38 protein-coding genes, 1 tRNA gene, 1 other RNA gene and 1 pseudogene are annotated in these 43,678 nt (G+C 73.0%); 16 read left to right on the top strand and 25 right to left on the bottom strand.

Going from position 1 to position 43,678, the window contains the following annotated elements; translation table 11 throughout:
- Positions 1–137: 137 nt before the first annotated feature.
- Positions 138–553, bottom strand: an RNA gene (gene rnpB, locus ACFUUZ_RS25250) — RNase P RNA component class A.
- 36 nt (positions 554–589) lie between these two features.
- Between rnpB and ACFUUZ_RS25245 the strand changes: the two genes are divergently transcribed.
- Entirely contained in the window at positions 590–1,477 is an 888-nt protein-coding gene (locus tag ACFUUZ_RS25245) for an alpha/beta hydrolase (RefSeq protein WP_378700282.1), read from the top strand.
- Between the two features lies 1 nt (position 1,478).
- Here ACFUUZ_RS25245 and ACFUUZ_RS25240 read toward each other — a convergent pair whose 3' ends face one another.
- The 9 genes from ACFUUZ_RS25240 to cobC all read right to left on the bottom strand — a co-directional run bounded on the left by ACFUUZ_RS25240 (position 1,479) and on the right by cobC (position 18,085).
- On the bottom strand, positions 1,479–1,742 hold the full coding sequence (locus ACFUUZ_RS25240; RefSeq protein ID WP_378700280.1) for a hypothetical protein: 264 nt from the start codon (positions 1,740–1,742) through the stop codon (positions 1,479–1,481).
- On the bottom strand, positions 1,739–2,716 hold the full coding sequence (locus tag ACFUUZ_RS25235; RefSeq protein WP_378700278.1) for a YihY/virulence factor BrkB family protein: 978 nt from the start codon (positions 2,714–2,716) through the stop codon (positions 1,739–1,741). The genes ACFUUZ_RS25240 and ACFUUZ_RS25235 overlap by 4 nt, the downstream gene beginning before the upstream one ends.
- 144 nt (positions 2,717–2,860) lie before the next feature.
- Positions 2,861–10,153: an amino acid adenylation domain-containing protein gene (locus tag ACFUUZ_RS25230; protein ID WP_378700276.1), complete on the bottom strand. Its 7,293-nt coding sequence runs from the start codon at positions 10,151–10,153 to the stop codon at positions 2,861–2,863.
- A 164-nt stretch (positions 10,154–10,317) separates the two neighbouring features.
- On the bottom strand, positions 10,318–12,777 hold the full coding sequence (locus ACFUUZ_RS25225; protein ID WP_378700274.1) for an FAD-dependent monooxygenase: 2,460 nt from the start codon (positions 12,775–12,777) through the stop codon (positions 10,318–10,320).
- Positions 12,778–13,062: 285 nt separating this feature from the next.
- Positions 13,063–14,361, bottom strand: coding sequence for a bifunctional RNase H/acid phosphatase (locus ACFUUZ_RS25220; protein ID WP_378700272.1), 1,299 nt, complete (start codon positions 14,359–14,361; stop codon positions 13,063–13,065).
- A complete protein-coding gene (locus ACFUUZ_RS25215; protein ID WP_378700270.1) occupies positions 14,358–15,095 on the bottom strand; it encodes a zinc ribbon domain-containing protein in 738 nt (245 codons plus the stop codon). The genes ACFUUZ_RS25220 and ACFUUZ_RS25215 overlap by 4 nt, the downstream gene beginning before the upstream one ends.
- Before the next feature lie 69 nt (positions 15,096–15,164).
- The gene (locus ACFUUZ_RS25210) at positions 15,165–15,806 is read right to left on the bottom strand and encodes a hypothetical protein (protein ID WP_378700268.1); all 642 of its coding nucleotides are present in this window, start codon (positions 15,804–15,806) and stop codon (positions 15,165–15,167) included.
- 90 nt (positions 15,807–15,896) lie between these two features.
- Positions 15,897–17,018: a Nif3-like dinuclear metal center hexameric protein gene (locus tag ACFUUZ_RS25205; protein ID WP_378700265.1), complete on the bottom strand. Its 1,122-nt coding sequence runs from the start codon at positions 17,016–17,018 to the stop codon at positions 15,897–15,899.
- On the bottom strand, positions 17,015–18,085 hold the full coding sequence (cobC, locus tag ACFUUZ_RS25200) for an Rv2231c family pyridoxal phosphate-dependent protein CobC (protein ID WP_378700263.1): 1,071 nt from the start codon (positions 18,083–18,085) through the stop codon (positions 17,015–17,017). The genes ACFUUZ_RS25205 and cobC overlap by 4 nt, the downstream gene beginning before the upstream one ends.
- 106 nt (positions 18,086–18,191) lie before the next feature.
- On the opposite strand from cobC, the gene ACFUUZ_RS25195 reads away from it, so the two are divergent.
- A complete protein-coding gene (locus ACFUUZ_RS25195) occupies positions 18,192–18,617 on the top strand; it encodes a low molecular weight protein-tyrosine-phosphatase (RefSeq protein WP_378700285.1) in 426 nt (141 codons plus the stop codon).
- Positions 18,617–19,471: an SURF1 family protein gene (locus ACFUUZ_RS25190; RefSeq protein ID WP_378700261.1), complete on the top strand. Its 855-nt coding sequence runs from the start codon at positions 18,617–18,619 to the stop codon at positions 19,469–19,471. The genes ACFUUZ_RS25195 and ACFUUZ_RS25190 overlap by 1 nt, the downstream gene beginning before the upstream one ends.
- A gap of 95 nt (positions 19,472–19,566) precedes the next feature.
- On the opposite strand, the gene ACFUUZ_RS25185 is transcribed toward ACFUUZ_RS25190, so the two are convergent.
- Positions 19,567–20,484 carry a cobalamin biosynthesis protein gene (locus ACFUUZ_RS25185; protein WP_378700258.1) on the bottom strand — a complete coding sequence of 306 codons (918 nt, stop codon included), beginning with the start codon at positions 20,482–20,484 and terminating at the stop codon, positions 19,567–19,569.
- Positions 20,485–20,563: 79 nt separating this feature from the next.
- Here ACFUUZ_RS25185 and sigJ point away from each other — a divergent pair, with 79 nt between their 5' ends.
- Positions 20,564–21,490, top strand: coding sequence for an RNA polymerase sigma factor SigJ (gene sigJ, locus ACFUUZ_RS25180; RefSeq protein ID WP_378700257.1), 927 nt, complete (start codon positions 20,564–20,566; stop codon positions 21,488–21,490).
- Here sigJ and ald read toward each other — a convergent pair whose 3' ends face one another.
- The gene (gene ald / locus ACFUUZ_RS25175) at positions 21,491–22,600 is read right to left on the bottom strand and encodes an alanine dehydrogenase (protein WP_378700256.1); all 1,110 of its coding nucleotides are present in this window, start codon (positions 22,598–22,600) and stop codon (positions 21,491–21,493) included.
- Between the two features lie 64 nt (positions 22,601–22,664).
- Positions 22,665–23,438, bottom strand: a complete 774-nt coding sequence (locus tag ACFUUZ_RS25170) for an MBL fold metallo-hydrolase (RefSeq protein WP_378700254.1) — start codon at positions 23,436–23,438, stop codon at positions 22,665–22,667.
- Positions 23,439–23,509: 71 nt separating this feature from the next.
- Here ACFUUZ_RS25170 and ACFUUZ_RS25165 point away from each other — a divergent pair, with 71 nt between their 5' ends.
- The 4 genes from ACFUUZ_RS25165 (at position 23,510) to ACFUUZ_RS25150 (ending at position 25,968) form a co-directional block, all read left to right on the top strand.
- On the top strand, positions 23,510–24,454 hold the full coding sequence (locus tag ACFUUZ_RS25165) for a GlxA family transcriptional regulator (protein ID WP_378700252.1): 945 nt from the start codon (positions 23,510–23,512) through the stop codon (positions 24,452–24,454).
- Positions 24,455–24,463: 9 nt separating this feature from the next.
- Positions 24,464–24,979, top strand: coding sequence for a gamma carbonic anhydrase family protein (locus ACFUUZ_RS25160; protein ID WP_378700249.1), 516 nt, complete (start codon positions 24,464–24,466; stop codon positions 24,977–24,979).
- Positions 24,980–25,145: 166 nt separating this feature from the next.
- Positions 25,146–25,283, top strand: coding sequence for a hypothetical protein (locus ACFUUZ_RS25155; protein WP_378700247.1), 138 nt, complete (start codon positions 25,146–25,148; stop codon positions 25,281–25,283).
- A gap of 61 nt (positions 25,284–25,344) precedes the next feature.
- Complete coding sequence (locus ACFUUZ_RS25150) at positions 25,345–25,968, top strand: TetR/AcrR family transcriptional regulator (RefSeq protein WP_378700245.1); 624 nt, start codon at positions 25,345–25,347, stop codon at positions 25,966–25,968.
- Positions 25,969–27,159: 1,191 nt separating this feature from the next.
- Here the strand turns inward: ACFUUZ_RS25150 and ACFUUZ_RS25145 are convergent.
- Positions 27,160–27,789, bottom strand: a pseudogene (locus ACFUUZ_RS25145) (Eco57I restriction-modification methylase domain-containing protein); the annotation flags it as partial.
- A gap of 135 nt (positions 27,790–27,924) precedes the next feature.
- On the opposite strand from ACFUUZ_RS25145, the gene ACFUUZ_RS25140 reads away from it, so the two are divergent.
- Complete coding sequence (locus tag ACFUUZ_RS25140; RefSeq protein WP_378700243.1) at positions 27,925–28,614, top strand: nitroreductase; 690 nt, start codon at positions 27,925–27,927, stop codon at positions 28,612–28,614.
- Positions 28,615–28,646: 32 nt separating this feature from the next.
- Here ACFUUZ_RS25140 and ACFUUZ_RS25135 read toward each other — a convergent pair whose 3' ends face one another.
- From ACFUUZ_RS25135 to aceE, 7 genes are all read right to left on the bottom strand, one after another.
- Positions 28,647–29,081: a winged helix-turn-helix transcriptional regulator gene (locus tag ACFUUZ_RS25135; RefSeq protein ID WP_378700241.1), complete on the bottom strand. Its 435-nt coding sequence runs from the start codon at positions 29,079–29,081 to the stop codon at positions 28,647–28,649.
- Between the two features lie 28 nt (positions 29,082–29,109).
- Entirely contained in the window at positions 29,110–30,543 is a 1,434-nt protein-coding gene (locus ACFUUZ_RS25130; protein ID WP_378700239.1) for an acyl-CoA carboxylase subunit beta, read from the bottom strand.
- 150 nt (positions 30,544–30,693) lie between these two features.
- Complete coding sequence (locus ACFUUZ_RS25125; protein WP_378700237.1) at positions 30,694–31,944, bottom strand: KasA/KasB family beta-ketoacyl-ACP synthase; 1,251 nt, start codon at positions 31,942–31,944, stop codon at positions 30,694–30,696.
- A gap of 10 nt (positions 31,945–31,954) precedes the next feature.
- Positions 31,955–32,257: a meromycolate extension acyl carrier protein AcpM gene (gene acpM / locus ACFUUZ_RS25120; RefSeq protein WP_067654938.1), complete on the bottom strand. Its 303-nt coding sequence runs from the start codon at positions 32,255–32,257 to the stop codon at positions 31,955–31,957.
- Positions 32,258–32,380: 123 nt separating this feature from the next.
- Positions 32,381–33,295: an ACP S-malonyltransferase gene (locus tag ACFUUZ_RS25115; RefSeq protein ID WP_378700234.1), complete on the bottom strand. Its 915-nt coding sequence runs from the start codon at positions 33,293–33,295 to the stop codon at positions 32,381–32,383.
- Between the two features lie 128 nt (positions 33,296–33,423).
- On the bottom strand, positions 33,424–34,725 hold the full coding sequence (locus tag ACFUUZ_RS25110; RefSeq protein WP_378700284.1) for a PucR family transcriptional regulator: 1,302 nt from the start codon (positions 34,723–34,725) through the stop codon (positions 33,424–33,426).
- 60 nt (positions 34,726–34,785) lie between these two features.
- Positions 34,786–37,644, bottom strand: a complete 2,859-nt coding sequence (gene aceE / locus ACFUUZ_RS25105; protein WP_378700232.1) for a pyruvate dehydrogenase (acetyl-transferring), homodimeric type — start codon at positions 37,642–37,644, stop codon at positions 34,786–34,788.
- A 240-nt stretch (positions 37,645–37,884) separates the two neighbouring features.
- Between aceE and ACFUUZ_RS25100 the strand changes: the two genes are divergently transcribed.
- From ACFUUZ_RS25100 to ACFUUZ_RS25075, 6 genes are all read left to right on the top strand, one after another.
- Positions 37,885–38,409 (top strand): hypothetical protein, encoded by a 525-nt coding sequence (locus ACFUUZ_RS25100; protein WP_378700230.1) that lies wholly within the window; start codon positions 37,885–37,887, stop codon positions 38,407–38,409.
- A gap of 118 nt (positions 38,410–38,527) precedes the next feature.
- Positions 38,528–38,950: a DUF3052 domain-containing protein gene (locus tag ACFUUZ_RS25095; RefSeq protein ID WP_378700228.1), complete on the top strand. Its 423-nt coding sequence runs from the start codon at positions 38,528–38,530 to the stop codon at positions 38,948–38,950.
- A gap of 69 nt (positions 38,951–39,019) precedes the next feature.
- Positions 39,020–39,484, top strand: a complete 465-nt coding sequence (locus ACFUUZ_RS25090) for a peroxiredoxin (RefSeq protein ID WP_378700226.1) — start codon at positions 39,020–39,022, stop codon at positions 39,482–39,484.
- A gap of 35 nt (positions 39,485–39,519) precedes the next feature.
- Positions 39,520–39,591 (top strand) — tRNA-Val (locus ACFUUZ_RS25085).
- A gap of 50 nt (positions 39,592–39,641) precedes the next feature.
- The gene (locus ACFUUZ_RS25080; RefSeq protein WP_378700224.1) at positions 39,642–39,950 is read left to right on the top strand and encodes a type II toxin-antitoxin system Phd/YefM family antitoxin; all 309 of its coding nucleotides are present in this window, start codon (positions 39,642–39,644) and stop codon (positions 39,948–39,950) included.
- 4 nt (positions 39,951–39,954) lie between these two features.
- Positions 39,955–40,476, top strand: coding sequence for a type II toxin-antitoxin system RelE/ParE family toxin (locus ACFUUZ_RS25075; RefSeq protein WP_378700222.1), 522 nt, complete (start codon positions 39,955–39,957; stop codon positions 40,474–40,476).
- A gap of 74 nt (positions 40,477–40,550) precedes the next feature.
- On the opposite strand, the gene ACFUUZ_RS25070 is transcribed toward ACFUUZ_RS25075, so the two are convergent.
- A complete protein-coding gene (locus tag ACFUUZ_RS25070) occupies positions 40,551–40,976 on the bottom strand; it encodes a MarR family winged helix-turn-helix transcriptional regulator (protein WP_378700220.1) in 426 nt (141 codons plus the stop codon).
- Between the two features lie 82 nt (positions 40,977–41,058).
- On the opposite strand from ACFUUZ_RS25070, the gene ACFUUZ_RS25065 reads away from it, so the two are divergent.
- Positions 41,059–41,556 carry a YbhB/YbcL family Raf kinase inhibitor-like protein gene (locus tag ACFUUZ_RS25065; RefSeq protein WP_378700218.1) on the top strand — a complete coding sequence of 166 codons (498 nt, stop codon included), beginning with the start codon at positions 41,059–41,061 and terminating at the stop codon, positions 41,554–41,556.
- Positions 41,557–41,607: 51 nt separating this feature from the next.
- Here the strand turns inward: ACFUUZ_RS25065 and ACFUUZ_RS25060 are convergent, their stop codons facing one another.
- The 3 genes from ACFUUZ_RS25060 to ACFUUZ_RS25050 form a co-directional block, all read right to left on the bottom strand.
- A complete protein-coding gene (locus ACFUUZ_RS25060) occupies positions 41,608–42,099 on the bottom strand; it encodes an SRPBCC family protein (protein ID WP_378700216.1) in 492 nt (163 codons plus the stop codon).
- 70 nt (positions 42,100–42,169) lie between these two features.
- Positions 42,170–42,700: a DUF3145 domain-containing protein gene (locus tag ACFUUZ_RS25055; RefSeq protein WP_378616579.1), complete on the bottom strand. Its 531-nt coding sequence runs from the start codon at positions 42,698–42,700 to the stop codon at positions 42,170–42,172.
- A gap of 96 nt (positions 42,701–42,796) precedes the next feature.
- Positions 42,797–43,627 (bottom strand): serine hydrolase domain-containing protein, encoded by an 831-nt coding sequence (locus tag ACFUUZ_RS25050; protein WP_378700214.1) that lies wholly within the window; start codon positions 43,625–43,627, stop codon positions 42,797–42,799.
- Positions 43,628–43,678 lie beyond the last annotated feature (51 nt).

Genomic DNA, 43,678 nt, shown 5'->3' with positions numbered 1-43,678 from the left:
GGGCGGGCGCCGGCCATTTTTGTTTAAACCCCCCGGGGCCCCCCCCATATCCCCGTGGTAACCTTTGGGGCCAGCACCCCGGCCCGGGGGACCCGGCGGGGCCCCGCCCGGTTCCGGGCGGGCCACGGCAGGCCGAGCGGGCGAGCCGGCCTGTAAGCCGGATCCTGTCCCCGGTTCGCACCGGGGGGCGGCCATCCATCTGGACACACCGTCGCCGGGTGCCTCGAGCGGTCCACCCGCAGGCTCGGGCGAGCAGCCCTCGAACACCTGCGCAGCCGCACCGCGAGCGGTGCGGCCTTCGACCTTGCTCCGGGCGGGGTTTACCGAGCCGCCCCGGTCACCCGGGGCGCTGGTGCGCTCTTACCGCACCGTTTCACCCTCACCACACGGCCCCGAGGGGCCATGGGCGGTCTGTTCTCTGTGGCACTGTCCCGCGGGTCACCCCGGGTTGCCGTTAGCAACCGCCCTGCTCTGCGGAGTCCGGACTTTCCTCGGCGGCGGGCAGCGGCACCGAGGTGCCCGTTCCCACCGCCGCGGCCGCCCGGCCGACTCGCCCGCCGCTACAGCGTACTCGGTACCGTGATGTGCCATGGAACGTGTCGAGGTCAGCTTCCCGTCGGGCAGCGATCACTGTGCCGCTTGGCTCTACCGCCCGGACGGCGCCCCGAAGCCCCGCCCGCTGGTGATCATGGGACACGGCCTCGGGGCCAATCGGGAGATGGGGCTGGACCGGTACGCCCGGCGCTTCGCCGCCGCCGGGATGGGGGTGCTGGTCTTCGACTACCGGCACTTCGGGGCGAGCGGGGGGACGCCGCGGCAGTGGCTCAGCATCGGCAGGCAGCGCGACGACTGGCGGGCGGCGATCGCCTTCGCGCGCACCATCCGGGGCTTCGACCGCACCCGGATCGCGCTGTGGGGCACCTCCTTCGGCGGCGGCCACGTGCTGACCGTCGCGCCGGAGGACAGCTACCTGGCCGCGGTGGTGGCGCAGGTGCCGTTCACCAGCGGCGTCGCCGCCGGGCTGCGCAAGGGGCCGATCAGCCTGACCAAGGTGACCACGGTCGCGGTGACCGACGCGCTGATCGGGCCGGTGCGGCGCAAGCCGATCGGGATCCGGCTGGGCGGGCGCAAGCGGGCCGCTGCGCTGATGAGCGCGGCCGACGTGCCCGCCGGGTTCGGCAGGCTGGCCGAGGAGAGCGAGCGCTACCAGCCGAAAGTGGCGGCGCGGGCAGCCTTCTCGGTGCTCTTCGACGCGCCGGGGAAGCGGGCGAAGAAGCTGCACATGCCGGTGCTGTACACGGTGGCGGACAACGATTCGGTGGCGCCGGTGAAGCCGACGCTGCGGGCCGCGGAGCGCACCAAGCACGCGGTGGTGAAGCGGTACCCGGTCGGGCACTTCGACGTCTACTTCGACGATGTCTTCGAGCAGGTGGTGCGGGACCAGACGGACTTCCTGGTCTCGGTGCTGCGGCCCTGAACTACCGGTGCCTGCGGAAGATCCGCCAGGTCACCAGCCCGGCGACGGAGCCGAGCAGCACCTTGGGCACCCAGGGGCGGCGGGTGGGGTCGAGCGCGGCGGTCTGCCCCCGCTGCACCAGTTCCTCGGCCTGCTCGCGGATCTCGCCCGCGCGCTCGGCCGCCACCTGCACCGACTCGTCGGTGTGGTCGGCCCCGCTCGCGCGCACGTCGGCGGCGATCTCGGCGATCCGCTCCTCGCCGGGCGTGCTGTCGTCCCTGCTCATGGCTGCTTCTCCTTCTGGTTGTCCGGGATGTCGCGGAGCGGGAGGAAGGGCTCCTCGTCCGGCGGCAGCCCCTGCTCGATCCGCCTGCCGCGGGCGATCTCGGCATTGAACTCGGCGCCGAGCAGCACCGCGATATTGGTGATCCAGAGCCAGACCAGGAAGATCACCGCGCCCGCCAGCGAGCCGTACACCTTGTTGTAGGAGCCGAAGTTCGCCACGTAGAGCGTGAATCCGGCGGAGGCGACGATCCACACCAGCACCGCGAGCACGCTGCCGGGCGTGATCCAGGTGAAGCCGGGCTGCTTGGCGTTCGGCGCGGCCCAGTAGAGCAGCGCGATGGCCAGGCTCATCAGGATTGCCAGTACCGGCCACTTGAGGATGTCCCACGCGGTCACCGCGGCGGAGCCGATGCCGAGCCGGTTGCCGACCCACTCCGCCACCGAGCCGGTGGCGACCACGCCGAGCGCGACGATGCCGAGCAGCGCGACCATGGCCGCGGTGAGCCCGAGCCGCACCGGGACGGTCTTCCAGATCGGCCGCCCCTCCTCGACCTCGTAGATGGCGTTGGCGGCACGGATGAAGGCGCCGATGTAGCCGGAGGCGGTCCAGAGCGCGGTGGCGATGCCGATGATCGCGAGCGGGCCCGCGGCGGACTGGCTGTTCTGCAGCTCGTTCACCGCGTTCACCAGCAGGTCGGTGCCGCTGCCCGGCCCGAGCTCGCGGATGGTGTCGATGAGCTCGCCGGTGGCGGTCGGGCCGAGCGAGCCGAGCAGCGCGGTGAGCACGATGATGGCCGGGAAGACCGAGAGCACGCTGTAGTAGGTGAGCGCGGCGGCCCAGTCGGTGACATTGTCCCGCTGGAACTCGCCGACCACCCGCTTGAGCACGCCCCACCAGGTGCCTCTGCGCAGCACCCTCGGGCTCCCCGACCAATCGATCGGGCGGAACTTCGCGCGCATCGCCACATCCGGCATGGTTCACCTCCCGGTCTCCGAGGTCGGGTACCCGGGGTCCGGTGCAGCAAACGGCGGGTGGAAGCCGCTGCGCGGCAGCGGCTTCCACCGGTCACCGGGGGCGTGCGGCGCCGGTTGCCCCGCCGCGCCGCACATACCCCCTGGTCAGCGGCGATCCGCGGCGGCGAGCACCTCGTTCAATCGGGCCGCGACCTCGGCGACGTGCGGCTCGACCATCATGTTCAGGTGGTCGCCCGGCACCGGCACCACCTCGAAGGCGCCGCCGGTGTACGGCGCCCAGCCGTTGTTGTCGCTGTCGAACATGCTGCCGACCATGCGGTGCGCGAAGTCGACGCCGGGCGGCAGCTCGCCCTCCGCGCGCAGCAGCGTGATGTCCCGGTCGACCGGGGTCAGCTCGTACTCCAGCAGCGCCACGTAGTTGGCGTGGAACACGTCGTAGAGCCGCCGGATGGCCTGCGGCGAGCTCTCCGCGGGCAGGATTCCGGACTCGATCGCCTCGGCGAGCACGACGTCGAAGAGCGCCTCGGCGCCGCGCACCTCCGGCTCGAACTCGGTCAGCACCGCCTCCTCGCCGCGGGCATACCAGATCAGCTCCAGGAAGAACCAGCGGATCAGCTGCTCCTCGGCGATCTGCTCCCGGTGTTGCAGCCTGCGCAGCGCCATGGTGTCGAGCAGCGTGACCCCGGCGACCTCGGTCGCGGGCAGCTGCCGCGCCATCTCCAGCGCGACGGTCCCGCCGAAGGACCACCCCGCCAGGTGGTACGGGCCGTTCGGGCGCACCCGGCGGACCGCCTCCAGGTAAGCGGCGGCCATGCCTGCGATCGACTTCTCCGGCGTGCTGCCCGGCTCGGCGCCCGCCGCCTGCAGTGCGTAGACCGGCCGCTCCGGGTCCAGGTGCCTGGCGAGCGCCAGGTAGCAGAGCACATTGCCGCCGATCGGGTGCACCAGGAAGACCGGCGCTTTGCCCCTCCGCTCGGCGGCGGGCACGGTGATCGGCACCAGCGGGTCGAAGGTGCGCCGCACCGAGCCGGAGCGCAGCAGCGCGGCCAGCCCGGCCGCGGTGGGCGCGCCGACGAAGGCGTCCAGCGGCACCTCGGCGCCCCAGCGGCGGGAGAGCCCGAGCACCACGCGCATGGCGCCGATGGAGGTGCCGCCCGCCGCGAAGAAGTCGTCGTCCGGGCCGATCTCGCGCAGCCCGGCGAACTCGGCGAGCAGCTCGACCGCGCTGCGCTCGTACTCGTCGCTCGGCTCGCGCCGCTCGCCCGCCTGCTCCGGCGCGGCGGCGGCCAGCGCGCGCAGCGCGGCGTCGTCCCGCTTGCCGCTCGGGGTGGTCGGCAGCTCGGCCACCCAGGTGAAGCGGCTCGGCACCATGTGCGCGGGCAGCACCGCGCGCAGCTGCTGGCGCAGCGCGCTCTGGTCGGTGACGGCCGGGTCGCCGACCAGGAAGGCGATCAGCGCGCCGTCGATGCCGCCGTAGCCGCGCGCGACCACGGCCGCGTCGGTGATCCCGGGGAACCGGTCCACCAGCGCGTGGATGGCGATCTCCACCTCGGCGGGCTCCACCCGGAAGCCGCGGATCTTGACCTGGCTGTCGCTGCGGCCGAGGCAGACCACGTCGCCGGTGTGCAGCCGCAGCCCGAGATCGCCGGTGCGGTACCTGATCGCGCCGCCGTGGCCCGCGACGAAGCGCTGGGCGGTGAGCGCGGGGCGGGCGTGGTAGCCCTGCGCGAGGGTGCGCCCGGCCAGGTACAGCTCGCCGATCACGCCGTCCGGCACCGGGCGCAGCGCGAGGTCGAGCAGCTCCACCGAGTCACCGGGGACCGCCCGGCCGATCGGGGGAAGCGCCGGGTACTCGGCGGCCGGGCCGCGCAGCGCGAAGGTGGTGGCGACATGCGATTCGGTGGGGCCGTACTGGTTCTCCAGCAGCAGCCCCGGCACCGCCGCGCAGAGCGCGCGGATCTCGTCGGTGATGCGCAGCTGCTCCCCCGACGACACCAGCACCCGCAGCGCGGCCGGGAAGCGCTGCCGCGCCACCGCCGCCTCGGCGAAGGCCTGCAGCGCGACGTAGGGCAGGAAGAGCCGCTCGATCCCGTCCTCGATCACGGTGTCGAGCAGCTGCTCCACGTCGGCGCGCAGGTCGGCCGCGCTGACCCGCAGGGTGGAGCCTGCGGCCAGCGTGCTGAAGATCTCCTGGAAGGAGACGTCGAAGCTGAGCGGCGCCAGCTGCAGCGTGCTCGCCGGGCCGAGCCCGGACGCGGTGCGGTTCTGCCACTCCACCAGCGCGGTCAGGCCGCGGTGCGGCATGGCGACGCCCTTCGGCTCGCCGGTCGAGCCGGAGGTGAAGAGCACGTAGGCGACGGCCTCCGGCGGCACCGGGGGTAGTGGCGGCCCGGCCGCGGGTGGCGCCGGACGCCCGGCCTGCGTGCCCGCCGCGGCCGACGGGGCGGCGGCGGGCAGCGGCGCTGCCCCGGTCGGTGGGGCGCCGGCAGGCAGCGAAGTGCCCAGGGCAGGCGGCGCGGCGGCGGCGAGGACCGCGGCGGCGTCGAGGACCAGTGCGGGTTCGGCGACGATGGCGGCGTGCTCGGCGTCGGCGATCACCCGGTGTGGGCGCGCCCGGTCGATCATCAGGTTCAGCCGGACCGGCGGGTACCCGACGTCGAGCGGCACGCAGGTGACCCCGAGCCGGGCCAGCGCGAGGACGAGCAGCACCAGCTCCGGGCGGCGGTTCATCAGGATGCCGACCCGGTCGCCGCGGGCGATGCCAGCGGCGGTCAGCCCGCGGGTCAGCGCCTCCACCCGCTCGACGAGCTCGGCGTAGGTGATCCCGCCGGTGTCGCCCGCCAGCGCGACGGTGTCCGGGTGCAGCGCGGCCGCCTCGAACACCAGGGTGCCGACATCGCGCGCGGTGGCGGGGCCCGCGACGCCGTACGGGTCGGCGACGATGCCCTCCAGCATGCGCAGCACGGTGCGCGCGACGGTCTCGCACTGGTCGCCGGTGAGCCCGGCGTCGCCGTCCACCCGCAGCCACTGCCTGCCGTCGCGCGGGTCCGCGGCCACGGTGACCAGCAGCTGGAAATTGGTGTCCTCGCGGGCGTCGAGCTCGCCGATGCGCACCGCGTCCGAGCCGAGCAGCGGGGCGAGCAGGTGGTAGTTGACGTAGTTGAAGGCGGTCTCGAAGACCGGGCCGCCCTCGGCCAGGATGGCGCGCAGCGGGTACCGCCGGTGCGGGTAGGCGGCGCGCTCCCGCTCGGCGATCCGGAGCACCGCGTCCAGCCAGGTGGTCGCGGTCGCCTCCAGCCGGATCGGCAGCGTGTTGAGGAAGAGCCCAGCGACCCGTTCGGCACCGGCCCGGTCCGGGCGGCCGTGGCCGACCACACCGGTGGTGACGTCCGGACGGCCGGTCAGCACCCGCAGGCTCAGGCAGTGCGCGGCCAGGTAGACCGCCTTCTCCGGCACCTGGTGCGCGGCGGCGAAGGCCGCGACCCGCTCGGCGAGCGCGCGCGGCACCAGCGCCCGCGCCCGCGCCGGGGCGGCGCCCGCGGGCTGGTTGGCGCGCAGCGGGATCAGCGCGGTCGGCTCGGCGCCCGCCATGCTTTCGCGCCAGAACTCGCGCGCGGCCTCGTCCTGCGCGGCGACGGTCTCGGCCCGCGCGTACTCGGCGAGCACGGTCGCCGGGTGCGGCTCCGGGTCGATCGGGGCACCGCCGCTGCCGATCCGGTGCAGGTAGTCCTGCAGCAGCTCGAGCACCGCGGTGGCGACGCTCCAGCCGTCGAGCAGCGCGTGGTGGAAGCTGAGCACGAAGTCGAGCACGGTGCGCTCGCCGGTGGTGTCGCGCAGGAAGACCCGCGCCTCGTGCAGCGGGGCGACCGCCGGGTCGTAGTCGGCGTGGCTGCGCTGCCGCACGTACTCCTCGACCGCGGCGTCGGCGACGTGCCGCTCGCTCGCGGCGAGGTCGACGACGGTCAGCCGGTGCAGCGGGTCGGCGTGCACCACCTGCAGCGGCACCGAGTACCGGCTCAGCTCGAAGGACGAGCGCAGCGCGGGCTGCCTGCGCACCAGCCCCTCGAAGGCGGTGCGGAACTCGGCCTCCCGCCAGGGCAGCTCCAGCCGGTAGCGGAAGACGTCCTTGTAGGTGACCGACCCCGCCCGCTCGATGCTGTGGTAGAGCATGCCGAGCTGCAGCGCCGTGGCCGGGAAGGCGTCCTCGACGCGGTTCAGCGCGGCGCGATCGATGAGCGGCACCGTCTCCAGCGCGGTGGTGACCGGGGCGACCAGCGCCGACGGCCCGGCGGCGACCACATCGGCCAGCCCGGCGATGGTCGGGCGCTGGTAGAAGGCGTCGACCTCGAAGCGCAGCCCGGCGCGCTCGGCGGCGGTGCGCATGCTGAGCGCCAGGATGGAGTCGCCGCCGTGCGTGAAGAAATTGTCGTGCACGCCGATCCGCTCGACGCCGAGCAGCTCGCACCAGACCGCGGCCAGCGCGGCCTCGACGGGGGTGCGCGGCCCGACCGCGGACTCCTGCGCCTCGGCGACCTCGGCGGCCAGCGCCCGCCGGTCCAGCTTGCCGCTGGCGGTGAGCGGGATCCGGGAGACCCGGAGCAGCCTGCTCGGCACCATGTACCGCGGCAACCGCTCGGCCAGCCAGGACTCGATCCCGGCCGCGGTCGCCTCGCCGACGTAGTAGCCGAGCAGGTGCGCGCTGTGGCCGTCGCGCTCGTCCAGCACCGCGGCGGCCCGCACGCCGGGGCAGCCGAGCAGCGCGCTGCGCACCTCGCCGAGCGTCACCCGGTTGCCGCGGATCTTCACCTGGTCGTCGAAGCGGCCCAGGTACTCCAGCGTGCCGTCGACGCGCCAGCGGGCCAGGTCGCCGGTGCGGTAGCGGCGCCTGCCCGGCACCGCGCGGTCGGTGACGAAGGCGGCCGCGGTGAGCTCGGGCCGGTTCCGGTACCCGCGCCCCACGCCGATGCCCGCGATGTTCAGCTCACCCGCGATGCCGGGCGGCAGCCTGCGGCCGTGGTCGTCGAGGACCAGCAGGTCGATATTGTCGATCGGCCGCCCGATCGGCACCACCGGCACCGGCTCCCGGCGCGGCACGTCGAAGTACGAGACGTCGACGGTGCCCTCGGTGGGGCCGTACAGGTTCACCAGCTGCGGCGGCTCGAGGCGGGCCGCGGCGTAGGCGGTGCGCAGCCGCTGGACCAGTGCGGGGGGCAGCTCCTCGCCGCTGCAGAACACCAGCCGCAGCGTGCCGAGCCGGTGCACCGCGTCCCGGTCCGCCTCCAGCTCGTCCAGGAAGGCGGCGAGCATGGAGGGGACGAAGTGCAGCACGGTGACGCCGTGCTGCTGCACCGCGGCCAGGATGCGGCGCGGGTCGCGCTCGCCGCCCGGCTCCAGCAGCGCGACCGCGGCGCCGACCCCGGCCCACCAGAACAGCTCCCACACCGAGACGTCGAAGGTCGCAGGCGTCTTCTGCAGGATGACGTCGGCGCCGGTCAGCGGGTAGCGGCGCTGCATCCAGGCGAGCCGGTTGACCACGGAGCGGTGCTCGATCTGCACGCCCTTGGGCACGCCGGTGGAGCCCGAGGTGTAGATGACGTAGGCGAGCCCGGCCGGGTGTGAGCGGTTCTCCACCCCGCGCGGCAGCGGCCGCACCTCGTCCGGCGCGATCCGGGTGACCCCGAGCCGCCGGTACACCCGGTCGTGCTCGGCGTCGGCCAGCACGAAGCGGGCGCCGCAGTCGCGCAGCACCGTCTCGATCCGGGCGGCCGGGTAGGCGGGGTCGAGCGGCACGTAGGCGCAGCCCGCCCGGACGATGCCGTGCACCGCGGCCAGCATGGCGGTGGAGCGGGGCAGCACGACGGGCACGCAGTCGTCGCCGGTGGCGCCGAGATCGGCCAGCCTGGCGGCGATCCCGGCCGCGGCGGCGGCGAGCTCGCCGTAGCTCAGCAGGTCGGCGCCCGGCTCGGCGGGCAGCACCGCGATCCGCTCCGGACCGGCCTCGACCTGCTCGAGCAGCTGCCGGTCCAGCGTGGTGTACGGGAACTCGGCGCGCGGGCCCGCCTCCCAGCCCGCGATCCGCTCGGCGGTGCGGGTGCCGACCAGCGGCAGCGCGCCGATCGGCGTCTCCGGGGCGGCGAGCGCGGCGGTGAGCAGCGCGCCGAACGAGCTCAGCGCGGACTCGATCCGCAGGTGATCGTCGAAGACGTCGGTGTCGTAGAGCAGCTGCAGCGTCACCGAGCCGTCGCTGCCGCTCTCCGCGACCACGATGCTCAGCGCCTCCTGGCCGGGGCCCGGGTTGAGCATGGCGCACTTGGCGAGCAGCTCCTGCACGTACGGCGCGTCCGGCAGCTTGGTGAAGGAGTAGGAGACGTCGTAGAGCGGCGGCGCCGTCGGGTCGGCGGCGAGCGCCTTGGTGAGGTCGCCGAAGGGGAAGCGCTGGTGCCGCTTTCCGGCCTTGATCTGCTGCGCCACCTGCGCGGCGAGCGCGGAGAGCGGCTGCTCGCGGTCGACCCGGACGCGCAGCGGGACGGCATTGGTGCGGTGCCCGAGGGTGCGGAAGGTCTCCGGGGTGGTCCGGTTCAGCATGGGGACGCCGACCACCACCTCGTCGGTGCGGTGCACCGCGGTGAGCCAGGCGGCCAACGCCGCGGCGGTGTAGGCGTAGACGCTGAACCCGGTGGCCCGCACCCGGTCCATGAACTCGCCGGGGATCATCGTGCCGTAGTGGCCGCGCACCACCAGCGGGCGGCCGGAGCGGCCGGGGAAGAGCGCGGGGCGCACCCCGTCCAGGTTCGCGAGCAGGGTGGCGCGGTCGCTCTCGTACTCCGCCGACCCCAGGTAGGCGGCGTCGGCCTCGGCGATGGCGCGGTAGGTGGCGGCGGAGCGGTCGGTGTACTCGGTGACCGGCTCGGGCTGGGCCAGCTGGTCGAGCGGCACGTCGGTCATCCGGTAGGCCGAGTCCAGCTGGGCGATCAGCAGGTTCAGGCCGTAGCCGTCCATCATGGCGTGGTGCACCGAGACGAAGAGGTAGAACCGGTCGGGTCGGTCCACCACGGCGGCCAGCCGGGCCGGGTACTCGGGGGTGTCGGCGGCGCCGACCTCCTGCCACATCCAGCGCTGCCCCGCGGCCTCCGGGTCCGGGTCGCCGGTCAGGTCGGCGACCCGCACCGGCGGGATGTCCTCGCTCACCCACTGCCGGAACTCGCCGCCCTCGAAGCCGAACCGCAGCCGCAGCGAATCGTCGCCGCGCAGCACCCGCTCCCAGCAGGCCTGCAGCCGCGGCAGATCGAGCGGTTCGTCGATCCGGAAACTGAGCACCGCCTGGGCCACCGGCTCCGGCGCCATCCTGAAGGCGACGCCGAGCACGTCCCGCTGGTACGGGCTCACCGGCCAGGTCGTGGCCGAGTCCCCCTGCCCGCCTTGCTTTTCGGTTGTCAAAAGGTCACTCCTCGACGCATTGCGAAATCACGTGCGGCACGACCACCGATGCCATGTCCCCCGGGTGTCGATGATCTGTTCGTCGGTGTGCACTCCGGTGCCGAGTCGTGCCTGGACGCGGACCTGCCATCGGTCGCGGTGGATCGTGGCGCGTGCGATTCGGGTCAGAGCGCGCCGAGCAGCGCCCGCACTGTCTCGTCGGCCAGCCGCTCCGCCCGCTCCGCGGAGACGGCGGGCTCGACGTAGCCGAGGTTCAGGGTCAGCTCGCCGTGCAGCACCGTCGCGGTGGCCGAGACGAAGCCGCAGACCGACATCCCCGTCACGAACTGCGCGCCGGAGAGCCGCCACGCCCCCAGCTTGTCCGGGAAGGCCGGACGCTCCAGGTAGGTGAGACACAGGTGGCCTGGGCCGCCGCGGTCCAGCGCCCGCACCGCCGACCCGGCCGCCGCCGCCGACTTCGGCGTGGTCAGCCGGAGCAGCTCCACCGCGGCGAGGTGGTCCCGGTCGGCGATCCTGGTGCCGAGCTCGCGCTCCAGCTCGGCGGCGACCTGCCACAGCGGCGTCCACGGCGCGTACTCCGCGGTGCTGCTGATCAGCCCCTGGTAGACCCCGACCTCGGCATCCGAGACCGGCAGCTGCTCCCGGAAGTTCAGCAGGGTACCGATGGCGTAGGTGGCAGCATCCTCGGCCCCGGCCTCCCGCGCAGTGGCGCCGATCAGCGCCGCCGCCAGCGCCGCCCGCACCCCGACCCCGTGCTCGGCGCACCCCGCGAGCAGCGCCTCCAGCCGATCGCCGTCGATCCGCCGGTGCAGCACCCGGCTGCGCCGCGCCTTCGGCTCCGCCAGCTCGGTGGGGCGCAGCCGCTCGGCCCGCTTCAGCCGCGCCTGCTGGTCGCGGAGCACCGAGGTGGCGGTGCGCCTGAGCCCGCCGACGCCCGCCGGGAAGAGCTGCTCCGCGCCGGGCCGCACCGGCGCCGCCGGGTACTCCCCCGCCTCGCCCGCCGCCACCCGCAGCACCTGCTCGGCCACGGTGAGCGCGCTCTGCCCGTCGCCGACGACGTGGTGCAGAGTGATCAGCAGGTCCGCGCCCGACCCGTCGGCGGCGTGCACCAGCACCGCGCGGGCCAGCGGGCCGACCGCCGAGTCGAACGGCGCGGCGAGCTCAGTGCCGTCGACCTCGGCGAGCCAGCCCTCCGGCTCGGCCCCGGCCACCTCGCGCAGCGGGATCGCCCCGTCCACCGGGACGAACTCGGGTTCGGTGCCGTTCGGCCGGGCTTTCACCGCGACCCGCAGCAGCGGGTGCCTGCGCTGCACCTCGGCCAGCGCGGCGCGCACCCGCTCCGGGTCGACGGTGCCGTGCACCCGCACCCTCGCCACCACGTGCAGCGGCGCCAGCTGGTCGGCGATCCAGTGCCAGCGCTCGGCCGGGGTCAGCGCGCGCGGCAGCTCGGCGGTGGGGCCGGTGAGCGAGGGGAAGGACATCGGCTTGCTCAGCTCGCGCAGGAAGAACTCGGTCGGCGCCAAGCGGAAGTAGGTGTTGCGCAGCGCGACCAGCTTCGCGTCGGTGGTCTGCTCGATCATGCTGAGGCTGCGCGAGCCGTCCACGAACATGGCGGAGCGCTCGATCCGCTGCTGCTCGTAGCGGCGCAGCCCGAGCGCCGGGTCGACCGCGGAGCGCAGCGCGGCGGCCAGCGCCACCGCGTCCTCGATGGCGGCGTTGGCGCCCTGCGCGAGCGCGGGCAGCATGGGGTGCGCGGCGTCGCCGAGCAGCGTCACCCGGCCGCGACCCCACTGCGTGAGCGGCGGCCGGTCCTGCGCGGGCACCGCGAGGATCGCCTCCTCGTCGGTCTGCTCGATGCAGGCGCGCACCTCGGGCGCCCAGTCGGCGTAGAGCCGGAGCAGCTCCGCCTTGCCGCCCTTCCAGTCCGCGGCCTCGGCGGCGGGCAGCGTCTTCGTGCCCCACCAGTAGACCCGGCCGTCCCCGATGTCGTGCAGCCCGAACCGCATCCCGGTGCCCCAGTAGTGCGTCGACGAGCCCGGCCTGACCGTCTCGTGCTCGAACGGGATGCAGGCCAGCCAGCAGACGAAGCCGCCGGGGCGCGGGTCTGCACGGCCGTGCAGCTGGGCGCGGACCACCGAGTGAATGCCGTCGGCGCCGATCAGGACGTCGCCCTCGGCGACCCGGCCGTCGGCGAACTCGACCCGCACGTGGTCGTCGCCGTCGACGAAGCGGGTGGCGCGGGCGTCCAGGTGGATCGGGGTGTCACCGGCCGCGGTGCGCAGCGCGGCGTGCAGGTCGGCGCGGTGGATCGCAATGCTCGGCGCGTTCAGCCGCGCCTCCTGCTTCTCGACCGGGAGCACCCGCAGCGGCGAGCCGTCCGGGCGGCAGAACCGGAAGCTCTCGACCCTGGCGCCGCGCTCGAGCAGGTCCCGCTCCGGCTCGGGGCCGAGCGTGCGCAGCGCGTGCACGGCATTGGACTGCACCGAGAGCGCCGAGCCCTGGGCGCGCAGTTCGGGGCCGGCCTCGTAGATCTCGACGCCGATTCCGGCGTGCCTGAGCGCGGCGGCCGCGGTCAATCCGCCGATACCGGCACCGAGAACAACGACCTTCGCCGGACCGACCATAGAACGTGCACTCCCATCGAACATCCCGGGCACCGCGGGCTCGGGCGCACCGGCACCCCCTCGCGAAAATGCGCTGCTCACAACCGGTTTCGCCGGGGAGGGGACGTGTCTGTGCTTGACCGCGTGAAAGCCTACCGGCGGCCGGCTCCGGATACGATCCGGAGTGAGATTCACCGCAGGGTTCCCGGATTTCCGCGCGGATTTCGTTGTGATGCGTGATAATTCGCAATCCTTCCGGCCGGTAACAGCGTTCCCGGGGAAGAACCGCAGGTGGGAGAACCTGTTCTAGAGATACGAGGTGTCGTTGACCAGCCGCACCGAGGCGCCGCCGTCCGGGTAGAACTCGGCGATCGAGAGCGCGGCGAGATCCAGGTGCAGGCGGTAGAGGAGCGCGGGGCCCGCGTCGAGCGCCAGCTGCAGCAGGGTCTTGATCGGGGTCACGTGGCTGACCACAAGCACCGTCCGCTCCGGGAAGCGGGCGAGCAGGTCGTCGCGGGCGCGCTCGATCCTGGTGCGCACCGCGGCGAAGCTCTCGCCGTCCGGCGGGGGCAGGGCGGGGTCGCCGAGCCAGGCGGCGTGCGCCTCCGGGTCGCGGGCGGCGGCCTCGGAGAAGGTGAGCCCCTCCCAGCTGCCGAAATCGGTCTCGATGAGGTCGTCGACGATCTCCGCGCGCAGGCCGAGCGCGGTCGCGGCGGCGGTCGCGGTCTCGTGCGCGCGGGACAGGGGGGAGCAGACGACGGCGTCGATCCCGCCGCGCGCGGCGAGCATCGCCGCCGCCCGGGCGGCCTGCTCCCGCCCCACCTCGTCCAGCGGCGGATTTCCTCGCCCCGAGTAGCGGCGCTCCACCGAGAGCGCGGTGCGGCCATGCCGCAGCAACAGCAGCCGCGTCGGCGCCCCTACCGCCCCGGTCCAGCCCGGTGCCCGATTGCGCGCGGCTGCCGTGCCGGCGGTATCGCCGGGTGCACGGCCGTCCGCGGCCGCCACGGCGGCGAATGCCCGATCCGGCGCGGTCGCCGTGGCGGCGGCTCCGGCGGCCTGCGCCCCATCCCGTGTGGACGCCGCTGTCACCGGGTCCTCGCTCGGCGGGGCGCCGCGCTGCGCGGCACCGGCTTCCGCGCTCGCGAGCGCGCCGCCCCCGCCGCTCGCGGCGGGCAGTTCCTCGCCGCTCGCGGCGGCGTCCATGGCCTCGTTGGCGAGGCGGTCGGCGTGGCTGTTGCGGGCGCGCGGGATCCAGGCGAAGGAGACCGCGTCGAACTTCGCGACCAGCCCGCGCGCCTCCTCGGCCAGCGGAATCATGGAAGGGTGCTTGACCTTCCAGCGCCCGGAGAGCTGCTCGACCACCAGCTTCGAGTCCATCCTGACCTCGACGACGGCGGCCCCGAGCTCCAGCGCCGCCTCCAGCCCGGCGATCAGCCCCCGATACTCGGCGACATTGTTGGTCGCCACCCCGATGCTCGCCCGCCGCTCGGCGAGCACGTCGGCGCGCGCCGCGTCCCAGACGACGGCCCCGTACCCGGCCGGCCCCGGATTGCCGCGCGACCCCCCGTCCGCTTCGACGATCACGGTGCCCGGCCGGGCGGTCACAGCCCCGATTCCTTGGTGCGCACCAGGATCGCGCCGCACTCCGGACAGCGCAGCACCACGTCCGGCTCGGTCTTGGCGATCCGCGCGATCTCGCCGCGGTCCAGCTCGATCCGGCAGGCCCCACAGCGCCGCGCCTGCAGCAGCGCCGCCCCGACGCCGTGCGCCGCGCGCTGCCGGTCGTAGAGCGCGAGCAGCTCGCCGGGGAACTGCCCGACCAGCCCGGCCCGGTCGTTCTCGCAGCGCTGCTGCGCCACGTCCAGGTCGGCCACGGCCTCGTCGCGCAGCCGCTGCGCGTCGGTGAGCTCCTCCTCGGCCCGGCTCAGCCTGGCGCCCGCGTGGTCGTGGTCCGCGGCCGACGCCTCGCGCCGCTCCATTACCTCGAGCAGGTCGTCCTCCAGCGCGCCGCGGCGGCGCTCCAGGCTGGTGAGCTCGTGCTCCAGGTCGGTGAGCTGCTTGGCGTGCACCGCGCCGGAGGTGAGCATGGAGCGGTCGCGCTCCTCGCGCTTGCGCACCGCCTCGACCTCGCCCTCCAGCTTGCGGATGTCGCGATCCAGGTCGTCGAGCTCGATCTCGACCTTGACCGCGGCGTCCTTCTGAGCGTTGCGCTCCGCCTCCAGCCGGGCCACCTCCTGCTGCTCGGGCAGCACCTTCCGCCGGTGCGCGATCCGCGTCAGCTCGGCATCGGCGGCCGCGAGCCGGAGCAGCGCGGCCTGGATCGATGGTTCGACATTCACTGCGGGCAGACTCCTGGGAGACGAGGTGGGGCACGAGCAGGTCCACCACCGTACCGCGCAGCGGGCCGCCTACTCGGCGGGCCTGGTCTTGATGGCGTCGCGGGAGATGAAGACGTCGAACTCGCCCGGCGTGGCGATCACCGCGTTGCCGTAGGCGGAGCGCACGAAGGGCTCGGTGAACCAGCGCCCCTCGTCCATGTCCTGGAAGAAGTCGCGGTCCTCGCCGTTCAGGAAGATGTGGTTCTGCGCGGTGGCGACGCCGTCGAGCCGCTGGCCGTAGAGCCTGGTCACCTTGTACCCGGAGCCGAAGCCGAGCGCGTTCACCCACGGCTCCAGCTCGACGATATTGGCCTGCAGCACCCAGAGGTCGCCCTCCACCTGGTAGGTGTCGGTGCGCTCCTCGTGCTGGTCGTCGCCGAAGAGCGTGACCCGCACCTCCATCCGGTGCTCCTGCCCGGCGACGGGGGTGGCGACGACGTGCGCGGCCTTCACCTCGCCCGCCAGCCCGAGGTAGGTCTGCACCAGGGTGACCACCCAGAGCAGCAGCAGCGCGGCGACCAGCAGCACGACGCCGCTGGTGCCGCGGCCGAGTAGCGCGCGCAGCCCGAAGCTGCGCATCCGCACGAACGCCGAAACCAGCAGTGCCACCGCGACGACGATCGCAACGATCAGACCGACCTGCAGCACCCCGAAATCCACCGGGTAACTCATGCCGTGGTTATACCCCTGTCGGAGCGGGAATCTCGGGCGAATCGGGGACGGAACCGAGCCGTCACCTCCGCGTGACGCGCCGTTCGCCGCTCAGTGCCCGCACCCGACGGTCCACGGGTCGGTGCGCAGCGCCGAGACGTGCGTGGTCAGCCCGGGCAGCGCATTGCGGACCAGCGCCGCCGCCTGTGCGCACCAGGGGAATTCGGTGGCCCAGTGCGCGGCGTCGATCAGCGCCGGGCCGCCCGCGCGCAGGTGCTCGTCGGCGGGGTGGTGGCGCAGGTCGGCCGTGAGGTAGGCGTCCACCCCGCTGCGCGCGACCGTGCCGAGGAACGAGTCGCCTGCGCCGCCGCAGACCGCGACCGTGCGCACGATCCGCTCCGGGTCGCCCGCGGCGCGCACGCCCCAGGCGGTGGCGGGGAGCGCGGCGGCGGCGCGCGCGGTGAAGTCGCGCAGGGTTTCCTGGGTCGGCAGCGTGCCGATGCGGCCGAGACCGGTGCCGGTGGGGAGCGCGGCACGGGGGCTGACGTGGAAGGCGGGCTCCTCGTACGGGTGCGCGGCGCGCAGCGCGGCGAGGACCGCGGTGCGGCGGTTCGGCGGGGCGATCACCTCGAGCCGGTCCTCGGGGACGCGGGTCAGCTCGCCCGCCGTGCCGACGGCCGGGTTCGCGCCGGGCATCGGGCGGAACTGGCCGGTGGAGGGGGTGATCGAGGCGCAGTCCCGGTAGTTGCCCGTCCCGCCCGCGCCCGCGGCGAAGAGCGCGGCGGCGACCGCGTCGGTGTGCTCGCGGGGGACCTGGACGGTCCAATTGTCCACCGGGGCCGCGTCCTGCGGGTCGAGCGGGCGGAGGTCGTGGAGGCCGAGCGCTTCGGCGAGCGCGTCCGAGACGCCGGGGGCGGCGGAGTCGGCGTTGGTGTGCGCGGTGAAGAGGGCGCAGCCGCTGCGGACGAGGCGGTGCAGCAGCGCGCCCTTCGGGGTGTCGGCGGCGACGGTGTCGACGCCGCGCAGCAGCAGCGGGTGGTGCGCGACCAGCGCCTGCGCCCCCGCCGCGATCGCCTCGTCGACCACGGCCGCGGTGGCGTCGACGGCGAAGTGCACCCGGTGCACCGGTTCGGCCGGATCGCCGCAGACCAGGCCGACCGAGTCCCAGGATTCGGCGAGCGACGGCGGGTAGGCGGTGTCCAGCACCGCGATCAGCTCGGCCAGGGTGGTCATGCGGGAAGGCTCCCTCCGGTCGGGACGGTGGCGCTGCGGTGGGCGCGGATGGCGGCGGTGAGGGTGGCGACCGCGGGGGCGTCGCGGACGGCGACGCGGAGGTGGTCGGGGCCGAGGCCGGGGAAGGTGTCGGCGCGGCGGACCGCGATGCCGTCCGCGGCGAGTGCGGTGCGGAGGGCGGCGCCGTCGGGGGCGCGGAGCAGCAGGAAGGGGCCCGCGGCGGGGGTGTGCACGGCGATGCCGAGCGCGCGGAGCTTGGCGACCATCGCCTCCCGCTCGGCGGCGATGGCCAGCGCCTCGCGCTCGGCCCACGCGACGGCGCCCGGCTCGGCGGTGGCGGTGATCGCCTCCAACTGCAGCGTGCCGAGCGGCCAGTGCGGGCGCCCGTGCGCCAGCCGGGCCAGCAGCTCCGGCGCGCCGAGGAGGTACCCGCAGCGCAGCCCGGCGAGCGCCCAGGTCTTGGTGAGGCTGCGCAGGACAAGCACGTCCGGCGCCGCGAGCCCGGCCAGCGACGCGGGCTCGCCGGGGACCGCGTCCATGAAGGCCTCGTCGACCACGAGCACCCGCCCCGGCCTGCGCAGCGCGGTGATCGCAGCCGCCGGGTGCAGCACCGAGGTCGGGTTGGTGGGGTTGCCGAGCACCACCAGGTCGGCGTCGTCCGGCACCGCGGCGGCGTCGAGGGCGTAGGGCGGCTCGAGCAGCACCCGGCGTACCGGCACCCCGGCCTCGCGCAGCGCCAGCTCCGGCTCGGTGAAGGAGGGGTGCAGCACCGCGGCCGCGCGCGGCGCCAGCCTGGGCAGCAGCGCGAACCCCTCGGCGGCGCCGCCGAGCAGCAGCACCTCCTCCTGGCTCCGCCCGTGCCTGGCCGCGACCGCCGCCCGCGCCCGCCGCTCCTCGGCCGCCGCGGGGTACCGCGCCAGGTCGCCGAGCCGGGCGGCGAGCCGCTCGCGCAGCCACGGCGGCGGCGCGGTACCGCGCACGTTCACCGCGAAATCGAGCATGCCCGGCACCGCCTCCACGTCACCGTGGTGCCGCAGCGCGGCGTGGTCGATGGTGTCCTCTGGCACGTCTGCACACCCTACGTGGCGTGGCACCGGCGCCCGCGGGGACAATGGCGGCGTGGGTGAGCTGCACGTGTCCTTCGTCTGTACCGGCAATATCTGCCGATCGCCGATGGCGGCGCGGGTCTTCGAGAAGCACCTGGAGCGGGCCGGGCTGGCCGACCGGGTGCGGGTGACCAGCGCGGGCACCGGCGACTGGCACGTGGGCAACCCGGCCGACCCGCGCACCGCCGCCGTGCTGCGCCGGGCGGGCTACGACGACGCGCACGTCGCCGCCGAGTTCGGCGCCGCGCACCGGGACGCCGACCTGGTCGTCGCGCTGGACACCACGCACGAGCGCGCCCTGGCCCGGCTCGGCGTCCCCGCCGACCGCCGCCGCCTGCTGCGCAGCTTCGACCCGGCCGCCGACGGGCCGGACGTCCCCGACCCGTACTACGGCGACGACGCGGGCTTCGACCTGGTCCGCGACCAGATCGAGGCCGCGGTGCCCGGGCTGCTCGACTGGGTGCGCGCCGAACTCCCCGGGGAGTCGGGCTGATGCGCAGATTCTCCTTCCTGCTCCGACCCAGCTGGCTCGTGCTCGCCGCGCTGGTGGCCGGGTTCGCCTACCTCTGCTTCACCGTGCTCGCGCCGTGGCAGCTGGGCAAGAACGACAGCACCGAGCACCGCAACCAGCTGATCGCCGACTCCGTGCGGGCCGATCCGGTGGACGTCGGCGAGCTGCTCGCCGCGGACTCCGGGGTGCAGCCGGACGCGGTGGAGTGGCGCCGGGTCACCGCCACCGGTTCGTACCTGCCGGACAGCACGGTCCTGGTCCGGCTGCGGCACCTGGACGGGGCGCCGGGGTACACCGTGCTCGGCGCCTTCCGGCTGGACGACGGGCGGGTGCTGCTGGTGGATCGCGGGCTGGTGAAGGCGGTCGACGGGTCGCGGCCGCCCGCCGTGCCCGAGCCGCCCGCCGGTTCGGTGACGCTCGCGGCCAGGGTGCGGGACAGCGAGGGGGTGGCGCCGGACCGGGCGCCGTCGGTGCAGGACGGGTTCCGGCAGGTGTACTCCATCGACACCGGGCAGGGGGCCGAGGTGCTCGGGGTGTCGCTGACCAGCGTGCCGACCGGGGGGCGCGGGGGGTACCTGCAGCTGGACGAGGGGCAGGCGGGGGTCTTCGCGCCGAGCCCGCTGCCGCAGTTGGATGCGGGGCCGTACCTGTCGTACGGGTTGCAGTGGTTGGCGTTCGGAATCATGGCGCCGCTGGGGTTGGGGTACTTCGCGTACGCCGAGATCCGGGCGCGGCGGGCGGAGAAGGCTGGTCCCGCGCCGGTCGCGGAGGTGGTGGATTCGGCAGCGGTGACGCCCGAGCAGCGGTTGGCGGATCGGTACGGGCGCTCCCGCTGACGTAGATCGCCCGCTCCGCGCTCGACCGAATATCGCCACAGGCATGTCCTGCGGCTGCACACCACCGACAGGCGCGCCCCGGGGCCGCCTTCCGGTCAGCGGCGCTTCCGCGCTACCGCCGCGGCGACGGCGACGACCACCGCTCCGAGCTGGACCAGCTCGGAGAGCCGGACGGCGCGGCGCAGATCGGCGACCCGCGGATCGCGGCCGCGACCGAGGACCGGGCGCAGCTCGGTGCCGTGCGCGTACCGCGTCGGCCCGCCGAGCCGGATGCCGAGCGCACCGGCGGCCGACGCCTCGACCACCCCGGCGTTGGGGCTCGGGTGCGCACCGGCGTCCCGGCGCCAGGCGGCGAGCGCACCGGCGGCGCTGCCGCCGAGCAGCGGCGCGAGCGCCACGGTGAGCGCGCCGGTGAGCCGGGCGGGCACCAGGTTGGCGAGGTCGTCGACCCTGGCCGCGGCCCAGCCGAAGCGCCGGTAGCGCGCGTTCCGGTACCCGATCATGGCGTCCAGCGTGTTCACCGCGCGGTACCCGAGCAGCCCCGGCACCCCGGCGACCGCACCCCAGAAGAGCGGCGCGACGGTCGCGTCCGAGGTGTTCTCGGCGATAGATTCCAGCGCCGCCCGCGCCAACCCGTCGGCATCGAGGTGGGCGGGATCACGCCCGCAGAGCGAGGGCAGCAGCGCCCGCGCGCGCTCGATGTCCCCCGACTCCAGCGCATCCGCCATCCGCCGCCCGGTCCGCGCCAGACTCGTCCCGCCCAGCACGGTCCAGGTCGCGACCGCCACCACCGGCAGCCCACCCCGGCCCAGCACCCGCCCCGGGCCGACCACCGCCCCCACCGCGACCGCCTCGTGCACCGCCCCGGCGAGCCGGTGGTCCCGGTAGGTCACCCGCTCCAGCGCGAGCGCCCCGCTCCCGAACCCGGCCACCGGATGCCACCGCCGCGGATCCCCGAACGCCAGGTCGAGTGCGAAGCCGAGCGCGAGACCGAGGGGCACCGAGGTGGACACCCGGCGAGGTTAGCCGGTGCTGTCACACTCGGACCGGCCACGTCGTCCACCTGACGACGGACCGAGAAACGAACGGTGGATGGCGATGCACGACGAGACCGCCGCGCTGGCGCGCGAATTCCAGGAGCACCGGCCCTACCTGCGCAGGCTCGCCTACAGCACGCTCGGCAGCCTGGCCGACGCCGACGACGTGGTGCAGGAGGCGTGGCTGCGGCTGCAGCGGCACACCGAATCCGGCGGCGCCCCGATCGAGAACCTGCGCGCCTGGCTCAGCACCGCCACCGGCCGGCTCGCGCTGGACCACCTCGGCTCGGCCCGGGTGCGCCGCGAGCAGTACGTCGGCGAGTGGCTCCCCGAACCGGAGGTGACCACCTCGGCCGACCCCGCCGACCGCGTCACCCAGGACGAGCGGGTGACGACGGCGCTGCTGGTGGTGCTCGAATCGCTCTCCCCCGCCGAGCGCACCGCCTTCGTGCTGCAGGACGTCTTCGGCATGAGCGGCCCCGAGGTCGCCGACGTGGTCGGCCGCACCCCGGCCGCGGTCAGGCAGCTCGCCTCCCGCGCCCGCAAGCGGGTCGAGGACGGCACCCCGCGCTTCCCCGCCTCCCCGGACGAGCACCGGAAGGTGGTCTCCGCCTTCGCCCTGGCCTGGCGCTCCGGCGACCTCGCCGCGCTGCTCGGCGTGCTGGACGCGAAGGTCAGCCTGACCGCCGACAGCGGCGGCAAGGTGCCCGCCATCCGCAGGCCGGTGGCGGGCGCGGAGCTGGTGGCCAAGCTGCTGGTCGGCTGGTACCACGCGCCCGCCGCCAGGCACGGCTGGGGCCGGGCGGTGCTGGTCAACGGTGCCCCGGGGCTGCTGGTCTTCGACGGCAACCACACCGGCGTCTTCGCCTTCACCGTCGACGCGGGCCGGATCACCGCCATCCACGTGGTCCGCAACCCGGACAAGCTGCGCGACCTGCCCGAGACCGCCGAGCCGGACTGGTACCTCACCGACCCGGAGTGATCAGCCGAGGTCCGGCGCGGCGACCGGGATCCCGTGCGCCGCGCCGACCTCCGCCGAGAAGAGCTTCCCGTTCGCCGCGGTGAGCCCGGCGACCAACCCGCGGTCCGCCCGGCATGCGGCCCGCACCCCGCGGTCGGCGATGGCGAGCACCGGGGGCAACGTGGCGTTGGTGAGCGCGAGGGTGGCGGTGTGCGGCACCGCGCCCGGCATGTTGGCGACGCAGTAGAAGAGCGTGTCCGCGACCGGGAAGGTCGGCGCGGCGTGCGTGGTCGGGCGCGAGTCGGCGAAGCAGCCGCCCTGGTCGACGGCGACGTCCACCAGCACGGCGCCCGGGCGCATCCGCCCGACCAGCTCGGTGGAGACCAGCTTCGGCGCCCGCGCGCCCGGCACCAGCACCGAGCCGATCACCAGGTCGGCACCGCGCACCGCCCGCTCGACCTCGGTGTTGTTCGAGGCGACGGTGACGATCCGGCTGCCGAACCGCAGCTCCAGCTCGCGCAGCCGCGCCTGGTTGGTGTCGAGCACCGTCACCTGCGCCCCCATCCCGGCGGCGACCTCGGCCGCGCAGGCGCCCGCCACCCCGCCGCCGAGCACCACCACCTCGCACGGCCGCACCCCGGGCACCCCGCCCGGCAGCACCCCGGCCCCGCCCAGCGGCGCCATCAGGTGGTACGCCCCGACCTGCGCCGCCAGCTTCCCCGCCACCTCGCTCATCGGCGCGAGCAGCGGCAGCGAGCCGTCCGGCGCGCGCACCGTCTCGTAGGCGAGCGCGGTGACGCCGGAGCGCAGCAGCGCCTCGGTGCAGCCGCGGGAGGCGGCCAGGTGCAGGAAGGTGAAGAGCACCTGGCCGCGGCGCAGCAGCGGGTACTCCGCCTCGACCGGCTCCTTCACCTTGAGCACCAGCTCGGCCGCGCCCCACACCTCCGCGGCGGCGGGCACCGAGACCGCCCCCGACTCGGTGTAGTCGGCGTCCCCGAACCCGGACCCCACCCCGGCGCCCCGCTCGACCAACACCTCGTGCCCGTGCCGCACCAGCTCGGCGGCGCCCGCGGGCGTCAGCGCCACCCGGAACTCCTGTTCCTTGATCTCCCGCGGTACTCCGATGCGCATGGGGTCATCGTGGCGCACGGCGGGCGGCTCCGCGCCCCGCCGCGCCGCCGGACGCCCGCGGCCTTCACACCCGCGTCGGCACCCCGATCTCGAAGCGCACCCCCGGCACCGGGATCCGCAGCCGCTCCGCCTGTCCGGCGTACTCGAACGTGCGCCGCAGATGCTCCAGCGTCTCGCTGAAGTGCGCCCACCCCTCGCCGTGCACCGGCACCACAACGGCATTGCCGAGCAGCTCCGCCGCCTGCAGGGCGGTGCGCGCGTTCAGCGTGACGTCCGCGTCGCCGAACAGCCCGACGTTCGCCGCCCCCACGTTCAGCACCGCGATATCGATCGGCCCCAGCCGCTCCGCGATCCGCCCCACCACCTCGACCGAGGCATTGTCCCCCGACACGTACACCACCGGCTGTCCTGGAGCGCGCAGCACGAACCCGGTGACCACCCCGGTCACCGGCTCGCACCCCGCGGGCCCGTGCAGCGCGGGCACCGCCGTCACCTCGACTCCGCCCACCGGCACCGTCTCCCACTCGGCCACCCCGCGCACCCCGGGGATGCGCTCCGCGGCGCCGGGCGTGGAGAGCACCACCGGCACCTCCCCGAGCAGCACGCGCCCTGATTCGTCCAGATTGTCGGCGTGCTCGTCGTGCGAGAGCAGCACCGCGTCGATCGGCCCGATCTCGGTCCGCGGCACCGCGGGCCCGTGCAGCTTGTGCAGCGACACCGCGACGCCCGGGTAGTCCCTCGGCTCGTCGAAGGTGGGATCGGTGAGCCAGGTGCGACCGCCGTAGCGGAACCGCAGCGTCGGCCCGCCGACATGCAGTGCGTCGAAGGAGAAAGTCATGTCCTCGATGCTCGGCCCGCACGCACCCCGGAACCAGTGGCCCGCAAGTCACACACCGCTAAGATCGGGCCATGCACGAGGTAGCCGTCCTCGCCTTCGACGGCATCAGCCCCTTCCACCTGGCGGTCCCGACCCTGGTCTTCGGCCGCGTCGGCATCGACGGCCCCGCCCCCTACGCCGTCCGCGTCTGCGCCGAACACCCCGGGAGACTCGCCACCCCCGCCGGCTTCGCCCTGCACGTCGACCACGGCCTCGACACCATGGCCACCGCCGACACCATCGTGATCCCGAGCTGGCGGCAGCACGCCACCCCCTCCCCCGAGCTGCTCGGCGCCCTGCGCACCGCCAACGCCCGCGGGGCCAGACTGGTCGGCCTCTGCCTCGGCGCCTGGGCCATCGCCGCGACCGGCCTCGCCGACGGCAGGGAGTTGACCACCCACTGGGCCACGGCCGAGCAGCTGGCCACCGCCTTCCCGAAGGTGCGGGTCCGCGCCGACACCCTCTGGTCCGACCTCGGCGACATCGTCACCTCGGCAGGCGTCGCCGCCGCGCTCGACTGCTGCCTGCACCTGGTCCGCACGGACCACGGCTCCCTCGCCGCCGCCGAGCTGGCCTCCGCCCTGGTCACCGCACCGCACCGGAGCGGCTCCCAGGCCCAGTTCATCCCGGTCCCGGTCCCCGACCCGGCCGACGACGACCCGGTCGAGCGGGCCATGGTCTGGGCACGGGCCAACCTGGCCGACCCGATCGACCTGGACGGCTTGGCCGCGGTCGCCCACATGTCCCGGCGCACCTTCACCCGCCGCTTCCGCGACCGCACCGGCGCCAGCCCCCAGCAGTGGCTGCTGCACCAGCGCGTCGACGCGGCCCGGCTGCTGCTGGAGAGCACCGACGAGACGGTCGAGCGGATCGCGGGCCGGGCGGGCTTCGGCTCCGCGGTCAGCCTGCGCCACCACTTCCAGCGCAGGCTCGGGACCAGCCCGGCCGGGCACCGCGCCCAGTTCCGGCCCGGCTAGGTTCGGGGTATGAGAATCGAGATCGGCGGCCACGCCCCTGCCATCGACGAACGCGCCTGGATCGCGCCGACCGCGACGGTGATCGGCCGGGTGACGCTCGCCGCGGACGTCAGCATCTGGTACGGCGCCGTGCTGCGCGCCGATCTGGAGACCATCGACATCGGCACCGGGACGAACATCCAGGACGGCTGCGTGCTGCACTCCGACCCCGGCTTCCCGCTCACCGTCGGCAGCGGGGTCTCGGTGGGGCACAACGCGATCCTGCACGGCTGCACCGTGGAGGACGACGTGCTGGTCGGCATGGGGGCAACCGTCCTGAACGGCGCGGTGATCGGCGCCGGCAGCCTGATCGCGGCCAATGCCCTGATCCCGGAGGGCGCGCGGATCCCGCCCGGCTCGCTGGTCGCCGGGGTGCCCGGCAAGGTCAAGCGGGAGCTCGGCGACGCCGAGCGGGACGGCATCAAGCTCAACGCCGCTGTGTACCTTCACAACACGACCCCGCACCGGGACGCCACGCCGTTGTGAGGGACACCACACCGAAGGGCCCGCCGCGGAACCGTTGATAACATGATCACAGCGCCCCGCCACGGCGCTGGATCTTCCGGCTTGCCGCGGGCGTTGCGTGTGGGCAGGAGGTATCACGGTGGCGTACGAGCGTTCGGGTATGCACCGTTCGGGGGGACGGATCAGTGTGGCCGACATCGCGGCCCAACCGGGGGGAATCGAGGCGCTGCGCCGCAGGGTGCACGAGCTGCGGTGTCGCGGGGTGGATTTCGCCGCCAATGCGATCGAGCGGGAAATGGCGGATTTCGACCTGCCCGGCGGCTGACCGGCCGGTGTCGCGGGGTGAAATAATCTCGTCGGATCACTGCACGTCGACGGGAGATGTGATGTCCGCGGTTCCGCCGATGCTCCAGCGCATCCTGGAGAAGCCGGTCGCCGATGGTGAGCGGTTGCTGGAGAGCGCCTTCTCGGCCTTCCTCGATTTCGGCATCAAGCGCACCAGCATGGGCGAGATCGCGCGCCGCGCCGGGATCAGCCCGGCCACCCTCTACCGCCGCTTCGAATCCAAGAACGACCTGGTCGAGGCGGTGACGGTGCGCGAGGCGCAGCGCTTTGTGGCCGAGATCGACGGCCGGGTGCGCACCGTCAGCGGCTCCGACGACCAGCTGGTGGAGATCTTCGTCGCCTTCATCACCGCGATCGCGGGCAACCAGCTGCTGCGCAGGCTGCTGCGCACCGAACCGGAGCTGATCCTGCCCAAGCTCACCACCGACGCCGGGCCGGTGCTCGCCATCGGCCGCACCTACCTGGCGGAGAAGCTGCGCGAGCTAGGCGAGCCCGGCGCCGCCGAGCAGGTCGACCCGGATCTGGTCGCCGAGATCATGGCCCGGCTCGCGCTCTCCCTCGCGCTCACCCCGGACGGCCTCATCCCGATCGACGACGCCGAGGCGGGCCGCGATTTCGCCAGGCGCACCCTGCTCCCGATGATCGGCGTCCGCCCCAGGGCCTGACCCTCGGCGCAGCCCGAAGGCGGCGCGGACCCGCTCGTCCAGCAGCGCGGCCGCGGCGGCGTCGAACTCCCGGCCCGCCAGCAGCTCGACCGCCAGCGCGATCACCGCCCGCGCCGCGGGGGCCGCGGGGTCGGGCAGCGGCATCCCGGAGACGTACTGGGTGATCCATCGGCGGCGGCCGGAGTAGAGCCGGTTCCCGCACACCGCGTCGTACCAGCGCAGCCCCACCGCGGAGTTGGCGACGCCGGTGACGAGCGCGGCCAGCTCCTCGGCGCGCTCGCCTAGGTCGGCCAGCGAGAGCCAGTAGCAGTCGCCGTTCACCACCGCGCCGGAGCGGTCCAGCGCGAACCGCGGGGCCGCGCTGATGTCCGGGAAGACCACCTTCGGCGCGCGCCACAGGTGCGGCCGCTGCGGCACCCAGATCTCGAACCACGCCCTTCCGCCCGCGGTGACGTAGCGCCGCGCGGCCAGCGCCTCCCGGTGCGCGGTCAGGTAGGCCGCGGCGCCGGGGTAGACGGCCAGGTCGACCGGGGTGCGCCTGGTCGCCGCCGTGTCGTACGGGTACAGCACCCGGACGTCGCGCGCGCGTTCGATCCGCCACGGCGCCAAGTCGTCGTGGGTGAGCAGCGGGAGCAGCAGCTCCGGCTCCGGGCTCGGCCGCACCGCGTCCCAGCGATCCGAGATGAACACCGGGTCCGCGGTCGTCTTGATCCCCACCCGGATCCGCCCCAGCTCCCCCACCCGCCGCCAGGTCGCCGCGTCGATCGCACCCAGCCAGGCATCCAGCTCCGGATGCGAGAGCCGCCACGGCGCGGCACCCGCCTTGGCCCCGGGCGACCGCCGGGTCCGCCCCACCGAGGTGACCGTCGCGGAGGCTGCCCCCGGGGTCCCGTCCACGACGCCGCGGACCGACCCCGGCTCGGAAGCCGCGCCCGGCTCTCTTCGACCGGCAGCGGAACCCGCGCCGGGTTCGCCGGTGACGAGCACCCCGACCTCCATCGCGAACTCCCGCTCCCCGAGCGCGATCCGCCGGCTCCGCGGCGCGAGCATCGCGTCGAAGAGGTCGTCGGACTCCGCGCCGGGATCGGCGCCACCCACCTGGTACACCGAGACGAAGCGGCACGGCCCGGCGACGGCTCCCTTGACCGCGATCGTCACCGCGGGCAGCACCGCCGCCGCGAACAACTTGGTGTCCCCGAGGTCGTACAGCTCGACCGGCGCCAGCTCGTCGCGCAGCAGCTCCCGCACATTGACCCCCGCCCGCGTGGTCAGGTACCGGTTCGCGCAGAGCAGCGCGAGCACCCCGCCGGGCGCGAGCAACCGCGCGGCCGACGCCACGAAGGGGTGCGTCAGATCGATCCGCCCGCGCAGCCCGTACCTGGCCCGCAGCGCGGTCGCGGCGGCTCCGCCGAGCTGCTGGGTGCGCACGTACGGCGGATTGGTGATGACCGCGTGGAACTCCCCCGCGGGCAGCGCGTCCGCCGCGGCCAGGAAGTCACCCGCCCACCAGCGCGCCGCCACCCCCGCGGCCGCGGCCCTGCTCCCGGCCAGCCGCAACCCGGCCGCGTGCAGGTCGTGGCCGACCAGCTCCAGCCGCGTCTCCGGCCGCAGCCGCGCCGCCTCGGCCGCCACCGCGAGCAGCAGCTCACCGTCGCCGCAGGCCGGGTCGAGCACGCGCAGCACCGGGCCGGGCGGGGCGTGCGCCAGCAGCCGCCGCGCCAGGAATCCGGCCAGCGCGGGCGGGGTGTAGTGCCGCCCGTGCCGCTTCCGGTCCCGGTCCGCCGGGCCCCGGCCGCCGCGCGCCGCGGGTGGATCGGCCATGCGCCGATTGTGCCTCAGGGTGTGGCGTACGCCACCCAACCCGGCGGACCCGGTCCACCTCCGGACACTTCTCGTCAGCGAACCCCACTGCTACTGTTTGGTCTCGAAAAGAGACCAAAACGGCGAGGGAGCCCCATGACAGCGATCGACACCGACCAGTACACCGCGCTGCGCCGGCTGCTGGACGAGCGCTGGACCTGCCGTCAGTTCCGCCCGGAGCCGGTGCCGCGGGAGATCGTGGAGCGGCTGCTGCTCGCCGCCCAGCGCACCCCGTCCTGGTGCAACACCCAGCCGTGGCGGGTCGAGGTCACCGACGGCGCGGGCACCGAGCGCTTCCGGACCGCGCTGCGCGCGCACCTCGCCGCCCCCGACGGCGGGCCGGACTTCCCCTTCCCGCCCGCCTACACCGGCGTCCACCAGCAGCGGCGCCGGGAGTGCGGCGGCCAGCTGTACGAGAGCGTCGGGATCGAGCGCGGCGACAAGGCGGCCGCGTTCCGGCAGACCATGCGCAACTTCGACTTCTTCGACGCGCCGCACGTGGCGATCGTCAGCGCCCCCGCCGACCTCGGCGTCTACGCCGCCGTCGACTGCGGCCTCTACCTGAACAGCTTCCTGCTCGCCGCGCAGAGCCTCGGCCTCGGCGCCGCCCCGCAGGCCGCGCTCGCCACCTACGCCCCCTTCGTCCGCCGCCACTTCGGCATCCCGGACGACCAGCGCGTGGTCGCGGGCATCTCCTTCGGCTACCCCGACGCCGAGCACCCCGTCAACAACTTCCGCACCACCCGCGCCGACCTCGCCGACACCGTGCACTTCCACAGCGCCTGACCGCTCGCGCAGCTGCCGGGATTCGCGTGCCCTCAGCCCGGCCGGACGGCCGCGGGCTCGGGCACGACGTCGCGCGCCGTCATCTCGGCTCCGCAGTGGTCGCAGGCCAGCCGTACGTGCGCCTCCCCGGCGCAGTCCCGGTGGCTGTACCGCACCGGCGGCCCGTCCGGCGCCATGTGCGCGTCACCCCAGTCCCGGATGGCGAGCAGCACCGGGTAGATGTCGTGCCCCTTGGGCGTGAGCCGGTACTCCCCGGACTCCACCTTGACCAGGATCCCGTGCTCGATCAGCCGATCCAGCCGATCCAGCAGCCTGCTGCGCGAGATCCCGAGCGCGCTCTGGAACCCGTTGAACCGCCGGATCCCGCTGAAGCAGCACTTGAGGATGAGCAGCGTCCAGCGGTCCCCGAAGACGACGAGCGGCCGGGTGATCGAGCACGGCACCTCGGCGAGATCCTGGTAGCGCATCCGGCGATGCTACCGCCGGAACCCCCAGCTACAGCGGGATGTTCTTGTGATGGCTGGCTACGGCGGGCACCGCGGCCAGCGCCGCCGCCAGCGTGCTGCGGGTGCGGGCCGGGTCGATGACCTCGTCCACCACCCCGATGGCGACGGCCCGCTCCACGCCCCCGGCGATCTGCTCGTGCTCGGCGGTCAAACGCTCGTGCAACGCCTCGCGCTCGGCCTCGGGCGCGGCGGCCAGCGCCTTCTTGTGCAGGATGCCGACGGCGGCCTTGGCCCCCATGACCGCGACCTCGGAGCCGGGCCAGGCGTAGACCGCGGTGGCGCCGAGCGCGCGGGCGTTCATGGCGATGTAGGCGCCGCCGTAGATCTTGCGGGTCACCAGCGTCACCCGCGGCACCCTGGCCTCGGCGAAGGCGTGCAGCAGCTTGGCGCCGCGGCGCACGACGCCCTCCCACTCCTGGCCGACGCCGGGCAGGTAGCCGGGCACGTCGGTGAGCACGATGATCGGGATGCCGAAGGCGTCGCAGAGCCGCACGAAGCGGGCCGCCTTCTCGGCGCTCTCGGAGTTCAGGCAGCCGCCGAGCCGCAGCGGGTTGTTGGCCAGCACGCCGACGGTGCGGCCGCCGAGCCTGCCGAGCCCGGTGACCATGCTGCGCGCGTACCCGCCCTGCAGCTCCTCGAAGGTGGACTCGCCGTCCACGTTGTCCAGCAGCTCGTGCACCACCGGCTTGACGTCGTAGGCCCGCCGCGGCGACTCCGGCAGCAGCGCCTTGAGGTCCACGTCGCCGCCCGCCGCCGCGGCCAGGTCGAACTCGCCCTGCTCGGCGAACATGGAGACCAGCCGCCGCGCCCGGTGCAGCGCGTCGGCCTCGTCGTTCGCGACGATGTGCGTCACGCCGGACTTCTTGCCGTGCGTCTCCGGCCCGCCGAGCGTGGCCATGTCGACCTGCTCGCCGGTGACGCTGCGCACCACGTCCGGGCCGGTGACGAAGACCCGGCCCTCGGGCGCCATGATCACGATGTCGGTGAGCGCGGGGCCGTAGGCGGCGCCGCCCGCGGCGAAGCCGAGCACGACGGAGAGCTGCGGAATCCGCCCCGATGCCCGGACCATCGCCTCGAACACCAGCCCGACCGCGTGCAGCGCCTCGACGCCCTCGGCCAGCCTGGCGCCGCCGGAGTGCCAGAGCCCGACCACCGGGACGCCCGCGTCCAGCGCGGTGTCGATGGCGGAGACGATGTGCTTGCAGCCGTCGACGCCCATGGCGCCGCCCATGACGGTGGCATCCGAGCAGTAGGCGACGGTGCGCACCCCGTCCACCTCGCCGATCGCGGCGAGCACGCCGGAGCGGTCGCGCGGGTGCAGCGGCAGGAGCGTGCCCGCGTCGAAGAACCGCTGCAGCCTGCCGAGCGGGTCGCGCGGGTCGGTGGCGGTGTCCGGTCGGAGCGCGGGGGCCATGATCGTCATCGCGCTCACCTCCTGTTCGGGGGCGGGTCGGTCGACGGCAGCATTCGATGGCGCCGCGTCCGGCGGAGAAAAAGGATGTGCGGGAACCGAAGGGGGCCCGGCAGAATGCCAGGGCCCCCGTCGTATTCCGTTGTGCGGTCGGGCTACTCGCTAGGCCCGGCCGAAGGCGAGCGCCACATTGTGCCCGCCGAAACCGAAGGAGTTGTTGACCGCGTACTCGATTTCCTGGCGCCGGGCCTCCCCGTGCACCACGTCGAGATCGATCTCCGGATCCTGGTTCTCCAGGTTCAGCGTCGGCGGGACGATGCCGTCCCGGATGCTGAGCACGGTGAGCACCGACTCCAGTGCGCCCACCGCGCCGATCGAGTGCCCGAGGGCGGACTTCGGCGCGTAGACCGAAGCGTGGTTACCCACCGACTTGCCGATCGCCCGCGCCTCGGCGGTGTCGCCGATCGGGGTGGCGGTGGCATGCGCGTTGATGTGGGTGATGTCGCTCTTCTGCAGTCCTGCGGTCTGCAGCGCCCTGGTGATGGCGCGCGCGGCGCCGCTGCCCTCGGGGTCGGGGGCGACCAGGTGGAAGCCGTCGGAGGTGATCCCCGCGCCGAGCAGCCTGGCGTGGATGGTGGCGCCGCGGGCCTTGGCGTGCTCCTCGGTCTCGATGACCATGAGGGCGCCCGCCTCGCCGAACACGAAGCCGTCGCGATCCTTGTCGAAGGGGCGCGAGGCGCCCTTCGGATCGTCGTTGCGGGTGCTCATCGCGCGCATCATGGAGAACGCCGCGATCGGCACCGCGTCGATGAAGCCCTCGACACCGCCGGTGACGACGATGTCGGCATCGCCCATGACGATCATCCGCCATGCGTTGGCGATGGCCTCGGAGCCGGACGAGCACGCCGAGACCGGAGTGACCACTCCTGCCCGCGCCTTCAATTCGAGGCCGACGACCGCGGAGGGGCCGTTCGGCATGACCATCTGCACGGCCAGCGGCGAGACCTTGCGGAAGCCGCCGTTCTTCAGCTTGTCGACCGAGTCGATGAGGGCGTCGCCGCCGCCGAGGCCGGTGCCGATCGCGACGCCGAGGCGTTCGGGATCGACCTCCGGGCTGCCGGCGTTGCGCCAGACCTCACGACCGAGCACGGTCGAGAGCTGCTCCACGTAGGACATGCGCCGGGCCTCGACCCTGGTCAGCAGGGTCTCCGGGTTCACCTTCAGGTGGCCGCCGATACGGACCGGCAGGTCGTATTCCTCGATGAAGTCATCCTCGAGAACGTCGATGCCGCTCTCGCCGTTGAGGAGGCCCTTCCACGTCGCATCGACGTCACCCGCGATCGACGTGGTCGCCGCCAGGCTCGTAACGACGACGTTGGGAAAGTTCCCGTTCTTGGTGGAAGGAGTGGTCACTGGTTCAGTCCTACTCGGCGCTGTCGAACTTGGCCTTGAGCTCGGCGGCGGCGTCGGAGTTCTCGGCCTCGAGCTTCTGGATGTAATTGACGGCGTCGCCGACCGTCTTCAGGCTGGCGAGATCCTCGTCCGGGATCTTGACGCCGTACTTGTCCTCGGTCTGCACAGCGATCTCGACCATGGACAGCGAGTCGATGTCCAGGTCATCGACGAAGGACTTCTCGACGGTCACCTCGGACGGCTCGATGCCGGTCACTTCCTCGATGATCTTGCCGAGCTCCTCGACGATTTGTTCCTGGGTCAGAGCGGCCACTTCGTGGCTCCCTTCTTGTTTCTGCTGAGTAGGGCTCTACTGGGTTTTCGATCGGAACCGGACTTTGGTTACCGTCCGGCTCGGTCACGGTCGCGTGTCGATTGCCGCGCGACCGTGGGAAAGCTAGCCGGAGCTCGTGAGCGCGGCCAAGGCGGGGAGGTCTTCGGGGGTTTTGAGCGCCAGTGTCGGCGTCCCCTTCAGCTCCCGCTTGGCGATGCCGACGAGGGTCCCGGCAGGTGGCAGCTCCGCCACCGCCGACACCCCGGCCCGCCTGCTGGTCTCGGTGCACAGATCCCACCGCACGGGGCGGGTGACCTGGGCCGCGAGCTTGTCGATCGCGTCCTGACCGGACTCGACGGGCGCGCCGTCGAAGTTCGAGAGCAGGGTGCGCACCGGCTCGCCGGGGGTGATCTTCGCGACCGCCGCGGTCACGGCGTCCTGGGCGGGCGCCATGTACGCGGTGTGGAACGCGCCCGCGACGGGGAGGGCGCGCACGCGCGCCTTCTCCGGCGGGTTCGCGGCGAGTTCCGCGAGGGCCTGCACCGCGCCCGCGGCCACGATCTGCCCGGCCGCGTTGCGGTTGGCCGGAACCAGGTCGAGCTCCGCGAGCCTGGCGAGCACGGCGGCCTCGTCGCCACCGAGCACCGCCGACATCCCGGTCGGCTCCAGCGCGCACGCCTTCGCCATCTCCGCGCCGCGGATGGCGGCCAGGGTGACCGCCTCGTCCGGCGTGATGACGCCCGCCACCGCCGCGGCGGCGAGCTCGCCGACCGAGTGCCCGGCCACGATGGTATCCGCGGGCAGCGAATCCTGGTCGATCTCCGCGAACGCGAGCAGCGCCGCGGCGACCACGAGCGGCTGGGTCACCGCGGTGTCGGTGATCTCCTCCGCGGTGGCGGTGGTGCCGAGGCGGACCAGATCCAGCCCCGACGCCTTGCTCCAGAGCGCGAGGCGATCGGCGGCGCCGGGCACCTCGAGCCAGGGCGCGAGCATGCCGGGTGTCTGGGACCCCTGTCCGGGGGCGAACAACGCGATCACGTCCCTAAGAAAACACTGTGAAGCGCCTACTACGTGATGTCGGCACCGATGAAGGTTTCGGACTGCTTTTGTGGGGGTCCCACAAACGGCCACGTCGGCCGCGCCGATCGCGCGGAGCGGGTTGGCCGTTACAGTCCGTCGGAACCCATCGAGGCAGAAGTGTCTTCTGATGGAGTTGATGACGATTCGTTACGAGTTCGTGTCAAACGACCTACTGTGGCAGCGATTCGGAGCACGTAAGCGTCGCGCGAATTCATCGGATCCCGGCCGGTGACTTCCGCGATGCGCTTCAGGCGATACCGCACCGTATTTGGATGGATGTACAGCTGACGGGCGCAGGTCTCGACCGCTCCCCCGCAATCGAGGTACGCATCAAGGGTGTCCGCCAGGGCCGAACCGGCCGCTGCCAACGGAAGCACAACGTAGTCGACGAGCGCCCCGACCGCAGCACGGTCCCCCAACAAGGCGCGTTCCGGCAACAACTCCGCGGCGTGCACCGGCCGCGGCGCCCCCCGCCAGCCGACCACCGCCTCCATCCCGGCCAGCGCCTCCACCGCGCTGGCGTGCGCGGCGCCGAGCGTGCGGGTGGTCGGCCCGATCACCACCGGGCCGTCGGAGAAGACCTCGGCCAGCAGGTCGCCGAGGAACGCCGACTCCTGCCCCGGCTCGCCGAGCGGCCCGCTCACCACCATCACCAGCCTGGTGCCCTGCACCACCGCCAGCGCGGCCCTGCCGTGCCGCGCCGCGATGGTGTGCACCGCGCCCACCGCCGAGACGCCCTGCTCGCGCGGCGGGATGCCGACGAGCACGGTGGCGGGCGCGGTGGCGTCCCAGTTCAAGGTGGCGGCCCTGGAGAGCATGTCCGGGCCGGTGTCGCCGCGCACGACGGCATCCACCACCAGCGCCTCGAGCCTGGTGTCCCACGCCCCCCTCGACTCCGCCGCGCTGGCGTACACCGAGGCGGCCGCGAAACCGAGCTCGCGCCCGTATCGCAGCACCGCCTCGGTGAGCGCCACCAGCTGCCGGTCGTTGCGGGCCAGCGCGGGCAGCCACTGCTCGAAGAACTCCATGGCCACCCTGACCATGTCCACGGTCTGGCGCAGCGTCAGCCGCCGCGCCAGGTCCTGCGGGAACACCTGGAAGGCGTCCAGGCTGAACCGGATGTCGCTGTCCGGGTCCTGCAGCCACTCCAGGAAGTTCACCACCGCGGTCTGCACCAGCATCTGCACGCCCGCGCGCTGCGCGGCGTCCAGATCGGCGAAGAACGGCAGCCGGTCCTGCATCGACCCCACCGCCTCGGTGGAGAGCCGCCCGGAGAACTGCTTGACCCGCCTGAGCAGCGTGTCCGGCAGCGGGTCCCGGTTCTGCCGGTTCGGCGAGAGCGCGCCGGTCGGCAGGTAGACCTCGTGCTCCGACGAGGTGTCCGAGATCCGCCTCGGCCGCGGTGGTTTACGCTCCACGATCCCTTCCGTTTTCGCCGCTACCGGTGGCTACTCGTCGTCGACGTCGGCCTCTGGCGCTGCCGTGACATCGTCGATGCGGTACTTCGCGGCCGCCTCGGCGGGCTTGGCCGCGTCGATCTTCCCGGCCTTCGCCAGCCCGGCCAGCACCGCCACCGTGATCGACTCGGCATCCACATTGAACACCCGGCGGGCGGCCGGGCGGGTGTCGGAGAAGCCGAAACCGTCGGTGCCGAGGGTGATGTAGTCGCCAGGGACCCACTTGCGGATCTGGTCCTGGACCGCCCGCATCCAGTCCGAGGCCGCCACGATCGGGCCTTCGGCCTCGGCCAGCACCTCGGTGATGTACGGGACGCCGGGGTCCTCGCCCGGGTGCCGCAGCGCCGCGATCTCCTTCGCCAGCCCGTCCCGGCGCAGCTCGCCCCACGACGTCACCGACCAGACGTCGGCCCGCACGTTCCACTCCTTCGCGAGCAGCTCCTGCGCGCGCAGCCCCGCGGGCACCGTGACGCCGGAGACCAGGATCTGCGCGGGCAGCTCGCCCTCGGTGCCCGCCCGGTAGCGGTAGATGCCCTTGAGCAGCCCCGCCACGTCCACGTCATCCGGCTCGGCCGGCTGCGGGTACGGCTCGTTGTAGAGGGTGATGTAGTAGAAGATGTTCTCGCCGCCGAAGCCGTCGACGCCCGGCGTTCCGCCGTACATCCGGCGCAGCCCGTCCCGCACGATGTGCGCGATCTCGAAGGCGTAGGCCGGGTCGTAGGTGACGACCGCCGGGTTGGTCGAGGCGAGCAGCAGCGAGTGGCCGTCGTTGTGCTGCAGCCCCTCGCCGGTCAGCGTGGTGCGCCCGGCGGTGGCGCCGAGCACGAAGCCGCGGGCCAGCTGGTCGGCGGCGGCCCAGAGCCCGTCGCCGGTGCGCTGGAAGCCGAACATCGAGTAGAAGATGTACAGCGGGATCATCGGCTCGCCGTGCGTGGCGTACGAGGTGCCCGCCGCGGTGAACGAGGCCGTCGAGCCCGCCTCGTTGATCCCCTCGTGCAGGATCTGCCCGGCGCTGCTCTCCTTGTAGGCGAGCATGAGCTCGGCGTCGACCGAGGTGTAGAGCTGGCCGTTGCGGTTGTAGATCTTCAGCGACGGGAACCACGAGTCCATGCCGAAGGTGCGCGCCTCGTCCGGGATGATCGGCACGATCCGCTTGCCGATCTCCTTGTCCCGCAGCAGCTCCTTCATGAGCCGGACCAGCGCCATGGTGGTGGCCACGTTCTGCTTGCCCGACCCCTTGCGGATCGAGCGGTACGCCTCGTCACCGGGGAGCTTCAGCGGCTGCGGCGCGGTGCGCCGCTCCGGCAGGAACCCGCCGAGCGCCTTGCGCCGGTCCAGCATGTACTGGACCTCGCGGGACTCCATGCCGGGGTGGTAGTACGGCGGAAGGTACGGGTCCTTCTCCAGCTCGGCGTCGGTGATCGGGATGCGCTGCAGGTCGCGGAAGTCCTTCAGGTCCTGCAGCGTCAGCTTCTTCATCTGGTGCGTGGCGTTGCGGCCCTCGAAGTGCTTGCCGAGGGTGTAGCCCTTGATCGTCTTGGCCAGGATCACCGTCGGCTGGCCCTTGTGCGCCATCGCCGCCGCGTAGGCCGCGTAGACCTTGCGGTAGTCGTGGCCGCCGCGCTTGAGGTTCCAGATCTCCGGGTCGGAGAGGTCCTGGACCAGCGCCTTGGTGCGCGGGTCGCGGCCGAAGAAGTGGTCGCGCACGTAGGCGCCGTCGTTCGCCTTGTAGGTCTGGTAGTCGCCGTCCGGCGTGGTGTTCATCAGGTTCACCAGCGCGCCGTCGCGGTCGGCGCCGAGCAGCGCGTCCCACTCCCGGCCCCAGATCACCTTGATCACGTTCCAGCCCGCGCCGCGGAAGAACGACTCCAGCTCCTGGATGATCTTCCCGTTGCCGCGGACCGGGCCGTCCAGGCGCTGCAGGTTGCAGTTGACCACGAAGGTCAGGTTGTCCAGCCCCTCCATCGCCGCCACGTGCGCGAGGCCGCGCGACTCCGGCTCGTCCATCTCGCCGTCGCCGAGGAAGGCCCAGACGTGCTGGTCCGAGGTGTCCTTGATGCCGCGGTCGTGCAGGTAGTGGTTGAACCGCGCCTGGTAGATGGCGTTCATCGGGCCCAGCCCCATGGAGACCGTCGGGAACTCCCAGAAGCTGTCCAGTAGCCGCGGGTGCGGGTACGAGGGCAGTCCGTGGCCGGGGCCGCCGTGGCTGTACTCCTGCCGGAAGCCGTCCAGCTTGTCCGTGGAGAGCCTGCCCTCCAGGAACGCGCGGGCGTAGATGCCGGGCGAGGCGTGGCCCTGGATGAAGATGGAGTCGCCGCCGCCGGGGTGGTCCTTGCCGCGGAAGAAGTGGTTGAAGCCCACCTCGTAGAGCGCGGCCGAGGAGGCGTAGGTGGAGATGTGCCCGCCGACGCCGATGCCCGGCCGCTGCGCGCGGTGCACCATGATCGCGGCGTTCCACCGGATCCAGGCGCGGAACCGGCGCTCCACCTCCTCGTCGCCGGGGAACCACGGCTCGTTCTCGGTCGGGATGGTGTTCACGTAGTCGGTGGAGGTCAGCGACGGGATCGCGACCCGGCGCTCACCGGCCCGCTCCAGCAGGCGGAGCATCAGGTAGCGGGCGCGGCCGGGGCCCTCGCGATCCAGCATCTGGTCGAACGACTCGAGCCATTCGCTGGTTTCCTCCGGGTCGATATCCGGTAGGTAGGAGGCCACGCCTTCGCGAATCACCCGCACCCGGCCGGACTGCGGAACGGACCCGGTGGGGTCGGTGCCCGCGGCGGCGGCCGGTTCCCCGGTGCGGTCGTCTCCGGCGGGTCGCGCCGGTGCGGAAGAGTGGATCAGGTCGGTCAAATCGGCTCCTCGTACAGGGGTGGACATGCTGATGGCGTCTGGTTCCCCGGGCGAGCACGCTGGTCGGCGCCCCGCCCGATACGAAAGGTTCGGGCGCACCAACCATCCTTGCCGATGGTGCGTCCCAGGTCATCATTCCAGCCGGGAATCCAGTACGTTCGAGAGGGAACGACGGTGTTGCCACCAGGGTGCTCGACAGCGGGGAGGACGATGATGCTGAACCCACGCGGGTTCGGACTGATGTGCGCGGCCGTGGCCGTCTCGGCCGGGCTCCTCGTGGCCGGCTGCGCGAACCGGGTCGACGGGACGGCGGCGCCGAACGTCGCCGACGTCTCCGCCTACAAGACCGAGGCCGCCTCCTCGTCGGCCGCGGCGACCTCGTCCCGCAAGGCCGCCGCCGAGGCCAAGGCCATCTCGGACAACTGCGGCCAGTTCCCCGGCATCACCGGCGTCGGGGTGTCGCGGTACAACGAGTTCGTCACCGCGCACGACAGCAACGCCCCGGACTACGTGCCGAAACGCGACGGCGCGGCGGACACCCTTGAGGACGCCGCGAACAAGGTCGAGGCCGGGGTCAACCAGGCTGCGGGCGCGTTGCCCGGCGACCTCGCCGCCCAGTTGACCGAGTACGTCGAAGCCGCGCGGGCGCTCGCCGGGCAGACCAGGCCGATGACCTACACCGCCCCCGTCGACGCGCTGAACGGGGCCAGCCAGCGGGTCAACAATGCCCGCAACGCGGTCAACACCAGCTGCGCCGGGCGCTGACCGCGGCCGCCCGCGCGCACGACATTCCGATGGCTTTTCGGCCGATCGGCTTGCGCTGCGGCCCGGAACCATGTTCGCTTGCAGCTATCTGTAGTCGGGAGTTGAGGAGGACACCACCGTGGTTGCCGCGGCGGACGCGCAGAACTTCGCAGAGAAGCTTGGCATTACCCACGGCTTGGTTGTCCAGGAGTTGGGCTGGGACGAGGACACCGACGACGACCTCCGCGCCGACGTCGAGGCGGTCAGCGGCAGCGAGATGGTCGACGAGGACTCCGACGAGGTCGTCGACGCCGTGCTGCTCTGGTGGCGCGACGGCGACGGTGACCTCGCCGACGAGCTGATGGACATCATCAGCCCGCTCGCCGACGACGGCTTCATCTGGGTGCTCACCCCCAAGACCGGCAGGCCCGGCCACGTCGATCCCAGCGAGATCGCCGAGGCCGCCCCCACCTCCGGCCTCACCCAGACCTCCGTGATCACCCTCGGTGCCTGGATCGGCAGCAGGCTGGTGCAGCCCAAGGCTCCCTCCAAGCAGCGCTGACCCCCTTCGCTAAGGTTTGCCCAGCGGGCAGGCGTGTGTCGCGCCGACCGGGAGAGGAAGGATTCGCGCATGCCGCTCGAGGTGGGCTCACCCGCGCCGGACTTCACGTTGAAGGACCAGAACAACCAGAGCGTCTCGCTCGCCGACTACCGCGGCCGCAAGAACGTGCTGCTCGTGTTCTACCCGCTCGCCTTCACCGGCATCTGCCAGGGCGAGCTCTGCAAGGTCAGGGACGAGCTCCCCAAGTTCCAGAACGACGACGCCGAGATCCTCGCCATCTCCGTCGGCCCACCGCCCACCCACAAGATCTGGGCCGCCGAACAGGGCTACACCTTCCCCCTGCTCTCCGACTTCTGGCCGCACGGCGCCGTCGCCCAGGCGTACGGGGTCTTCAACGAGAAATCCGGCATCCCGAACCGGGGCACCTTCGTCATCGATCGCTCCGGGATCGTCCGGTTCGCCGAGATGAACGGGCCCGGGGAGCCCCGTGACCAGGCGGCTTGGGAGAAAGCGCTGGCCGCGCTAGATTCATAAACCGCCGCGCCGGATTTCTCGTCCGGCCGGACCAGGGGCGTATAGCTCAGCGGTAGAGCACTGGTTTTACACACCAGCGGTCGGGGGTTCGATCCCCTCTGCGCCCACACCCTTCTCGACATCGTGCAACTGGATAGAAATCTGTACAGTTTCGGGTATGGCCATGCTGCACAACACCCGTGAACTCAGCGTCACCGACGCCGCGCGGCGCGGTATCGCCGGGCTGGTCGCAGATGCCGAAGCCGGTGCCGATCTGGTGGTCACCCGCCACCACCGGCCGGTCGCCGCCGTGGTCGGCATGGAACGGCTCGCCGAACTGGATCGCGCGGAGTCCGACCTCCGCGATCTCGCGCTGGTACTCGCACGGGCAGCGACCGACAGCGGTAACCGTACGTCGCTCGATGATGTGCTCGGCGCCTTCGGACACACGAGGCAGTCGCTGGCCGAACTCGATGACCCCGAGTAGACGAATGGTCGACGTTCTCTTCACGGATGCGGCGATCGACGACCTTCGGAAACTCGGACCCGACGCGGTGCCGAAAGTCTTGAAGAAGATTCTGCTGCTGCTGGAATCGCCCCGGGCGGGATATCCGCTCGGCGGCGAGTTGACGGGGTTTCGCAAACTCGTGGTCGGGCGCAACACCTGGCGCGTCGTATACCGGGTCGTCGATCAGCAGACGATCGAGATCTGTGAGGTCTGGGCAATCGGAGCCCGGGCCGACTCCGAGGTCTACGCGGAAGCAACTGCACGAATCGTCGCTGCTGCCGGTCGGTTACCGGAGTTCAGCAAGCTCGGCGTGGTGGTCGAAAGGCTCGGTCGGAATATCGAATCGTTCGGCGGCGCCCCGGCACCCCCACGCGAGCCCGTGCCCGAGTGGCTCGCACAGCGATTGATCCATACCGTGGGTATGGCTCCCGCCGAGGTCGCGGCGCTCGATCTCGAACAGGCCGTCGATCGCTGGGCCGAGTACACCTCGCGACCGTCCACATGATCCGAACCGAATTTCCGTGCGATGAATGGGCCGTTCGGCCGTGAGCGTGCAGTCGACCGCGAGCGGCTTCGGGCTCAGCCGCTGCCTGCGATGAGCTTGTCGAGCACCGCGGGAAAGCGTCTGAGCACCGCTCGCTCGTGAGCGGTCAGCGCGACCTGCGCGGCCCGCGCAATCCATTCCGCTCGGCCCGCCTGCTCGGCATCGAGGCGAGCGTCGCCCCGCGCGGACAGCGTCACGACGACGCGTCGACGGTCGTCGGGATCGGGGCTGACGTCGACCAGCCCCTGGTCCGTCAGCAATTTCACGGTTCGCGCCATGGTCTGGTGGCGGACCTGTTCCCGTTCGGCGAGCGCGACGATGGCGAGCGGCCCGTCTCGGCGCAGGTGGCCGAGGACGGCGGCCTGGCCCGCGGGCATGGTGTCGGCGCTGCGGACGCGGCGCACGAACTTTCCGACGGCGAGGCGGAGCTGCTCGGCGTCGGCAGCGGTGTAGTCGTCCACTGGACAAACTATACAGCTTGGCTGTACGTTTCGGATGTACAGCAAGGCTGTATAAAACGAGCTACTCCAGGAGGAATAGACAGTGAGCTACGACCCCTACGCGCTTGCCTTCCCCGCTGCCGAATTCGAGCTGCGCAGTACTGATTTCGAGGACGGCGGCGCGCTCCCGGCGAGCTGCTACAGCGGCGACAACCGCTCGCCCGCGCTGGCCTGGTCGGGGCTGCCCGAGGGGGCCAAGAGCCTGGTGATCACGGCCTTCGATGCCGACGCGCCGATTCCGGGCGGGCTCTGGCACTGGGTGGTCAAGGATGTGCCCGCCGCGACGGGGAGCATCGCGGCGGGAGACGGCGTGCCGGACGGCGCCGTGGCGCTGACCAACGATCTGGGCCAGGCGGCGTACTCGGGGGTGCAGCCGCCGCCGGGGACCGGCGTGCACCGACTGTTCGTCTGCGCGACGGCGCTCTCGGTGGATCGCCTCGAGGTTCCCGGGGGGACGAGCCTCGCGCTGCTCAATGTGCTGATGATTCCGCACACGGTGGGGCGAGCGGTCATCGTCGGGACGAGCGAGGCCGCCGCCTGACGGTTCGATGCGGCGCGCGGCGTGCGGCGCCGGAGTTTTCGGCGCCGGCGCTCAGCCCTTTCCTTCGCGGACATCCGTTCCGCGCTCGGCGAAGGCCTTGAAATCTTCCATGTGCCGCTGCGACTGCTTGCGGAAGGCGCCCGGCCACACGACACCGAACAGCCGCATGACCCAGCCGTCGAACCGGTACTCGCTATCGCTCTCCCAGCGCGTCGCCTCCGGTCCGGCCGCGGTCAGCCGGTCGCGGGTGACGCTCCACATGCCGGGGCCCGCGATCTCCCGGTCGAAGTGGACGACGACATCCTCGGGGATCTCGGTCAGGTCCGCCGGGTCGCGGCGGGTGATCGTCTCGGTGGCCTCGGTCTCCCGATTGCCCGTCCGCAGCACGACCTTCGACTCGGTGCCGAGCTGTCCGTGCTCACCGCGCACCGGCTCGTGCGACACCAGCCCGCGTAGCCACTTCGGCATGTTCGCGGGGTCGGCGAGCAGCTGGGCCACCCGCTCCCGGGGCAGGGCGATCTCGATCGAGTTGGTGTATTTCATCGCGCAGTTCCTCCGGGTCGCACGAACCCGGACGGTACCAGCCTCCGCTTATATAAGCCAGAAACGATACTCAGCCCACGTCCCGGCGCAGCCAGGTGACCTCGGCTCCGCCCTCGTACCCACCCCGGAATGCCTCGAGCTCCTCGTCCCACGCGGTGCCGAGCGCGCGCTCGATCTCGGCGGAGAGGTCGTAGTACCGCCCGATCTCGCGAGCGGCGTCGAGCATGGAGCGCAGCCGCATCTCGCCGACCTGCACGTCGCCGTTGGCGCTGGTGCTGCCGTGCCACAGCCCGAGCCCGGGCACGAAGCTGTAGCGCTCGCCGTCGACGCCGTCGCTCGGGTCCTCGGTCACCTCGAAGCGCAGCACCGGCCAGTCGCGCAGCGAGCGGGCGATTCGGGCGGCGGTGCCGACCGGGCCGACCCAGTCACTGGTGGCGCGGAGCTGGCCCGCCGCGGCGGGCTGGCCGGTCCAGGTGAGCTTGGCGGGGGCGCCGAGCGCCGAGGTCAGAGCCCATTCGACGTGCGGGCACAGCGCGGCAGGCGAGGAGTGGATGTAGACCACACCCGCCGTCGCATCAGAGAATTGACTCGATGCGCGCACCATTGACACCTCCAGCTTCGACGAGGGACGTCTTCCCCAACGGCCCGACGAAGCTGGCGTTGCCCGAGTGTACTGGAGTGCTCGGAGTTACAAGTGTTACTGGACCCCCGTGTTGGCCGCGAGTGACTTCTCGGCGATCACCGCGTCGCTGAACGCGGGCCACGCCTCCCGCGCCCAGTCCCCGAAATTCTCGTCGCTCAGCGCGACGCACGCCACCCGGATTTCCGGATCCACCCAGAGGAAGGTGCCGGACTGGCCGAAATGACCGTACGAGCGGGCGGAATTCGTGCTGCCGGTCCAGTGCGGGGACTTCTTGCCGCGAATTTCGAAACCGAGTCCCCAGTCGTTCGGGCGCTGTCGGCCGTAGCCGGGGAGGATGCCGTCGAGGCCGGGGAACTGCACACCGACGGCGGCCGCGTGGGTCTCCGCGGAGATCAGCGCGGGCTCCAGCAACTCGGCAGCGAACCGGGTCAGGTCGGCCACCGAGGAGGCGGCGCCGTGGCCCGCCGGGCCGTCCAGGGCGGAGTGAAACATACCGAGTGGTTCGAAAACGGCCTCGCGCAGGTACTCCGGGAACGCGATGCCGCTCTCGGCCTCGAGCAGCTCGGCCAGCAGCTCGAAGCCCGCGCTGGAGTAGATCCGCTTGGCGCCGGGCTCGGCGACCACCTCGCGACTGTCGAAGGCGACGCCGGAGGTGTGCGCGAGCAGGTGCCGCACGGTGGCGCCGGGCGGCCCCGCGGGCTGGTCGAGCTCGAGGGCGCCCTCCTCGACGGCGACCAGAACGGCGTACGCCACCAGGGGTTTCGTCACCGAGGCGAGCCGGAAGACCTGATCGACGTCACCGGCGGTGGCTACCGAACCACCGGCGACCACACCGGCGGCGGCATTCCGGACCGGCCATTTCCGCAATTCTTCGAAGGCACGCACGCCGCCGAGCCTAGTGAAGCGACCGGCCCCCGACACCGCGCGGTGTCGGGG

Source organism: Nocardia sp. NPDC057353, from assembly GCF_042667085.1.
GTDB lineage: Bacteria > Actinomycetota > Actinomycetes > Mycobacteriales > Mycobacteriaceae > Nocardia.
The sequence above is the reverse complement of the archived record's forward strand: the minus strand, read 5'-3'. Positions and strand labels throughout refer to the sequence as shown.

What these genes read in the sequence shown, in the direction of transcription:
- ACFUUZ_RS25060 (WP_378700216.1), bottom strand. Translation starts at nt 42,099, where the DNA reads ATGAAATACACCAACTCGATCGAGATCGCCCTGCCCCGGGAGCGGGTG.
- ACFUUZ_RS25190 (WP_378700261.1), top strand. Translation starts at nt 18,617, where the DNA reads ATGCGCAGATTCTCCTTCCTGCTCCGACCCAGCTGGCTCGTGCTCGCC.
- ACFUUZ_RS25130 (WP_378700239.1), bottom strand. Translation starts at nt 30,543, where the DNA reads ATGACGATCATGGCCCCCGCGCTCCGACCGGACACCGCCACCGACCCG.
- sigJ (WP_378700257.1), top strand. Translation starts at nt 20,564, where the DNA reads ATGGCGATGCACGACGAGACCGCCGCGCTGGCGCGCGAATTCCAGGAG.
- ACFUUZ_RS25080 (WP_378700224.1), top strand. Translation starts at nt 39,642, where the DNA reads ATGGCCATGCTGCACAACACCCGTGAACTCAGCGTCACCGACGCCGCG.
- ACFUUZ_RS25205 (WP_378700265.1), bottom strand. Translation starts at nt 17,018, where the DNA reads ATGACCACCCTGGCCGAGCTGATCGCGGTGCTGGACACCGCCTACCCG.
- ACFUUZ_RS25150 (WP_378700245.1), top strand. Translation starts at nt 25,345, where the DNA reads ATGTCCGCGGTTCCGCCGATGCTCCAGCGCATCCTGGAGAAGCCGGTC.
- ald (WP_378700256.1), bottom strand. Translation starts at nt 22,600, where the DNA reads ATGCGCATCGGAGTACCGCGGGAGATCAAGGAACAGGAGTTCCGGGTG.
- ACFUUZ_RS25195 (WP_378700285.1), top strand. Translation starts at nt 18,192, where the DNA reads ATGGCGGCGCGGGTCTTCGAGAAGCACCTGGAGCGGGCCGGGCTGGCC.
- ACFUUZ_RS25170 (WP_378700254.1), bottom strand. Translation starts at nt 23,438, where the DNA reads ATGACTTTCTCCTTCGACGCACTGCATGTCGGCGGGCCGACGCTGCGG.
- ACFUUZ_RS25090 (WP_378700226.1), top strand. Translation starts at nt 39,020, where the DNA reads ATGCCGCTCGAGGTGGGCTCACCCGCGCCGGACTTCACGTTGAAGGAC.
- ACFUUZ_RS25235 (WP_378700278.1), bottom strand. Translation starts at nt 2,716, where the DNA reads ATGCCGGATGTGGCGATGCGCGCGAAGTTCCGCCCGATCGATTGGTCG.
- ACFUUZ_RS25225 (WP_378700274.1), bottom strand. Translation starts at nt 12,777, where the DNA reads ATGGTCGGTCCGGCGAAGGTCGTTGTTCTCGGTGCCGGTATCGGCGGA.
- ACFUUZ_RS25075 (WP_378700222.1), top strand. Translation starts at nt 39,955, where the DNA reads ATGGTCGACGTTCTCTTCACGGATGCGGCGATCGACGACCTTCGGAAA.
- ACFUUZ_RS25245 (WP_378700282.1), top strand. Translation starts at nt 590, where the DNA reads ATGGAACGTGTCGAGGTCAGCTTCCCGTCGGGCAGCGATCACTGTGCC.
- ACFUUZ_RS25140 (WP_378700243.1), top strand. Translation starts at nt 27,925, where the DNA reads ATGACAGCGATCGACACCGACCAGTACACCGCGCTGCGCCGGCTGCTG.
- ACFUUZ_RS25100 (WP_378700230.1), top strand. Translation starts at nt 37,885, where the DNA reads ATGTGCGCGGCCGTGGCCGTCTCGGCCGGGCTCCTCGTGGCCGGCTGC.
- ACFUUZ_RS25210 (WP_378700268.1), bottom strand. Translation starts at nt 15,806, where the DNA reads ATGAGTTACCCGGTGGATTTCGGGGTGCTGCAGGTCGGTCTGATCGTT.
- ACFUUZ_RS25165 (WP_378700252.1), top strand. Translation starts at nt 23,510, where the DNA reads ATGCACGAGGTAGCCGTCCTCGCCTTCGACGGCATCAGCCCCTTCCAC.
- ACFUUZ_RS25135 (WP_378700241.1), bottom strand. Translation starts at nt 29,081, where the DNA reads ATGCGCTACCAGGATCTCGCCGAGGTGCCGTGCTCGATCACCCGGCCG.
- ACFUUZ_RS25240 (WP_378700280.1), bottom strand. Translation starts at nt 1,742, where the DNA reads ATGAGCAGGGACGACAGCACGCCCGGCGAGGAGCGGATCGCCGAGATC.
- ACFUUZ_RS25160 (WP_378700249.1), top strand. Translation starts at nt 24,464, where the DNA reads ATGAGAATCGAGATCGGCGGCCACGCCCCTGCCATCGACGAACGCGCC.